Raw genomic sequence first — 48,975 nt, 5'->3', positions numbered from 1 at the left:
CAACTTACACCATGGTCACCTTCCACCTCAGGCACTTGCCCCCTCAGCCTTCTTGCACATATCTCCGCACACTACCGCAATCCGAATAACGTTCGGTTGTTCCTATGTAACTCTCCACAGGATAAGCCTTATTAAAATACCCGTGCACTTGCTTTAAGGTGGGCCTGAACTCCTTGCATGCATCAACAATTCCTCTGTCGTTTTCGTTCTTGCTCAGCCCGACCTTTTCGATGGTCAGTCGGACAATTGCTCTCGAATGACTGTTTTGCGAAAAAGAAGTCAGACTCATGGCAATCAGCGCACTTAGAGCGTGACGGCAAATATGAGTTACCATTTTGCTGTACCCGCCTCGGTTAAATTTTTACGCCCGATTTCCGGGTGTCTATAAACTTCCCGAATCGAAACATTTAGAGTATCGACCAGCTCTCCGATCAGCCATTTTAGCGAAGCGTTCTGCTGATCCGTCACCGCTTCATACACTTCCTGCTTTTCAGGGCCAATCGCCTTCCCCACCAGCTCTATCCCGATGGAATCCTCATTTGACGGAAAGCGATCAGGGAAGCTCTTTTTCATTTCGTGCTTTGTTAGCGCAACAGGGCTTTTACTCGCTCCGATTGCCGCCTTAAGTTCAGCAGGAGTACATTTTTTCGTTACGATGCAGCGAGATTGCATTCTTCCCACGTGATTTGTCCGCCTGAACAAGGAAGCCGTTTGATAAATTTCTCCATTTTTATCAATTAAGAAATGTGCACCGTTAGCACCCTTATCTTTATAACTATTAAACACGCTATCAAGTTTGTAACTATCTGTTTGATGCACCACAATACCGTTCACGACATTCATCGATGCGCGCTCAATCGCCGGAAAAACTTTCACGATGATGCGTTCCGCATCCACATGCCCATTTTTCGAAATAAACAGCATGGCATCCCTCCCGTCGTCAGATTGCCTTATTGGCCTTAATGTCGTAACCCATGCTCACCGTCCCGGCGCTGCCGCCATCGGCGTTCTGAATCACGGATTCCTGCCTCACGCGAGCGAAGGACAAGCGAATTTCTTCGCGCGGAGCGCGCATGTTGACGTTGCCGGCTGGCTTCACTTGGGTAACGAGCACATCCCCCATCGTGAGCTTCAGGTATTCGAGCGGCTTGCCGCCGGCTTTGCGCATCACCAGCACCGCGCTGTCGACATGCTTGCCTGTCAGGCAGTACTGAACCAAGCTCGGCGTGGCGCGATCGATGTAGTGCTCGAACGTCAGGTCGCCAACGGTGCATTTGCCCGCTCCGCTACCCCTGCCCGCATGCATATTGGATTGCTGACTCACCGACCAATCCCACGTCAGCACCTCGATTTCGTTCGGATGACTTGCATCCATCGATTCGCCGTCTATGCCGGTGAGCTTCAAGAAAATATCTCGTGTCATCTCCCTCACTCCTTTCAGGTTGTTCAGTCATGTACCGGTATCGCCAAGCGAACGATCCGGCCAGCCAACCTAATCCAGAGTGATAGCGCTGCTATATAAGACTTATCCGAAATCGCGCCTCTCAGCGCGATTACCGGGGAATGCAGGCCAATCGCGCGCCGACGCGCCCTTCGCTCGACTCACCCGGCAATGGCGCGCCGCACGCTGCCATCGACTGCCGCCAGTTGCGATTCGGCCTCCGTCACGCCGATGCCGCGCTTTAACGCGACGATGGCCACCTTGACCTGAAAGCCGCACGACTCCAGCGTGCGGCGAGCCAGTTCGTCGGATGCGCCGGTGGCATGCCTGGTCAGGTTGACCGAGCGGCGGATGAGCTTGGCATTGGTCGGCCGCAAGTCGACCATGAGGTTGCCGTACACCTTGTTCAGCCCCACCATCAAGGCGCTCGAAAAGCTGTTGAGCGCGATCTTCTGCGCGGTTCCGGCCTTGAGACGCGTGCTGCCTGAAATCACCTCGGGGCCCGTGTCGAGCGCGACGCCGATCTGCGCTTCGGTAATCACCGCCGCATCGGGGTTGTTCGCGAGACCGATTGTGAGCGCGCCGGCCTTGCGCGCAGCGCGCAAGGCGCCAAGCACATAAGGGGTGCCGCCGGATGCGGCGATCGCCAGCACGACGTCGTTGGCAACAGGCTTGATCGACAGGAAGTCTGACGCCCCCTGGCGCTCGTCGTCCTCCGCCCCTTCGATCGACTCCCAGATCGCTCTCGATCCGCCGGCCAGCAGCGCAATCGCCCGATTTTTCGGCCACGAGAACGTCGGGTAAAGCTCCACGGAATCCATCAGTCCAAGGCGGCCTGACGTTCCGGCTCCGACGTAAATCAACCGGCCCCCGGCACGCATCCGGGGGAGCGCCTCGCGGACCGCCTGGGCCAGCTTCTCCCGGCTCCCCCAAACCGCCTTCACGGCGTTGAGCTGGTCGTCGACCAGCACGTCGATCAGGTGATCGGCCGAATAGAGATCGAGCTCCGTGTGCAACGGATTCGGCATTTCAGTCTTCATTAACATGACGAATTTCCTCGTTGTCTCAGCCCTTTACCGCGCCGGCCGTGAGGCCTTCGGCGGACTGCTCCGAAAACAGCGAGTAGACGGCGATAAGAGGCCATGCGGAGATCGCGAGCCCGGTGAGCAGCGCGCCCATGTCGACGGCGTGCGCTCCGAAGAAAACCGACAGGTCGCGGCCGGACAAGCGGCAGCATGATGCGGCGAAAGAGGGTGCGGCCGCTCGCGCCGTCGAGCGCGGCGGCCCTGAAGGTCGCGTCCGGGATCGCATTCATGCTCGCGAGAAACACCAGAGTCGGAATTTGCAGGTTACGCCAAATCGAGATCAGAATGGCGGTCGCGAGCGCCGGCCGGCTGGCGCCGCTTGGAATCCGCGACACGGTCATGGTGAACCCGAGTTGTGAGCCGTCGACTCCGGGTCCTATGCTGTATTGCGGCACGCATTGAAGCGCATGGCGCACAGGCGCGACGCCCCGCTGCTGCCGACCGAGTGCTGCGCCGCCCACATCCCCGAGGACCGCCGACCATGACCCGCTACCGCGATTTCCATCGCCGCTCGATCGACGAACCCGGCGAATTCTGGCGTGCCGAAGCTGCCCGCATCCATTGGGAGACGCCGTTTCACACGGTGCTCGACGCTAGCCATCCGCCCTTCACGCGCTGGTTCGTCGGCGGCCGCACGAACCTGTGCCATAACGCGCTCGACCGCCACCTCGCGACGCGCGCGCAGCAGGATGCGCTCATCAGCGTGTCGACCGAAACCGGCATCGAGCGCCGCTTCACGTATGCCGAGCTGTACGACGAAGTGAACCGGATGGCCGCGGTGATGCGCTCGCTCGGCGTCGCGCGCGGCGAGCGCGTGCTGATCTATCTGCCGATGATCCCCGAGGCGGTGTTCGCCATGCTCGCCTGCGCGCGGCTCGGCGCGATCCATTCGGTCGTGTTCGGCGGCTTCGCCGCGGCGAGCCTCGCCGCGCGCATCGACGACGCGACGCCCGCGCTGATCGTCACCGCCGACGCCGGCGCGCGCGGCGGCAAGGTGATCGACTACACGCCGCTTGTCGACGAAGCGCTCGCGCGCGCCGCGCACCAGACCGCGCGCGTGCTGTTGATCGACCGGCAGCTCGCGCCCGAGCGGCTCAACGCGAGCTATCTGGTCGCCTACGAGCCGCTGCGCGAGCAGTACTTCAACGCCCACGTGCCGTGCGAATGGCTCGAATCGAACGAGCCGTCGTACGTGCTCTACACGTCGGGCACGACCGGGCGGCCCAAGGGCGTGCAGCGCGACGTCGGCGGCTATGCGGTCGCGCTCGCCGCGTCGATGGAGTACATCTTCGAAGGACGCGCGGGCGACACGATGTTCACCGCGTCCGATATCGGCTGGGTGGTCGGCCACAGCTACATCATCTATGCGCCGCTGATCGCCGGGCTCACGACCGTGCTGTACGAAGGCACGCCGCTCCGGCCGGACGGCGGCATCTGGTGGCGGCTCGTCGAGCAATACAAGATCAACTTGATGTTCACGTCGCCGACTGCGTTGCGCGTGCTCAAGAAGCAAGACCCGGCGTTGCTGAAGGCGGCCGATCTGTCGAGCCTGCGCGCGCTGTTCCTCGCCGGCGAGCCGCTCGACGAACCCACCTCGGCTTGGATTCAGGACGCGCTCGGCAAGCCCGTCGTCGACAACTACTGGCAGACCGAAACGGGATGGCCGATCATCGCGATCCAGCGCGGCGTCGAGGCGCTGCCGCCGAAGCTCGGCTCGCCGGGCGTGCCGGTCTACGGCTACCACCTCGTGGTGCGCGACGAGGCGACCGGCGAGCCATGCGCGCCCGGCGAAAAAGGCGTCGTCACGCTCGGCTATCCGCTGCCGCCCGGCTGCATGGCGACGGTATGGGGCGACGACAAGCGTTTCGTCGATACCTACTGGTCGGAGATGGCGGGACAGCCGGTGTATTCGACGTTCGACTGGGGCATTCAGGACGACGACGGCTATGTGTCGATCCTCGGCCGCACCGACGATGTCATCAACGTCGCGAGCCATCGCTTCGGCACGCGCGAGATCGAAGAAGCGCTGTCGAGCCACGCGGCGGTGGCAGAAGTGGCGGTGGTCGGCGTGGCCGATGCGGAGAAAGGCCAGGTGCCGCTCGCGTTCGTCGTGCTGCGCGATGCGCAGGCCGCCGCCGCGCCCGACGATCGCAAGAAGCTCGAAGCCGCGTTGCTCGCGACCGTCGACCGTCACCTGGGCGCGATCGGGCGCCCGGCGCGCGTGCACTTTGTCGCGATGCTGCCGAAGACGCGCTCCGGCAAGCTCTTGCGCCGCGCGATTGCGGCGCTGGCCGAAGGCCGCGATCCGGGGGATTTGCCGACGATCGAAGATCCGGCGGCGTTGCAGATGCTGCGTGCGGCGCTCGCTGGAGGTTGAGCGGGCGTGTGACGCCCGGCCGCTCAAGCCCCCGCCCGCGCCTCCAGAAACCGCCGCAAGATCCCCGACGAATACGCGTGCGCGATATCGGTGAGAAACGACGTGAACGACGCGCTCGCGTGATCGTCGGCGGTATCGGAGATGGTCCGCACGATCGCGCACGGGACGTCGTGCTCGTAGCAGACCTGCGCAATCGCCGCGCCTTCCATTTCGACCGCGAGCGCTTCCGGCAGCGCCGCGCGCAGCGCGCCGACTTCCTCCGAGCTCGACACGAACCGGTCGCCGCTGATCACGAGCCCGCGATGCACGCGCGCGCCGTTCAAACGAAACTGCTCGGCGAGCGCCGCGCCTTCATCGGCGACGAAGCGCTCGCACGCAGCGGCAAGTTCATCGGCGAGCGCAAGATCGGCGGCAAAGTGCGTCACGCCGAGCAACGGCACCTCGTAGCGTGGAAACAGCGGCGACGCGTCGAGATCGTGCTGCAGCAGCGCATTCGCGACGACGACATCGCCGACGCGCACGTGGCTCCCCACGCCGCCCGCGACGCCGGTAAAGACGATCGCCTCGACATCGAACACGTGAATCAGTGCGCTCGCCGTGGCCGCGGCCGCAACCTTGCCGATGCGCGCGAGCGTCACGACGCACGGCACGCGGTGCACGGTGCCGACGTGATAGTCGCGCCGGCCGACAGTCACCGTGCGCAGGCCGCCCTCGGCGCGCATCGCGTCGACGAGGTCGCCCAATTCCTGCGGCAGCGCCGCCAGCACGCCCAGCGGGCGCTGCTGTTTCGATTCCATCGTTTCCGAGCTCATTCGACCGCCTGCAATTTAGCGACGGCCAGCGCGAGCCACTTCTCGCCGTGCCGCTTGAACTTGACCTGCGCGCGCGCATCGGCGCCGCTGCCTTCGAGCGCCGTCACCGTGCCCTCTCCGAATTTCGTGTGAAACACGGGCTGGCCGATCTTGAAGCCCGTTTCGCCCGCGCGCTGCTTATCGGCGAACGCGGGCAGCGGCGCTTGCTCGAGCGCCCCGCCGGAATAACCTTCCCGGCGATCGGGACGCGCGAACCAGTCGCGGCCCCAGCCGGCGCTGTCCGAGCGGCCGCCCCAACGCGCGCCCGGCTCGACTTTGGGCGTGAGCCACTTGAGCGTTTCCTGCGGCAGCTCGTCGAAAAAGCGCGAGCGGATGTTGTAGCGCGTCTGCCCATGCAGCAGCCGGCTCTGCGCAAACGACAGATAGAGCCGCTCCTTCGCCCGCGTAATCGCGACGTACATGAGCCGCCGCTCTTCCTCGAGCCCGTCTTGTTCGAGCGCGCTGTTCTCGTGCGGGAACAGCCCCTCTTCCAGACCCGTGATGAAGACCGCCGTGAACTCGAGCCCCTTCGCCGCGTGCACCGTCATCAACTGCACGGCGTCCTGGCCCGCTTGCGCCTGGTTGTCGCCCGCTTCGAGCGAGGCGTGCGACAGAAAGCCCGCGAGCGGCGTCATGGTGTCGGGGTTCTGCGCGGGGTCGGCGAGGCCGGCCGGATCGAGCACGACGGCTGCCGGATCGCCCGGCACCGCCGCGATCTCGGGCGCCGCGGTGGCGCCCGGCCGCAGCGGAATCGAGCGCGCCGGCGTATCGATCCCATAGCCCTCTTCGCTCACGAACGCCGTCGCCGCGTTCACGAGTTCCTGCAAGTTCTCGAGGCGGTCCTGGCCTTCGCGCTCGTTCTGATAGAAGTCCGCGAGACCGCTCGCGCGCACGACGTACTCGACCGTTTCCGGCAAGCTCATCTGCTGCGTTTGCGCACGCATCTTCGCGATCAGGTTCGCGAACGCGCCCAAGCTCGAACCCGCCTTGCCGGTCACGTACGGAATCGCCGCCGCCATCGAGCAGTTGTACAGACGCGCGGCGTCCGCGAGCTGTTCGATCGAGCGCGCGCCGATGCCGCGCGCCGGGAAGTTGACGACGCGCGCGAACGCGGTGTCGTCGTTGGGGTTGTCGATGAGGCGCAGATACGCGAGCGCGTGCTTGACTTCCTGGCGCTCGAAAAAGCGCAGTCCGCCATACACGCGGTACGCGATGCCCGCGTTGACGAGCGTGTGCTCGATCGTGCGCGACTGCGCGTTGCTGCGATAGAGCACGGCGGTCTCGCCGCGTGCGAGCCCGCTGTTGATCAGCGCCTTGATCTCCTCGACGATCCAGCCGGCTTCCTGCGAATCGGTTGCCGCCTCGTAGACGCGCACCGGTTCGCCGTGGCCCGCGTCGGTGCGCAGGTTCTTGCCGAGCCGCCGCGAATTGTTCGCGATCAGCTGATTGGCGGCATCGAGAATATGCCCGTGCGAGCGGTAGTTCTGCTCGAGCTTGATCAGATGCCGCACTTTGAATTCGTGCTCGAAGTCGCGCATGTTGCCGACGTTCGCGCCGCGAAACGCATAGATCGACTGGTCGTCGTCGCCGACTGCGAAGATCGCGTTCGGGTTTGCGTTCAATTCGCCCGCGAGCAGCTTGAGCCACGCGTATTGGAGCTTGTTGGTGTCCTGGAACTCGTCGACGAGAATGTGCCGGAAACGCGCTTGATAGTGGGCGCGCAGCGGCGGGTTGTGCGCGAGCAGTTCGTAGCAGCGCAACAGCAGCTCCGGAAAGTCGACCACGCCCTCGCGCTGGCACTGCTGCTCGTACGCCTGATACAGCTCGACGAACTTGAGATTGAAGCTGTCGGACGCGTCGACGTGCTCGGGCCGCAGCCCCTGCTCCTTGGCGTTGTTGATGAAGTACTGGAGGTTCTTCGGCGGATATTTCTCGTCGTCGACGTTCAGGCCCTTCAGGAGGCGCTTGATCGCGGACAACTGATCCGCCGTATCGAGGATCTGGAACGTGGCGGGCAGCCCTGCGTCGCGGTGATGCGCGCGCAGCATCCGGTTGCACAGGCCATGGAAGGTGCCGATCCACATGCCGCGCGTATCGATCGGCAACAGCGCCGACAGGCGCGCCATCATCTCCCGCGCGGCCTTGTTCGTGAACGTGACGGCGAGCACCGTCGCGGGCGACGCGAGCCCATGCTGGATCAGCCACGCGATGCGCGTGATCAGCACGCGCGTCTTGCCGCTGCCGGCCCCGGCCAGGATCAGCGCGGGTTCGTTCGGCAGCGTGACGGCGGCGTGTTGTTCGGGATTCAGGTTCGCAAGCAGTTCGGGCATGGGAGAGCGGTCAATGACGAGCAGAGCGGCCAATACAGCGCGCGAGAAACGCGCATGGCGGCGAGTCGCACATTATAAGTCCCGGGCGGCCGGCAGTTCCTGCGGCGCTCGATTGCACGGCGGGCAAACGCGCTCGCGCGAGCCTCGCCGCCGCTCTCGGCCCTCCCGGCCCTGCGCCTCGGACGAGCCTTTATAATCGAACGTTTCGACGCCTCTTTCCACGCATTTTTCGGCAGATTCCCCACCATGAGCGACACCACGCTTGCGAAGAGTTTCGAACCCCAGACCATCGAGGCCCATTGGGGGCCGGAATGGGAAAAACGCGGCCATGCGGCGCCGGCGTTCGAGCCGGCAGCCAAGGACTTCTCGATCCAGCTGCCGCCGCCGAACGTCACCGGCACGCTGCACATGGGCCATGCGTTCAATCAGACGATCATGGACGGCCTCGCGCGCTATCACCGCATGCTCGGCGAGAACACGATGTGGCTGCCCGGCACCGATCACGCGGGCATCGCGACGCAGATCGTCGTCGAGCGCCAGCTCGACGGAGAAGGCGTGTCGCGCCATGACCTCGGCCGCGAGAAATTCGTCGAGCGCGTGTGGGAATGGAAGCAGCAGTCGGGCTCGACGATCACGAGCCAAGTGCGGCGCCTCGGCGCGTCGATCGACTGGCCGCGCGAATACTTCACGATGGACGACAAGATGTCGGCGGTCGTGACCGACGTGTTCGTGCGGCTCTACGAACAGGGGCTCATCTATCGCGGCAAGCGGCTCGTGAACTGGGATCCGGTGCTGATGACCGCCGTGTCCGACCTCGAAGTCGCGAGCGAGGAAGAAAACGGCCACCTGTGGCACATCCACTACCCGCTCGCCGACGGCAGCGGCCAGCTGACGGTGGCTACGACGCGTCCCGAGACGATGCTCGGCGACGCCGCCGTGATGGTCCACCCGGAAGACGCGCGCTACGCTCACCTGATCGGCAAGACGGTCAAGCTACCGCTCACGGACCGCGAGATCCCGATCATCGCCGACGACTACGTCGACCGCGAGTTCGGCACCGGCGTCGTGAAAGTGACGCCTGCGCACGACTTCAACGACTATCAGGTCGGCCAGCGCCACAAGCTTGCGCAGATCGAGATCCTCACGCTCGAAGCGAAGATCAACGACAACGCGCCCGCGAAGTACCGCGGCCTCGATCGCTTCGAAGCGCGCAAGCAGGTTGTCGCCGATCTCGAAGCGCAGGGCCTCCTCGAATCGGTGAAGCCGCACAAGCTGACGGTGCCGCGCGGCGACCGCACGAACGTCGTGCTCGAGCCGATGCTGACCGACCAATGGTTCGTCGCGATGAGCAAACCGGCTCCGGAAGGCACGTTCAATCCGGGCAAGTCGATTGCCGAAACGGCGCTGAACGCGGTGCGCAGCGGCGAGATCAAACTCGTGCCGGAGAACTGGACGGCCACTTACTACCAGTGGCTCGAAAACATCCAGGACTGGTGCATCTCGCGCCAACTGTGGTGGGGCCATCAGATCCCGGCGTGGTACGGCGAAAACGGCGAAGTCTTCGTCGCGAAGACCGAAGCCGACGCGCGCGCGCAAGCCGCCGCGCAGGGCTACACCGGCGCGCTCAAGCGCGACGAAGACGTGCTCGACACCTGGTTCTCGTCGGCGCTCGTGCCGTTCTCGTCGCTCGGCTGGCCGAACGAGACGCAGGAGCTGGAGCACTTCCTGCCGTCGTCCGTGCTCGTCACCGGCTTCGACATCATCTTCTTCTGGGTCGCGCGGATGGTCATGATGACCACCCACTTCACCGGCAAAGTGCCGTTCCATACGGTCTACGTGCACGGCCTCGTGCGCGACGCCGAAGGCCAGAAGATGAGCAAAAGCAAGGGCAACACGCTCGACCCGATCGATATCGTCGACGGCATCGATCTCGATTCGCTCGTCGCCAAGCGCACGACGGGCCTCATGAACCCGAAGCAGGCCGCCACGATCGAGAAGAAGACGCGCAAGGAATTCCCGTCGGGCATTCCCGCGTTCGGCACCGATGCGCTGCGCTTCACGATGGCGTCGATGGCGACGCTCGGCCGCAACGTCAACTTCGACCTCGCGCGCTGCGAAGGCTATCGCAACTTCTGCAACAAGCTCTGGAACGCGACGCGCTTCGTGCTGATGAATTGCGAAGGCCACGAGTGCGGCTTCGACAAGCCCGAGCTGTGCGGTGCGGGCGACTGCGGCCCCGGCGGCTATCTCGACTTCTCGCAGGCGGACCGCTGGATCGTGTCGCTCTTGCAGCGCGTGGAAGCCGAAGTCGAAAAGGGTTTCGCCGACTATCGTTTCGACAATGTCGCGAACGCAATTTACAAGTTCGTGTGGGACGAATACTGCGACTGGTATCTCGAACTCGCCAAAGTGCAGATCCAAAACGGCACGCCCGAGCAGCAGCGCGCGACGCGCCGCACGCTCCTGCGCGTGCTCGAAACGGTGCTGCGCCTCGCGCACCCGATCATCCCGTTCATCACCGAAGCGCTCTGGCAGAAGGTCGCTCCGCTCGCAAAAAGCTACCCCGCAGGGGCGGCGGAAGGCGCGGCGTCGATCATGGTGCAGCGCTATCCCGTCGCCGAGCCGAAAAAGATCGACGAAAGCGCCGAACGCTGGGCGGCCGACCTGAAAGCGGTTGTCGACGCATGCCGCAACCTGCGCGGCGAAATGAACCTGTCCCCGGCGACGAAGGTCCCGCTTCTCGCGACCGGCAACGCCGAACGACTGCACACGTTCGCCCCGTACGCGCAAGCGCTCGCGCGTCTCTCCGAAGTCAAGATCATCGCCGACGAGGCGGCGCTCGACGCCGAAGCGCATGGCGCACCGATCGCGATCGTCGGCGGCGACAAGCTCGTGCTGAAGGTCGAGATCGACGTCGCGGCCGAACGCGAGCGGCTTGGCAAGGAAATTGCTCGTCTGGATGCGGAGATCGTGAAGTGCAACGCGAAGCTCGACAATGAGGCCTTTGCCACAAAAGCCCCCGCGGCGGTTGTGGAACAGGAACAGAAAAGGCTGTCAGAATATCGCGATACGATCGCCAAGCTGAGCGCACAGCTCGCGCGGCTGCCCGCGTGACGTTGGCGGCGCGAATCATCCCGACCAATTTCGAGCACACACGAGGACGCAGATCCCATGCTAAAAGTCACCAAAGCAGTCTTTCCGGTCGCGGGTCTCGGCACCCGCTTCCTCCCTGCGACCAAGGCGAGCCCGAAGGAAATGCTGCCCGTCGTCGACAAGCCGCTGATCCAATACGCGGTCGAAGAGGCGATGGCCGCGGGCATCACCGAAATGATCTTCGTGACGGGCCGCAGCAAGCGCGCCATCGAAGACCACTTCGACAAGTCATACGAAATCGAAGCGGAACTCGAAGCGCGCGGCAAAGACAAGCTCCTCGAGCTCGTGCGCAGCATCAAGCCGAGCCATGTCGACTGCTTCTACGTGCGCCAGCCCGAAGCGCTCGGCCTCGGCCACGCCGTGCTGTGCGCCGAGAAGCTCGTCGCCGACAACCCGTTCGCCGTGATCCTCGCGGACGACTTGCTGTACGGCGAGCCGCCCGTGATGCAGCAGATGATCGAGGTGTTCGATCACTATCACAGCTCGGTGATCGGCGTCGAAGAGATCCCGCCCTCGGATACGAAGTCTTACGGGATCGTCGACGGCAAGGAATGGGAAGACGCGATCATCAAGATGTCGGGCATCGTCGAAAAGCCGGCCCCGGAAGTCGCGCCGTCGAACCTGGGCGTGGTCGGCCGCTATGTGCTCAAGCCGCGCATCTTCGATCACCTGCGCGCGATCAAGCCGGGCGCGGGCGGCGAGCTGCAATTGACCGACGCGATCCAGTCGCTGCTCGCCGACGAGCAAGTGCTCGCGTACAAGTATCACGGCACGCGCTTCGATTGCGGCAGCAAGCTCGGTTACTTGAAGGCGACGGTCGAGTTCGCGCTGCGGCATCCAGAAGTCGCGACCGACTTCGCAAACTATCTGCGCACGCGCCAGCCGGTGATGGACAGCTAACTCGCCCGCTGCGCTACCCCGAAGAAAAAAGCCCGCCTGCGTGGCGGGGCTCTTTTTCAAAGCGGCAGGAAACGCCTGAACGCGGCTAGCGCCGGCGCACCAGGATGACGAACGTCCTGTCTTGAGTGGAGCTTTCGACGATCTCGTTGCCCGTCTGCTTCGCGAACGCGGCGAAATCGCGTTGCGAGCCGGGATCGGTCGCGAGGACCTTGAGAATCTGGCCGCTCTCCATGTCGGCGAGCGCTTTTTTCGCGCGCAAGATGGGCAGCGGACAGTTCAATCCGCGCGCATCGACTTCCTTGTGAATTTGCATCGGCAATCGACCTTCGGGATGGGGCGCCGAGCCGCCGATCGCTCATGGATCAACGGACTCGCGCTATACAGAGGGTCAAATTCTACCGCACACGAACGTCCGCCGCCGGACGCCGGGCGCCTGCCCGGGTGCGGCGGCTCCACCACGCCGTCAAGCCGCGCCGTCAAAGCTCGACCGGCAGCCCGGTCGTCAACGCCTCCCGCAGCGCACAGCCGATCCGCGTCGCTTCGAGCGCATCGGCGAGCGTCGCGCCCGACGCCTTGCCGCCCCTTACCGCATCGACGAAGGCCTGCGCTTCGTGCAGGAATGCGTCTTCGAAGCGCTCGAAGAACGTCGGCGTGCATTCGTTGCGCACGCCGTGCTCGTCGTAGATCTCGACGCGGCTCGCGCGCGGAATATGGCCGATCGCAAGCGCGCCTGCCGTGCCGATGACTTCCGTGTGCGTGTCGTTGCCGTGCGCCATCGTCCGCGACGCGAAGAACACGGCGAGCCGCCCGTCCTCGAACTCGCAGACGGCCACACCGTTATCGACGTCGCCGCACGCGCGCAAGCCCTCGTGCAGCGCGATCGTGCCGGCCGCAAACACGCGCTTGGCCCGCGGGTTGCCGAACAGCCAGCGCGTGACGTCGATGTCATGAACCGTGCAGTCGAGAAAGATGCCGCCCGAAGTCGGCGCGAAACGCACGAAGAAGCCGTCGGGGTCGTTCTTGTCGGTGGTCTGCGAGCGGATCATGAACGGCCGGCCGATCGCGCCGCGCTGGATCTTGTCGTACGCGTCGCGATAGCTCGGATCGAAGCGGCGCATGAAGCCGATCGTCGCTTGCAGATGCGGCTGGCGCTTCGCTTCTTCGAGCACGCGCTCGCATTCGGCGAGCTCGAGCGACAGCGGCTTTTCGCAGAACACGTGCTTGCCGGCGCGCAAGGCGGCGACGATCTGGTCGGCGTGCAGCGCCGACGGCGTCACGAGCCACACCGCGTCCACGTCTTGGTCGGCGAGCAACGCTTCGTAGCCGGCGTAGAGGCGCGGCGCGGGCAGCGCCGCTTGCGCCCACGCGCGCTCTTCGTCGACGGGACTGCACGCGGCGACGAGCGCCGCGCCCGGCACGCGAAACGCGAGATTCTGCGCGTGGCGCTTGCCGAGGCGCCCCAGGCCGGCCACGCCGATCTTCACCGGCGCGCGGTTGACAATTTGGGTCATCGATCGCTCTCCCCTCGTCCGTCACGCTTCATTGCCCACGCGCACCGCACGGCCCTCGCGCCACGAGCGCGTCGCGGCCTCGGCAAGCTCGAGCGCTTTCAAGCCGTCGGCGACTGTCGTGCGGACGGGCAAGCCCCGCGTCACCGCTGCGAAAAAATGCGCGATTTCGAGCGCATACGCGGCACGGTAGCGTTCGAGGAAGAAGGCCTCCGGCACGTCGCTCGACACAGCCTTCTTCGAGTACGCGACGACTTCCGTCGGCCGCACGTTGCCCGCCTGCAGCATGCCGTCGCTGCCGAGCACTTCGAAGCGCTGGTCGTAGCCATAGGCGGCGCGCCGCGCGGTGTTGATCTGGCACAGGCGTCCGCGCTTCGTGCGGATCGTCACCGCCGTCGAATCGAGGTCGCCCGCACCGGCGATCGCCGGGTCCGACAGCACGCTGCCCGTCGCGTGCAGCGTCTCGGCTTCGTCGTCGAGAATCCAGCGGAAGATGTCGAAGTCGTGGATCAGCATGTCCTTGAAAATGCCGCCCGAGCGCAAGATGTACTCGACGGGCGGCGCGCCCGGATCGCGGCTCGTGACGATCAGCATCTCCGGCGCGCCGATCTCGCCCGCGTCGATGCGCGCCTTCACGGCGGCGAAAGTCGGGTCGAAGCGGCGCTGAAAACCGATCATGCAGACGACACCCGCGCGCTCCACCGCAGCCGCGCAGCCACGCGCGCGCTCCACCGTCAGATCGACGGGCTTCTCGCAGAACACGTGCTTTTTCTGCGCGGCCGATTGCTCGATCAGATCGGCGTGCGTATCGGTGCTCGAGCAGATGACAGTCGCGCCGACCGACGCGTCGCCCATCGCGCCGTCCACGTCCGCGACCTGCGCGCCGTGCTCGGCCGCGAGCGCGGCGGCCGCCTCGCGGTTCACGTCCACCACGTACTTGAGCTTCACGCCCGGCTGGCGTGCAAGGTTGGCCGCGTGAATGCGGCCGATCCGCCCGGCGCCGAAAACGGCAACGTTGATCGGCATGCCGGATGCTGCATTAGTCATCGTATCCTCCAATGTCTTTCGATTCTTCAACGGTCAATTCCAGCTTGTACGCAAGCGCGACGAAGAGCGCCTGGCACAGGCAGATGGTGCTGGTCAGCGAACGGAACGCGAACGCGCTCCCTTCCTTCACGAATAGTTGCGTAGTGGCGTAACGCGCAAGCGGCGAGAGGCGGCTGTCCGTGATGACGAGCGTCTTCGCCTGATGGTGGTGCGCGACGCGCAGGCAATACTGGGTCTCCTTGCCATAGGGCTCGAAGCTGATCGCGATCACCACGTCGCCCTTTTTCACGCTGCGGATCTGCTCGCGGAACATGCCGCCGAAACCGGAGACGAGGTGCACGCGCTTGGGCGTGTGCTGCAGCGCGTACACGATGTAGCTCGCGACCGGGAACGAGCGCCGCACGCCGACCACGTAGATGTTCTCGGCCTGCTGCAGCATCTTCACGGCGGCGTCGAACGCTTCGTCGTCGAGGTTCTCGTCGAGCTCGTCGAGGCCGCTCTTGCACGCCGCGACGAATTCGCGCGCGACCGAGCCGCCCGAGAGCTGCCCGGGCTTGTCGTCGATCAGCTTGCGGATACGCTGCTTGTAGGTCTGGCCGGACGGGCTCTGCCCCGTGTAAGCCTGCTTGAAGATTTCCTGCAGATCGGAAAAGCCGGAAAAGCCGAAGCGCTGCGCAAAGCGCACCACGGCCGACGGATGCACGCCGCAACTCGCCGCAATGTCGCTCGTGCGGTCGACCATCACGCTCGACCGGTGCTGTTCCAGGTAGGACGCCACGCTTTTCAATTGGCGCGGCAACGTGTCGTAGGAATCGGCGATGCGCTGCATCAATTCGTCGACGCTAGGCAATTCGGCGGTGTTGTCGTCCTGCATGACCAGTTCCTTTCTAAATTGCTGCGGCGCGGCGCGAAGCCAGACGGGACAAGGCTTTGCGCCTCTCGCAACAGCGCGCCCGACGGTGCTGATTATAGGCACGCGCCACGCTGAATTGGAACGCATTTTCCATTTTTATTTGCAATGAAATTTTCTTTGCAATCTCGCGAAAGTTGGCCTAATCTTGCTCGTGAGCGGCAGCAACAAACCGGCACCTGGCGCTCCCCCTCCTTGAGGACATCACCGCCCGCCCCGTGCGGGCGCCGCCTCGACGGCCTCGGGAGATCAATAACGACATAACCTGGATAGGTGGAGACAATGAGACTTTGCACTGGCAAGGCTGCACTTAGGACGTTCGTCGCGGCATGCGCGCTCGCGCTGGGCAGCGGCTTTGCAGCATCGGCCGCTCAGGCCGACCCCGAGGCTCACTTCGTACTGATCAGCCACGCGCCGGATTCGGACTCGTGGTGGAACACGATCAAGAACGCAATCAAGCAGGCGGACGAAGACTTCAACGTCCAGACCGATTACCGCAATCCGCCGAACGGCGACATCGCCGACATGGCGCGCCTCATCGAACAAGCCGCCGCGCGCAATTACGACGGCGTCGCCACGACGATCGCCGATTTCGACGTGCTGAAAGGCTCGATCGCCAAAGTCACCGAAAAGCACATCCCCCTCGTCACGATCAACTCCGGCACCGCGGAGCAAAGCGCGCAACTGGGCGCGATCATGCACATCGGGCAGCCGGAATATGAAGCGGGCAAGGCGGCGGGCGAAAAGGCGAAGGCGGCCGGCATCAAGTCGTTCCTGTGCGTGAACCACTACGCGACGAACCCGGCGTCGTTCGAGCGCTGCCGCGGCTTCGGCGACGCGCTCGGCGTCGACTACAAGGCGTCGACGCTCGACGCCGGCCAGGACCCGACGGGCATCCAGTCCAAGGTCAGTGCCTACCTGCGCAATCACGCGGACACGGGCGCGGTGCTCGCGCTCGGCCCGACGTCGGCGGCACCGACGATCAAGGCGCTGCAGCAGATGGGCCTCGCCGGCAAGATCTGGTTCGCGACGTTCGACTTCGATAACGACATCGCAAAGGCCATCCAGGACGGCACGATCAAGTTCGCGATCGACCAGCAGCCGTATCTGCAAGGGTATCTCGCGGTCGCCGTGCTCGCGATCGCGAAGCACGACCACACGACCGACCCGGCCAAGATCCAAGCCGCGCTCAAGTCGAACCCGAAGTTCAAGGCGCGGCTTGAAACCTACGGTCTCCAGCCGGTGTACGGCGCACGCAATATCAGCTCCGGCCCGGGTTTCATCACGAAGGCCAATATCGACAGGGTGGTCAAGTACGCAGGCCAGTATCGCTAATGTAGTGGAGGAGAAAGCCGGAACGCCCAGGCGGGAGCCAAGCTGCGTTCCGGCAGCATCAGGATCTGCTCTTATCTTTATAGTATTGATTTGCATTCCTACGCTTCACAGCGCCGTGCGGTTAGCCTGACCTGGCCATCCGTCCCGCGTGTCAAGGAGACTTAGATGGGTGTCGTCGATCATTTCCACCTCGGTTCGCGCAAGCACCACGATGCGGCTCAAGAGAGCGCGGCTGCATCTTCAACGGCCGACGAGCGCGTGCGCCGCGAGTCCTGGTTCAAGCATCTGCTGAGCCGCCCCGAGTTTGCCGCGCTTGCGGGCACCGTGATGGTGTTTATCGTCTTTGCCTTGGGCGCGGGCAACTCCGGCATGTTCAACCTCGACGGCATCATGAACTGGTCGCAGGTCGCCGCCTACCTCGGGTTGCTCTCGGTCGGCGCGTGCCTCTTGATGATCGCCGGGGAATTCGACCTGTCGATCGGCTCGATGATCGGCTTTGCCGGCATGATGGTCGCGCTGCCGACCATGTACTTCCACTGGCCGATCGAATTGTCGATCGTCTTCGCGTTCGTCGGCTCGATGGCGCTCGGCGCGCTGAACGGCTATCTCGTGATGCGCACGCGGCTGCCGTCGTTCATCGTCACGCTCGCGTTCCTGTTCATCCTGCGCGGCCTCACGCTCGCGCTGTCGGTCATGTTCGCGGACCGCACGATCATCTCGGGCGTCGGCGACGTTGCCGCGCAGAGCTGGTTTGCGCACGCATTCTTCCAGGGCGTCGCATTCCACGGCGTCTTCAAGTGGCTCGCCCACGTCGGCCTCGTCAAGCTGCTCGACAACGGCGAACCGCTCGTGCCGGGCGTGCCGAAAGTCATCGTCTGGTGGTTCCTGCTCGCCGCGGTCGGCGCGTTCACGCTCGCCAAGACCCGCTTCGGCAACTGGATCTTCGCCGTCGGCGGCGATGCGAACGCCGCGAAGAACGTCGGTGTGCCGGTCAAGCGCGTGAAGATTTCGCTCTTCGTGCTGACCGCGTTCTGCTCCTGCCTCTTCGCAGTGCTGCAAGTGTGCGACATCGGCTCGGCTGCCGCCGACCGCGGTCTGCAGAAGGAATTCGAAGCGATCATCGCGGCGGTGATCGGCGGCTCGCTGCTGACGGGCGGCTACGGGTCGGTGATCGGCGCCTCGTTCGGCGCGCTCATTTTCGGCGTCGTGCAGATCGGCATCACCTACACGAACATCGATTCGGACTGGTTCCGCGTGTTCCTCGGCGTGATGCTGCTGTTCGCCGTGCTCTTCAATCACTATGTGCGCAGCCGCGTGGCCGCGTCCCGCTGAGCGTTTCCGATCGCCTCGATCTGAGAATGAATCGCTGAATTCACTTCACTTTGCATGGGATCAGAGTCAGCGCTAAAGCGCCAACGCTGATCGACACTGGAGTCCATGATGTCCGACACTCAACCATCCCGTGACGACAGCATCCTCGCGCTCGAAAACGTCAGCCGCTACTTCGGCAACGTGATTGCGCTGAAAGACGTCACGCTGCGTCTGAAGCGCGGCGAAGTGCACTGCCTGCTCGGCGACAACGGCGCCGGCAAGTCGACGCTGATCAAGACGCTCGCCGGCGTGCATGCGCCGAGCGAAGGCACCTACCTCGTCGACGGCAAGCCGGTGCATTTCGGCTCGCCGAAAGACGCGCTCGACCTGGGCATCGCCACCGTCTACCAGGACCTCGCGCTCGTGCCGCTGCTCTCGGTGGCGCGCAACTTCTTCATGGGACGCGAGCCGCAGAGAAAGCTCTTCGGCTTCGTCAACGTGATGGATATCGAAACGGCCGCCAGAATCGCACGCGACAAGCTCGCCGAAATGGGCATCAACGTGCGCGATCCGAATCAGCCGATCGGCACGATGTCGGGCGGCGAGCGGCAGTGCCTTGCGATTGCGCGCGCCATTCACTTCGGCGCACGCGTGCTGATTCTCGACGAGCCGACCGCCGCGCTCGGCGTGAAGCAGAGCTTCAACGTGCTCAAGCTGATTCATAAGGCGCGCGCGAAAGGCATTTCGGTGATCTTCATCACGCACAACGTGCACCACGCGTACCCGATCGGCGACTCGTTCACGCTGCTCAACCGCGGCCGCTCGATGGGCACGTACACGAAGGAAACCATCACCAAGGAACAGGTGCTCGACATGATGGCGGGCGGCGCCGAAATGCAAAAGATGATCAGCGAGCTCGAAGGCGCAACGATCTAAAAACCGACTTCCGGGAAATACCATGGCACTCACCACCGACCCCGCCACCGGGCGCTCTGCCGAGCACGCGCCGCAGCCGAGCCGCTTCGCGGCCGGCCGCGAGCGCGACATCATCTGCCTGGGGCGGCTCGCGGTCGACCTCTACGCGCAGCAGGTCGGCTCGCGTCTCGAAGACGTGACGAGCTTCGCGAAGTACCTAGGCGGCTCGTCCGCGAACATCGCGTTCGGCTGTGCGCGGCTCGGCTTGAAATCGGCGATGCTCACGCGCGTCGGCAACGATCACATGGGGCGCTTTCTCACCGAGACGCTCGAACAAGAAGGCTGCGACATCAGCCACACGCGCGTCGACCGCGATCGTCTGACGGCCCTCGTGCTGCTCGGCCTCGAAGACCGCGACACGTTCCCGCTCGTCTTCTATCGCGAGAACTGCGCGGACATGGCCGTCGACGAAGCGGATTTCGACGAAGCGTTCATTGCGTCCTCGAAGGCGCTCTTGATTACGGGCACGCACTTCTCAACGGAACAGGTCAACCGCACGAGCCGCCGCGCGCTCGAGTACGCGCGCCGCAACAACGTGCGCACCGTGCTCGACATCGACTACCGTCCGGTGCTCTGGGGCTTGACGGGCAAAGCCGACGGCGAGACGCGCTTCGTCGCGAACGAGAGCGTGACAGCGCACTTGCAGCGCATCCTGCCGCTTTTCGATCTCGTGATCGGCACCGAAGAGGAGTTCCGCATCGCAGGCGGCAAGCACGAACTGATCCAAGCGCTCGCGATGGTGCGCGCCGTGACGAGCGCGACGCTCGTCGTCAAGCGCGGGCCGCTCGGCTGTTCGATCATCGAAGGCGCGGTGCCCGCCTCGCTCGGCGATGCGCCGATCCACGGCGGCGTAGAGGTCGAAGTGCTGAACGTGCTCGGCGCGGGCGATGCGTTCGCGTCCGGGTTCTTGTCGGGCTGGCTGCGCGACAAGCCGCTCGAAGACTGTGCGCGCGCCGCGAATGCGAGCGGCGCGCTCGTCGTGTCGCGCCACGGCTGCGCGCCCGCGATGCCGGCGCCCGCCGAACTCGACTACTTCCTAAAGGCCGCTGCCGCCGATCCGCAACGCATGCGCCGTCCCGACAAGGACGCGACGCTCGCGCGCCTGCATCGCGTGACGCCCGCCCGCAAGCAGTGGGACGAAGTGCTCGGCTTCGCGTTCGACCATCGCAACCAGTTCTTCGAGCTTGCGCAGCAGACCGGCGCAAGCGAAGCGCGCATCGAGACGCTGAAGGGCCTGTTCGTCGAAGCCGTCGCGCAGACGGAGGCCGGGCTCGGCTTGCAAGGCCGCGTCGGCGTGCTGATCGACGACCGCTACGGCCAGGACGCGCTGAACGCGGCAACCGGACGGGGCTGGTGGATCGGCCGTCCCGTGGAGCTGCCCGGCTCGGTGCCGCTCGAGTTCGACCATGGCCGCTCGATCGGCACGTCGCTCATCAGCTGGCCGCACGAGCACGTGGTCAAGTGCCTCGTCTACTACCATCCGGACGATCCGGTCGAACAGCGGATCGAACAGGAGGCGCAACTGCGCGCGCTCTACGATGCGACGCAGGCGAGCGGCCACGAGCTGCTGCTCGAAGTGATCCCGCCGAAGCGCGCGGATCTGCCCAGCGAACCGGACACCGTGTTCCGCGCGCTCAAGCGGCTCTACAACATCGGCATCTACCCCGAGTGGTGGAAGCTCGCGCCGCTCGACGCGGCGCAATGGCGGGCGATCGATGCGCTGATCGCCGAGCGCGATCCGTATTGCCGCGGCGTGGTGCTGCTCGGCTTGTCGGCGCCCGTCGAGCAATTGATCGAAGGCTTCGCGGCCGCGGCCGCGTCGGCGAGCTGCAAGGGCTTTACCATCGGCCGCACGATCCACCACGAGCCGAGCCGCGCGTGGCTGGCCGGCGAGATCGGCGATGCCGAACTCATCGCGGGCGTGCGCAAGACGTTTGAGACGCTGATTCAGGCTTGGCGGGCGGCCAAACGCGGCTCGACCGCCGCGAAGCCAGCCCATCACAGCGTCCGCCAGGAGGCAGCATGAACGAACCCGCGTTGCACGAAGACGCGGCATCGGGCCAAGCCGCGGGCAGCACCGTTCGCCTGACCGCCGCGCAAGCGCTCGTGCGCTATCTCGCGGCACAGCGCGTCGCCGCCGCGGACGGCGGCGCGCGCTCCGAGCCGCTCTTCGGCGGCGTGTTCGCGATCTTCGGCCACGGCAACGTAGCCGGGATCGGCGAGGCGCTCTACCAGTACCGGCACGAACTGCCGACCTACCGCGCGCACAACGAGCAGGCAATGGCGCACAGCGCGATCGCCTACGCCAAGGCGCATTTCCGCCGTCGGATGATGGCGGTCACGACTTCGATCGGCCCGGGCGCGACGAATCTCGTCACGGCTGCCGCGCTCGCGCATGTCAATCGCCTGCCGGTCCTGCTGCTGCCGGGCGACGTGTTCGTCTCGCGCGCGCCCGATCCGGTGCTGCAGCAAATCGAAGACTTCCACGACGGCGGCGTCTCCGCGAATGACACATTCAAGCCGGTGTCGCGCTACTTCGACCGCATCGTCCATCCCGCGCAACTGTTGAGCGCCCTGCCCCGCGCGCTGCGCGTCCTGACCGACGCCGCGCTGTGCGGCCCCGTCACGCTCGCGATGCCGCAGGACGTGCAGGCGATGGCCTACGACTATCCGAGCGAGTTCTTCGAACCGCGCGTCGTCACGTTCCATGCGAGCGCGCCCGTCGACGAAGAACTCGAAGCGGCGCTCGCGCGCTTGACGCGCGCCAAGCAGCCGATGATCGTCGCGGGCGGCGGCGCGCTCTACAGTCGCGGCGCGACCGATGCGCTGCGCGCATTCGCCGAGAAGCACGGCATCCCGGTCGGCGAGACCCAAGCGGGCAAAGGCGCGCTGCCGTGGGATCATCCGCTCAACGCGGGTGCGATCGGCGTGACGGGCTCGTCGGCGGCGAACGCGCTCGCGCACGAAGCCGACTGCGTGCTCGCCGTCGGCACCCGGCTGCAGGATTTCACGACCGGCTCGAACACGCTCTTCACGCAGGCGGACCTGATCGGCATCAACGCGAACGCGTTCGACGGCCTCAAGGCCCGCGCTCAAACCGTTCAAGCGGATGCACGCCGCGCGCTCGACGCGCTCGGCATGCGCCTTGCTGACTGGAAGGCGAACGCCGAGTGGACCTCGCGCGCGAAATCGCTCGCAAACGAATGGCGCGACACCGTCACGACCCGCACGAACGCGCCGCAGCAAGCGAACGGGCTGCCTTACGACGCCGACGTGATCGGCGCCGTCCAGCGCTCGGCCGAGGGTGCGCTCGCCCAATCGGCCGTCGACGACATCGTCGTGTGCGCTGCCGGCACCCTGCCCGCCGAGCTGCACAAGCTCTGGCGCGCGGGCCGGCCCGGCGCGTATCACGTCGAATACGGGTATTCGTGCATGGGCTACGAGATCGCGGGCGGCCTCGGCGCCAAGCTCGCGCGGCCCGAGCGCGAGGTGATCGTGATGGTCGGCGACGGCAGCTATCTGATGATGAACAGCGAAATCGCGACGTCGGTGATGCTCGGCGCGAAGCTCATCATCGTCGTGCTCGACAACCGCGGCTACGGCTGCATCAACCGTCTGCAGCAGGCCTGCGGCGGCGCGCCGTTCAACAACATGTTCGACGACTGCACGCAGGGCCCGCTCGGCGCGCCGGCGATCGACTTCGCCGCGCATGCGCGCTCGCTCGGCGCGCTCGGCGAACACGTCGCGAACGTCGCCGAGCTGGAAGCGGCGATGAAGCGCGCCCGCGCGGCGGACCGCACCTGCGTCGTCGTGATCGATACGGACGGCGCCCGCACCACCGACGACGGCGGCTGGTGGTGGGAAGTCGCGGTGCCGGAGGTCTCGGCGCGCGAAGCCGTGCGCACGGCGCGCGAAGCCTACGACAAGCAAGTGGCTCAGCGCAGCACGGGCGGCGGTGACCAAAAGGACAACGGTTGACGAAGGATTGAAGCAAAAATTCAAGGATCGCTCGTATGAACCACCCCCACGCTCACATTCGTTCGCTGCCCCCCAAGGGGGCCGATGCCTCCCTTGGGGCGGCCCGGCGGGAGGCATCATGAACGCATTCGAAGTACGCATCGGCATCAATCCGCTGTCGTGGATGAACGACGACCTGCCCTCGCTCGGCGGCGAGACGCCGCTCGAAGTCGCGCTGACCGAAGGCCGCCAGATCGGCTATCAGGGCTTCGAGCTCGGCAACAAATTCCCGCGCGAGCCGGAGGCGCTGAAGGCGCTGTTCAAGCAATACGACTTGTCGCTCGTCTCCGGCTGGTACTCGGGGCGCCTCGCGCGCCGCAGCGCCGAGGAGGAAATCGAAGCGGTCGGCCCGCATCTCGAGCTGCTCGCGAAGAACGGCGCGACGGTGATGGTCTACGGCGAAGTCGAAAATTCGATCCAGGGTTCCCCGCTGCCGCTCTATCAGCGCCCGCGTTTTATCACGGACGCGCAATGGGACGCCTACGCCGAGCGCCTCGAAAAATTCGCGCGCTATACGCTTAGCCAGGGCGTGCGCGTCGCCTATCATCATCATATGGGCGCCTATGTCGAGACGGCCGACGACGTCGACCGCCTGATGGCGCGCACGAGCGATGCGGTCGGCCTCTTGTTCGACGCCGGGCACATCACGTTTGCGGGCGGCGCGCCGCTCGACATGCTCGACAAGCACATCGCGCGCGTGTGCCACGTGCATTGCAAGGACGTGCGGCCCGCGGTCATCAAGCTCGCGCGCAACCGCAACTGGAGCTTTCTCGACGCGGTCGTCGCCGGCGCATTCACGGTGCCGGGCGACGGCGCGGTGAATTTTCCGGCGATCATCGACAAGCTGAAACGGCACGGCTATCGCGGCTGGCTCGTCGTCGAGGCCGAGCAGGACCCGGTGATCGCGCGCAGTTACGAATACGCGCAAAAGGGCTATCGGACGCTGCGCGCGCTGGTCGATGCGCCGTTCGATGCCGGCAAGGAGGCAGCATGATGAACCACCCCCACGCTCACTTTCGTGCGCTGCCCCCCGAGGGGGCGGTTGCCTCCCTCGGGGCGGCCCAGCGGGAGGCAACATGAGCCTATTAGTCAAAGCCCAGCGCGAAGGTCAGACGATCGCGCGCGTGACGCCGGAATCGGCGATGTGGAGGTACGTCGGGTTCGCCGCGTACCGGCTCGAAAAGGACGAGGTGCTGTACGTCTACGAGGGCAAGCGCGAAGCGTGCATCGTCGTGCTCACGGGCGCGGTCTCGGTCGACGCCGGCGACCAAAAATGGACGAGCCTCGGCTCGCGCGACAGCGTCTTCGAAGACTCGGCGCCTTACGCCCTCTATCTGCCGCCGAACGTGCGCACCACGGTTCGCGCAGAGCGCGCCGCCGAAATCGGCGTGGCGACCGCGCCGGCCGAAGGTCGCTATCCGGTGCGCCTGATCGAGCCCGCGCAGATGCAGCGGTCGGTGCGCGGCAAGAGCCTGAACACGCGCTACGTCTGCGACATCCTTCCGCAGACCGAGCCGGCCGAATCGCTGCTCGTCGTCGAAGTGCGGACGCCGGGCGGGCACGCTTCGAGCTATCCGCCGCACAAGCACGACACCGACAACGTGCCGCTCGAAAGCTCGCTCGAGGAGACTTACTACCACCGCCTCAATCCGCCGCAAGGGTTCGCGTTCCAGCGCGTCTATACGGACCTGCGCGACATCGACGAATCGATGGCCGTCGAGGACCACGACGTCGTGATGGTGCCGCGCGGCTACCACCCGGTGGTCGTGCCCTATGGATACGACTCGTACTACCTCAACGTGATGGCCGGGCGCGAGCGCGTCTGGCACTTCAAGAACGATCCGGCGCACGAGTGGATCATCGAGAAGCCGCCCACCTGATTCCAACCATCAGCACAATCCGAGACTTCTGGCCCGATGCATTGCATCGGGCTTTTTTGTCGCACGTCCTTAAGTTCTTTCGAGATAAAGCCGCCTATGGCTTTTCGTAGCCCGCCGCAATTCGCGGCCTCTCGCACCGCGGCGCCCGCAAGCCCCGCGCGCCCGCTCACGTCATTTTGGAAAACGCTGCCGGTCGATATGAAACAGACACTCGTCACGCACACGATGATCGTGCCCCGATACGTGACGCGCTTCGCCTGCGTTGGGCCGCAATGCCCCGCCAGCTGCTGCGCCGGTTGGCGCGTCACGGTCGATAAGCCCGCGTTCTTGCGCTACAAAGCGACGCCGGATCCGGATCTCGCGCCGCGCTTCAAGATTTTTCTCCAGCGCAACCGCCACGCGCGCGGCGCGCACGACTACGGCACCCTCAAGCAGCATGACGACGACGGCCGTTGCGGCATGCAGGATGCGAGCGGCTTGTGCCAGGTCCAGATGAAGCTCGGAGAAGAGGCGCTCAGCAATACCTGCCACGCCTATCCGCGCACCACGCAGCGCTTTGCGGGCCAGTACGAGCAGGTTCTCACGCTGTCGTGCCCGGAGGCCGCACGGCTTGCGCTGCTCCGCGACGACGCGTTCGACTTCGAGGCCCATGCCCTTCCGGCACGCGCCGCAACCCTGGCCGACAAATCGTTCGGCGCCCTTTCCGACAATGCGCTATTTGCGGCGCGCGCCTGGACGATGCAACTGCTGCGCGTGAAGGAACTCGATCTCGCCGACCGCCTTGCGGTGCTCGGCCTGCTGTGCGATCAGCTCGAAACGCTCATGCGCGAGCAACGGCTCGGTCAAGTGCCCGTCCTGCTCGATCAGCTGACCGCGCTCGTGCAAAGTGGAGACATCCTCTCGGGCCTTTCCGGTCTGCCGCGCAACGATCGACGGCAAGCCGAACTCTTTGCCGTCATGCTTTGCAAATGGCGGCCGCAGCAGAAGCGCGGGCGTCTCGCCGCCGTGTTCGAGCGCGTCGCAGCCGGGCTCGGCGCAAACGAGCAAGGCCAGGCGGCGCTCGATACGATCGTCGAGCGCTATCGCGCAGGCCGTGCGCTTCTCGATCGGACCGAGCACTACGACGCGATCCTCACGCGTTTCCTGCTCAACGAGACGATACGGGACACGTTCCCGTGGGGCTCCGGCTCGCCGCTCCTGCAGCATCGGCGCTGGGTGGTCGTGTTCGGCATCGTGCGCGGCATGCTCGCCGCCTGTGCGAACGCCGTGGACCGGCCGCTGCACGACGACGAAATCGTCGACGGCGTGTGGGCTTTTTGCCGGGCGTTCCAGCATCAGTCGCAGTTTGCTCAGAACGTCGAGCAGACGCTGCAGCAATGCCATTGGGATTCCTTGCCGCGCCTCTTGGCGGTGCTGAAGTAAGCTCAGGCGATTCAGCCCGGCGCGAGCCAGGCGTCGACCGTCGCGCGATCGAGCTCGTCGAAGCGACCTTCGCAGACGATTCGCCCGCCCCCGATCACCGCCGCCCGTGTCGCCAGATCTCGCGCGAACTGCATCCGTTGCTCGATGAGCAGGATCGCGACGCCTTGCTCGCTCAGTTGCCGCAAGCACGCGCCGACTCGTTCGACCGCCTGGGGCGCAAGCCCCTCGGCCGGCTCGTCGACGATCAGAAACCGCGGCTCGCCCATCAGCGCACGCGCGAGCGCGAGCATCTGCTGCTCGCCGCCCGACAGCGCCCCGGCCTCGGCGGATCGGCGCGCCGCGAGGATCGGAAACAGCGCGAACGCGTCGGCGGCCTCGAAACGGGGCGCCCGCCGCCGCGTGCCCGGCATCACGCCGAGCTGCAGATTCTCTTCGACGGTCAGCGCCGGAAATACGTCGCGCTGTTCGGCCACGTAGGCGATGCCCCGGCGCGCGATTTCGAACGTGCGCAGCCCGCCGAGCTCGTGGCCCGCAAACCGGATCGTGCCGCTCGCGCGCACCAGCCCGACGATCGCCTTCGCCAGCGTCGAGCGGCCCGACGCATTGCGTCCGACAAGCGCGACGATTTCGCCCGCGTCCACTTGCAGATCGACGCCGAACAGCACCTGGCTCGCGCCGTACCACGCGTCGAGATGGCGGATTTCGACGAGCGCGCTCATCGTGCCTCTTGAGGCCCGAGATACGCCTCGCGCACCGCGGCATCGGCGCGAATGGCATCGGGCGTGCCCGTCGCGATGATCCGGCCGCGCACGAGCACCGAAATGCGGTCGGCCAGACCGAAGACGGCCTCCATGTCGTGCTCCACCATCAGCAGCGTCTTGCCGGCCGTCGTCGCGCGAATCAGCGCCAGCGCTTCGCGCGCTTCGTCGCGGCTCATGCCCGCGGTCGGCTCGTCGAGCAGCAGCGTGTGCGCGCCGCTCGCGAGCGCCATCCCGAGATCGAGCGCGCGCTGCTGCGCGTAGCTCAGCGCGCCCGCCGGCGTGTGTCCGCAGGCGCTCAGGCCGATCGCGTCGAGTACGGCGCGTGCGCGCTCGTCGAGCGCGCGCGAGCCGGCAAGGAGATTGCGCCAGCGCTTGCCGCGCGGCTCCCCGCTCAGCGCCGCGCAACGCAGATTGTCGAAGGCCGTGAGACGCGGGAATACGCTCGTCGTCTGAAAACTGCGCGCGAGCCCGCGGCGGCTGATCGCGTACGGCGCGCGGCCCGTGATGTCCGCGCCGTTCAGCACGATGCGCCCGGCGGAAGGCGAAAGCACCCCGGCGACCAGATTGAAAAGCGTCGACTTGCCCGCGCCGTTGGGACCGATCAACGCATGGCGCTCGCCGGTTTCGATCGAGAGATCGACGCCGCAAACCACTTGCGTCGCGCCGAAGTGCTTCTCGACGCCGAAAAGGACCAGGGCGTGCGTCATCGCTCGGCCTTAGCGCCGCCTCCGCTTGGATCGTCCGCCGCGCTCGTGTGAGCGGCATGGCTTGCGGCGCTTGTGCCGTTCGCCTGCGCCGCATGTCGAGCGTCCCGCGCCCCGCTGCGTCGCGCGGCATGCAGCGCGATCCAGCCGATGCCGGCCATTGCGAGCACCGCGCACCACAATCGCGGCGACGCCGCCTGCAACGCCAGCGCGCCGACGCGAAACACTCCGCCCGTATCCGGCGCGAACTGCCACGCGTAAAGCGCTTCCACTGCCAACACCAGCGCCGCCATCCAGGCCGCGCCCGCCACGGCGCTTAGCCACCACGCCCGCAAGCAAGCACGCCATCCGAAGCGTTCAACCCGCGCGGCGCCGCGCACCGCCAAACCCGCGAGCCCGTCCGGCGCCGCGATCACCACGACGACGAACAGCAGACCGAGATAGAACTGCCACGCGCGCGTCATGCTGGCGAGCGCGACGCTGAAAAACGTGAGCGTCACGGCGCCGAGCACCGGCCCGAAGAACACGCCGCTGCCGCCGATCACGGTGGCGATCAGCACCGCTCCCGAGCGCGCCATCCCGACGCCTTCGGCCGAAGCCAGCTCGATATTGACGAGCGCGAGCGACCCTGCCACGCCCGCAAAAAAAGCCGACAGCACAACCATGGCGTATCGAATGCGCCGCGGATCGGTGCCGAGCGCCGCGACGCGCGCGGGGTTGTCGCGCACCGCATTGGCGAGCCGCACGAGCGGCGTGCGCGACAGCGCGAACATCGCGACGCACGCGAGCACGCACCACGCCGCGATCACCCCATATGCCTCACGCGCCGGTCCGAAGCTCCACGCGCCCCAGTGCGGGCCGGCGGCGCGGTCGATCGGCACCCCTGCTGCGCCGCCGAACCAGTCGGGCAGCGTCCAGGCGGCCGCCGCGGCGAGTTCGCCGATGCCGAGCGTGATCATCGCAAACGCCGTGCCCGCGCGCCGCGTCGCGACATAACCGAATACGACGCCAAGGAGCGCACCCGCGATTGCGCCGGCAAGCGGCAGATACGGCAACGCAAAATCGAAGCGATTGAAGAGTTGCGCGGCGACGAAAGCAGCCAGCCCCGCGTAGGCCGCATGACCGAACGAAAGCAGTCCCGTCTCGCCGAGCAGCAGATTGTACGAGAGCGCGAAGACGATCATCGTCGCGGTCTGAGCGAGAAACGCGAGCAGCCAGCTTTCGCGGGACACCAGCGCCGGCACGGCGAGAAACGCGAGCAAAGCGATCCATGGCAACGCGTTTTGCCAGCTTACGGTTCGCGCGGGCGTGACGGGCGCGCTCGTCCGCCGTTGCCGCGGCTCCTGGTTCGGCGCGTCACGCATCGCCGCTGCGCTGCCCAGAGAGCCCGCGCGGCCGCACGGCGAGCATCGCGACGAGCAGGCCATACGGCACGAGCGGCGCAAGCTGCGCCACCGTGAGCCCGGCCCACTCCGGCGGCAGCGACGCCCCCGCGACCGCGGCAAGCGACCCAAGTGACGCGCTGCTGCCGACCGCAAACGTCTGCAGACAGCCGACGATGAGCGATGCCGCCAGCGCCCCGCCGAGCGACCCCAGTCCGCCGATCACCACCACGACGAACACCACCGACCCGATCGATTCCGCCATCGCCGGCTCGATGACGAAGAGCGGCGCGCCGATCACGCCGGCCGCGGCGGCGAGCGCCGTGCCGATCGCGAAGACCAGCGTGAACACGCGCGGCACGTTGTGGCCGAGCGCTTCGACGGCATGCGGATGCGCAAGCGCCGCGCGCACGACGAGCCCGGTCTTCGAGACGCGCAGCACCGCATACAACACGGCCAGCATCGCGACGGACACGCCCATCATGAACGCTCGATACCGCGAAATCGCAGCGCCGTACACGGTGAAAAAGGTGCCGTCGAGCGCGGCAGGCACGTTCGCCGACAACGCGCTCAAGCCCCAAACGAGCTTGACGGCCTCGGCAAGCAGATAAGCGGCGCCGAACGTCAGCAGCAGTTCATTGAGCGGCCCATGCGGACGCACGCGCCTCAAGAGCCACCGCTCGAGCGCCGCGCCCGCGAGCCCGACGACGAGCGGCGCCACCACGAGCGCCGCCCAGAAGCCCGCATACGCCGCGACCGAATAGCCGACGTACGCGCCGAGCATGTAGAAACTCGCGTGGGCGAAGTTGAGCACGCCGAGCATGCTGAAGATCAGCGTGAGCCCGGCCGACAGCATGAACAGCAGCATGCCGTAGCTGATGCCGTTCAGCGCCCCGATAACGAACGACTGCACGTGCTGCAGCTCCTAGGCGGGCTTTGCGCCGCATGAATCGCCCGTGTCGCCCATGCTGCCCGTGTGGCCGGTCGAAGCCGGCGGCAAGGCGGGCACGGCGAGCGGTTCGAGCGCGGCGCGCAACGCGTCGGGCAGCGCGACGGGCCGCCGCGTCAGCCGGTCGACGTAGACGTGCACGAAATGCCCTTGCGAACACGCGTCATCGCCGCCCTCCTTGAAGAGCCCCACCTCGTAGCGCACGCTCGACGAACCCAGCCGGGCGACGCGCAACCCCGCTTCGACGCGGTCCGGAAACACGAGCGGCGCGAAGTAGTTGCACTGCGTCTCGACGACGAGCCCGATCGTCGCGCCCCCTTCGAAATCGAGCACGCCCGCGCGAATCAGATACTCGTTCACGACGGTATCGAAGTAGCTGTAATAGACGACGTTGTTCACGTGCCCGTACACGTCGTTGTCCATCCAGCGCGTCGGGATCGTCAGGAAATGGGGATAGGCGGCGCGCGGCGCCGCGCTGCGTTTGGTCATGACTTCCTATGCGTCAGGGGTTCAAGCTCGCGCACCGTGCGCCGTTGTCGGCCGGAGTTAGTGCTTTAGCACTTACTCAGGCCCCATGCAAAGCTATCAAAGCGACTCTGTCAGCATGCGCCGGTAGTCGTCGGCGCTTGCCTCCCGCGGATTCGTCTTATGGCAGTGGTCCACGAGCGCGCCTTGAATGACCTTGTCGAACACGCTCGCGTCGACGCCCATCTGCGCGAGCCCGGTAGGCAGCTTGAGGCGCGCGGTCATATCGAAGAGCGCCTGCGGCAAGTCGGCGTTGGCGGCGAGCCCCATCGCGCGGCGCATGCGCGCATAGCGGCGCTCGGCCACTACCGACTCCGCCGTCGCGTTGAAGCGCAGCACGGCGGGCAACACGACCGCATTGAGCGTGCCGTGATGCAGCGACGTGCGCCCGTTCACCTCGACCCCGCCGAGCGGATGCGACAGCGAATGCACGCAGCCGAGCCCCTTCTGGAACGCCATCGCCCCCTGCATCGACGCGCTCATCATGTTCAGGCGCGCGGCGCGGTCGCTGCCGTCGTGCGTCGCGCGCTCGATGTGCGCCCACGCGCGTTCGAGCCCGTCGAGCGCAATGCCGTCGGCAGGCGGATTGAACGCGGGCGAGAGGAACGTTTCGATGCAATGCGCGATCGCGTCCATGCCGGTCGCCGCCGTCAGCATGGGCGGCAGGCCGAGCGTGAGACCCGGATCGCAGATCGCGGATTTCGGCAGCAAGTGCCACGAATGGAAACCGAGCTTGCGCCCGTCGTCGAGGATGATGATCGCGCCGCGCGCGACTTCGCTGCCGGTGCCCGAGGTCGTCGGTATCGCGATCAACGGCGCCGCCGCTTCGGTGATCTTGCCGCTGCCGCCTTCGATCGTCGCGTATTGCGTCAGGTTGCCGCCGTGCGTCGCCGCAATCGCGGCGCCCTTTGCAAGATCGATCGGCGAGCCGCCGCCCACCGCGATCAGCCCGTCGCAACGTTCGTTGCGATAGCGCGCGGCGGCGGCCAGCACCATGGCCTCGGTGGGGTTGGACGGCGTGTCGTCGAAGACCGGCACGTCGCCGAGCTTGAGCGCATCGAGCGCGCGTTGCACGAGACCCGCAGCGACGACGCCCTTGTCCGTGACGACGAGCGGCCGCTTGATGCCGACGCGCGCGCATTCCGCTTCGAGCATCGCGAGCGCGTCGAAGCCGAGATGGATGTGGGTCAGGTAGTAGATGTAGGACATAGCGAGTCTCTCGCTCCGCGTGAAATCGAACCGCTTACGCCCGCGCCGCCGCTGCGGCGTTCGGCCTTACTGCCCGGGCTTGTCGACGAACTCGAACGGCAAGCCGCGGCGGCGCATCCATTCGCCGAGCGCCTGCCCAGTGCCCGCACGCCACGGACGCAGCTTCGCCGGCTCGACAAGCCGATATTCGAGCAACTCCGGCGACAGCGCAATCTCCCCATGCGCGCGCACGTGATACGCGATGATCAGCTCGTTCTTGCGAATGAATTCGTAGACGCCGATCAGCTCGGTCGTCTCGACGTGCAGCGACGTCTCTTCGAGCACCTCGCGAGCGACGCCCGCTTCGGGCGTCTCGCCGTGCTCGAGGAAGCCCGTGATCAAGGCGAACATCCCTTCGGTCCAGGCCGCATTGCGAGCGAGCAGGATCTTGCCTTCGTACTCGACGATCGCGGCGACGACCGGCAGCGGGTTGTTCCAGTGCACAAAGCCGCATGTGTCGTCGGGACACGCCCGGCGCGGCCGGGCGCCATCCGTGCCGACATGGGCTCGTTCAATCAAAGGCTTCGCGCAGCGCGGGCAGAATTGGTAGTCGGACATAGTCGGATCGTGGGTGGCGCGGACGAATCGCGCGGGCGGGTCTGGCAGCCCGCATTACCGTCGCCGTTACAGTTGAGCGGCGACCCAGCCCTGCACACCAGCCAGGGCCTTCGGCAGATTCGCCGGCTCCGTGCCGCCTGCCTGCGCCATATCCGGCCGGCCACCGCCCTTGCCGCCCACTTGCTGAGCGACGAAGTTGACGAGTTCGCCTGCCTTCACTTTCTTGCTCGCGTCCGGCGTCACGCCCGCGATCAGGCTGACCTTGCCGCCTTCGACCGACGCCAGCACGATCGCCGCGTGCTTGAGCTTGTCTTTCAGCTTGTCGACCGTTTCGCGCAGCGTCTTCACATCCGCGCCTTCGAGCGTCGCTGCGAGCACCTGCACGCCGGACACGTCGATCGCCTGCCCGGCGAGTTCGTCGCCCTGGCTCGACGCCAGCTTCGACTTCAACGCGCCCAGTTCCTTTTCGAGCGCCTTCACCTGATCCTGCACTTGCGCGATGCGCTGGGTGAGTTCGGCCGGTTGCGCCTTGAGCGCCGCAGCTGCCGCGTTGATGCGCGCGTCGAGTTCCTGGACGTAGCGCACGGCGTTGTCGCCGGTGATCGCTTCGACGCGGCGGATGCCGGCCGCTACGCCGCCTTCCATCACGATCTTGAAGAGACCGATATCGCCGCTGCGATGCACGTGCGTGCCGCCGCACAGCTCGCGCGAGAAGCCGAGATCGAGCACGCGCACTTCGTCGCCGTACTTCTCGCCGAACAGCGCCATCGCGCCGCCCTTCACCGCTTCGTCGAACGGCATCACGCGCACGATGCCGGGTGCGTTCGCGAGCACTTCCTGATTGACGATCTCTTCGACGCGGCGGATTTCCTCATCCGTCATCGGCGCGTTGTGCGCGAAGTCGAAGCGGGTCTTGTCGGCATCGACGAGCGAACCCTTCTGCTGGACGTGCGAGCCGAGCACTTCGCGCAGCGCCTTGTGCATCAGGTGAGTGGCCGAGTGGTTGCGCGCCGTGCGGGCGCGGCGGATTGCGTCGATCTCCGCTTTCACGACGTCGCCCACCTTGAGCGTGCCTTGTTCGAGCGTGCCGTGATGGCCGATCACGTCGGCCTGCACCTTTTGCGTATCGACGACGGCAAAGCGCACGCTCGCGTTTGCCAAGATGCCCTGGTCGCCGACCTGGCCGCCCGACTCCGCGTAGAACGGCGTGTGGTCGAGCACGACGACCGCCTGCTGGCCCTTCGCGACTTCGTTGACCGATGCGCCGTCGACAAACAGCGCGACCACCTTCGCATCGTCGAAGACCGGCTCTTCGTAGCCGTGGAATGTGGTTTTCGCGCCCGAGTACTCGAGCCCCTGCGCCATCTTGAACTTGCCGGCGGCGCGCGCCTGCTCGCGCTGGCGCGACATCGCTTCGTCGAAGGCCGGTTCGTCGACGCTCATGCCGCGCTCGCGGCAGACGTCCGCTGTCAGGTCGAGCGGGAAGCCGTACGTGTCGTGCAGCTTGAACGCGATTTCGCCGTCGAGCACCTTGCCGCCCTTGGCTTCGAGATCGGCCAGCGCTGCGTCGAGAATCGACATGCCGTGCTCGATCGTCTCGAAGAAGCGCTCTTCTTCCTGGCGCAGCACGCCGGTCACGCGCTGCTCGGCGTCCTCGAGTTCGGAATACGCGCCGCCCATCTGGGCGACGAGATCCGCGACGAGCTTGTGGAAGAACGCGCCCTTGCGGCCGAGCTTGTAGCCGTGGCGGATCGCGCGGCGCACGATGCGGCGCAGCACGTAGCCGCGCCCTTCGTTGCCGGGAATCACGCCGTCGACGATCAGGAACGAGCAGGCGCGAATGTGGTCCGCGATCACCTTCAGCGAATTGTTCGTCAAATCGGCGACGCCCGTTTCACGCCCAGCCGCCTTGATGAGCGCCTGGAACAGGTCGATTTCGTAGTTGCTGTGCACGTGCTGGAGCACCGCCGCGATCCGCTCGAGCCCCATGCCGGTATCCACGCACTGCTTCGGCAGCGGCGTCATGTTGCCCTGCGCGTCGCGGTTGAACTGCATGAACACGAGGTTCCAGATCTCGATGTAGCGGTCACCGTCTTCTTCCGGCGATCCCGGCGGGCCGCCCCACACTTCCGGGCCGTGGTCGTAGAAGATTTCCGAGCACGGGCCGCAGGGGCCGGTGTCGGCCATCTGCCAGAAGTTGTCCGACGCGTAGCGCGCGCCTTTGTTGTCGCCGATGCGAATGATGCGCTCGGCCGGCACGCCGACTTCCTTTGCCCAGATGTCGTAGGCCTCGTCGTCTTCTTTGTAGACGGTGACCCAGAGCTTGTCCTTCGGCAGCTTGTAGACGCTCGTCAGCAGCTCCCAGGCGTAGTGGATCGCGTCGCGCTTGAAGTAGTCGCCGAACGAAAAATTGCCGAGCATCTCGAAAAACGTATGGTGCCGCGCGGTGTAGCCGACGTTTTCGAGGTCGTTGTGCTTGCCGCCTGCGCGCACGCTGCGCTGCGCGGTCGTGGCGCGCGAATACGGACGCGACTCGGCGCCGAGGAAGACGTCCTTGAACTGCACCATCCCAGAATTGGTGAAGAGCAGCGTCGGGTCGTTGCCGGGCACAAGACTCGACGAACGGACGATCGTGTGGCCCTTCGATTCGAAGAACTTGAGGAATTTCTCGCGGATTTCGGAGGCTTTCATAGCGTGCTGGGGACAGTCTGGCTGGGTCTGGCGGCGCGGCGCCGCGCCGGCGACACGCCGGCGAGCCCGTGAATTATTGCTTAAACGACTGATTATACGGGATTGCCGCATGCGCGCAGCCCCTCGGGCCAAGCTGCATCGAGCGTTGGCCGTTTGGCCCGGGCCGCCTGGCCGAGGCCGCGCACGATGCGGACCGCCACCCCGCCCCTCATGCTGCCCCTCATGCTGCCCATTCCTCCCGGCAATTTTTCGTCCTATGCCGTCCGGCCGAATGGGCCGACCGGCGCGAATCGCTTAACATCCTGCTGAACTGCCGCTAATGCCAACCAGGAGACTGAACCCAAAAATGGGAGCCCTAAGCCATATCCGCGTGCTCGACCTCACACGCGTGCTCGCCGGCCCGTGGTGCGCACAAACGCTCGCCGATTTCGGCGCCGACGTCATCAAGATCGAACGCCCAGGCACCGGCGACGATACGCGCCATTGGGGCCCCCCGTACCTCAAGACGCCCGACGGCGCCGATCCCCCCGAAGCCGCGTACTACCTCGCCGCAAATCGCAACAAACGCTCGGTGACGGTCGATATCGCGACGCCCGAAGGACAAAAGATCGTCCGCGAGCTGGCCGCGCAAAGCGACGTCGTGCTCGAGAACTACAAGGCCGGCCAATTGAAGAAGTACGGCCTCGACTATGCGTCGCTCAAGGAAGTGAAGCCTGACCTGATCTATTGCTCGATCACGGGTTTCGGGCAAACCGGCCCCCACGCTCAGCGCGCGGGGTACGACTTCATCATCCAGGGTATCGGCGGCTTCATGAGCATTACGGGCGAGCGCGACGAATTGCCCGGCGGCGGTCCGCAGAAGGCCGGCGTGGCGATCGCCGACCTGATGACCGGCATGTACTCGACCGTCGCCGTGCTCGCCGCGCTCGCGCATCGCGACCGCACGGGCACGGGGCAGTACATCGACATGGCGCTGCTCGACGTGCAGGTTGCGATGCTCGCGAACATGAACTCGAACTTTCTGGCGAGCGGCGAACCGCCGGTGCGCTGGGGCAACGCGCATCCGAACATCGTCCCGTATCAGGCGTTCCAGACGAGCGATAGCTGGATCATCGTAGCGGTCGGCAACGACGGGCAGTTCCGCAAGTTCGTCGAAGCGGGCGATCGCGCGGAGCTGGCCGGCGACGCGCGCTTTGCGACCAACCCCGAGCGCGTGCGTAACCGCGATACGCTCGCGCCGATCATCGCCGAGATGGTCAAGACGCGCAGCAAGCACGAATGGATCGACTTGCTCGAAGCGGCCGGCGTGCCGTGCGGCCCGATCAACAATCTCGCCGAAGTGTTTGCGCACGAGCAGGTGGTCGCGCGCGGCATGCAAGTCGACTTGCCGCATCCGAGCGGCGCAATGGTGAAGCTCGTGCGCAATCCGATCCGGATGAGCGAGACGCCGCCGCAGGCGCTAAGCCACCCGCCGACGCTCGGCGAGCATACGGACGACGTATTGCGCCGCGTGCTCGGCTACGACGACGCGACGATCGCGGCGCTGCGGGGACGATCGGTGATTTGAGCGATGGGGATAGCTTGCGATGAACGGGCCGCGAATTCGACCGCTCAGTCGGCCAGCGAAGCCAGCAAGCGCCGCCCTTCTTCCCAATCGCCGAGACCGCTTTCAGCATTGATGTGGCCGCGCGGCCCGATATTCACGAAGCGGCTGCCCCAGGCGTCGGCGCAGCGCGCGGTGAAGTCGAGGCTGCCGTATGGATCATCGCTGCTGGCGACGACGATCGTCGGAAACGGCAGCGGCACGAACGGCACATTCGCGTAACCGTGCGCTTCGCTCGGAAACGAGATGCTCGCCGGATCGGGCACGGCGACAAACAGCGCCCCCGCCACTTTGGCGAGCTGATCGGGGGCCGCATAGTGCGTTGCCCAGAAAACCGTCGTCAGACAGCCGAGGCTATGCGCGGCGATCAACAACGGCTCCTCCTCTGCCGCGGCGACCACGGCGTCGAGCGTGTCGCACCACGCTTCGCATACCGCGTTTTCCCAGTCGGGCATCGACACCCGTACGAACATCGGATCGGCGGCTTCCCAGCGGCTTTGCCAATGGTCCGGTCCCGAATTGGCGTAACCCGGCAGCACGCACACTCGTCTTGCATCCATTGTGTTACCCCTGTTTCCTTGCCGGTAGAGGCCGCCATCTTGCCGAACGCGCGCTGTTCATGCAAGGCGCCGCGCGACCACAACGCCGCGCATCCGTGCCCCAGCGCAACACTGCCCGCGCGCCTCGAGCGCCCGGCTGAAGCCCGCGCGCGGCCGCTCAGGTAGAATTGACGGATCAAGCGGGCGCATGCCGCGTCCATTTAGCAGACTCTCTCCTTCTCGCATGAACACCGAACGCAACGACGCTCCGGCGGTATCCAATTTCATCCGCAACATCATCGACGACGACAACCGCACCGGCAAATGGGCCGGCCGCGTGGAAACGCGCTTCCCGCCCGAGCCGAACGGCTATCTGCACATCGGTCACGCGAAGAGCATCTGCTTGAATTTCGGCGTCGCGCGCGACTACGGCGGCGTCTGCCATCTCCGCTTTGACGATACGAACCCCGAGAAGGAAAGCGTCGAATACGTCGATTCGATCGTCGACGCGGTGCGCTGGCTCGGCTTCGAATGGAACAAGGACAGCACCGAGCATCGCTACTACGCAAGCGACTACTACGACAAGCTCTATCAGTTCGCCGAATTGCTGATCGAGCGCGGCAAGGCCTACGTCGATAGCCAGTCGGCCGAGGAAATGCGCGCAAGCCGCGGCTCGCTGACCGAGCCCGGCAAGCCGTCGCCGTACCGCGACCGCACGCCCGAGGAGAACCTCGATGTGTTCCGCCGCATGAAGGCGGGCGAGTTCAAGGAAGGCGAGCACGTGCTGCGCGCGAAAATCGACATGGCTTCGCCGAACATCAACATGCGCGACCCCGTCATCTACCGGATCCGCTTCGCGCACCACTACCGCACCGGCGACCAATGGTGCGTGTACCCGATGTACGACTACACGCACTGCATCTCGGATGCGCTCGAGAACATCACGCATTCGCTGTGCACGCTCGAATTCGAAGACCACCGGCCGCTCTACGACTGGATCCTCGAAGCGCTCGCCGACGCCGGCGTCTTCACGCGGCCGCTGCCGCAGCAAATCGAATTCTCGCGGCTGAATCTCACCTACGCGATCACGAGCAAGCGCAAGCTGCTGCAGCTCGTCACCGAGGGCCACGTCGACGGCTGGGACGATCCGCGCATGCCGACCATCGTCGGTGTGCGCCGGCGCGGCTTCACGCCGGACGGCATCAAGCTCTTTTGCGAGCGCATCGGCGTGACGAAAGTCGATTCGTGGATCGACATGAGCGTGTTCGAAGGCGCGTTGCGCGACGACCTCGATGACAAAGCGCCGCGCACGGCCGCCGTGCTCGACCCGCTCAAGCTCATCATCGACAACTACCCCGCCGATCTCACGGAGGCATGCAGCGCGCCGGTGCACCCGCACCATCCGGAGCGCGGCTTGCGCACGTTCCCGATTTCGCGCGAGCTGTGGATCGAGCGCGAAGACTACGCCGAAGCGCCGCCAAAGGGCTATTTCCGCCTGTTCCCGGGCAACAAGGTGCGTCTGCGCTATGGCTACGTGATCGAATGCACGGGCGCGGACAAGGACGAGCACGGCAACGTGACCGCCGTGCACTGCAACTACTATCCGGACAGCAAGTCGGGCACCGAAGGCGCGAACCACTACAAGGTGAAGGGCAACATCCACTGGGTCAGCGCGGCGCACGCGGTGCCGGCCGAAGTCCGCATTTACGACCGGCTCTTCAAGGAACCGCAGCCCGACGCAGGCGGCCGCGACTTCCTCGAAGCGCTGAACCCGGATTCGAAGCGCGTCGTCGACGCCTACCTTGAACCGGGCGCCGGCAACGCGCAGCCCGAAGCGCGCTATCAGTTCGAGCGGCACGGCTACTTCGTCGCCGACCGCTGCGATTCGAAGCCAGGCAAGCCGGTGTTCAACCGCATCGTCGGTTTGCGCGACACCTGGGGCAAGCCCGCCTGAGTTGATGTGAGCTAGCGGAATGGAATCACGGGCGCCCGTCGCCGGGATCGCATCGGATCGTCACAGCGACCGATGCAGCTCGACGAGCGAAAGCGTCGTCTGAAAGAGCCGAAACAGGCTGCGGCTCGCGTAACGCCCCACTTCCGCGGGCTCGACCCAGCGAAACGCATCCATCTCTGGAATCATCACGCCGTCCGAGCGGCGCGGAAACATCGACGTGCACACGCAACGGCTCAGATCGAGCTCGTCGTCCGTTGCGCGCGCCGCGAACAGATGCAGGTCCTTGTCGCGGCGGTAGACAAAACGCCCCAAGTCCTTGAGGCGCTCCGGCGCGAGCACGATGCTGGTCTCCTCGACCAGCTCGCGCAACGCCGCGGCGATCGGCGCTTCGCCCTCCTCGCCGTGGCCTTTGGGGATGTCCCAATGTGTCGTGTCGGTTGCGTGCGCCAGCAGCACGCGCCCATCGCAATCGAGCAACACGACACCGCACGAAGTCACGCGCTCGATCATCGGCATCCACACAGCTTGGCTTGCGACAACAGCGTCCGTGTGCCGCGCGCCGCGGCGCGAGCGCGCAAAATCACCGGCGCCGTCACTTTTGTTTCTGGAATTGCCATGCGCCGTCGCGCTTCGTGTCGAGCGCAGTGTTGGCCGCCTTCAGCAGCGAATCGATATCGCGCTGGTGCAGGTAGCTCGTCGGCGTGTCGGACAGGAAGCCGCAGTTCGAAGCGTGCGCCGCAACCGCGCTCGCAAGCAGCAAGCCGCCCGTGAACGCGCGCAACAGGGCTGAAGGTCGCATCGACATTGATTGTTTCTCCTTGGATCGATCGTCGGAACGTCATGGCTCGCGGCCGTGAAAGACGGTCGAAAGGATAGCACGCTGGCTACGGCGCGCCGCTCGGCGTGAGGCGCGCCGAGCGCTCGCCCGAGCGAGCTTGGGCACCATGCTGCGCGCTTGCCGTGCCGGGTTCGTAGCCGTCGGTCAGCGTGTCGAGGAAGGCGATGATGTCCCTGATCTCGGCCTCGTTCAGGGCGGGCGTGTCGCCCGGCTTGCGATCGAACGGCGGATCGGTGTTCAGGTTGGCCCAGTAGCGCTTGGGCAAGTCGTCGAACTTGCGGACCTTGCCTTTGACCACCGGATAGAACTTTTCCGGGTTCGTATCGCGCTCGGCGTAAAAGCGCAGCACCTCTTCGAGCGAGTGGTAGATGCCGTTGTGGAAGAACGTCTTCTTCAGCGCGACGTTGCGCAGCGTCGGCGTTCTGAAGAGGCCGCAGTATTCGTCCTGGCCCTTCAGGTCGGTGCGCTCGGGGCCGCAAGCGCCGAGGTCGAAAAAGCGCGGGTCCTGGTTCGCTTTGAGCGCGCGATTGCGCGGCACGCCGATCGCGATCAGGCCGAAATCGCTGAATTGCGGCGGCGAGCCGTCTCTTGCGGGCTCGCTCAGGTGACAGCTCGCGCAGTTGCCTTTGCGCTCGTCGTTGAAGAGCTCGAGGCCGCGCAGCTCGGCGGGTGTGAGCGTCGCGCGGCCCGCGAGATAGGCGTCGTATTGGCTCGTGTACGGGTAGAACGTGGCCGGCGTTAGCTCGTAGATGCCGAGCGCTTCGAGCACGGCGTCGAAAGTCGCATTGTCGTCGTCGAAGACGCGTGCGCCGAACACCGCGCGAAACGCGCCGGCATAGGGCGCTGCGCGCACGGCGGCCGCCACGCGCGCCGGCGAGCTGTTCATCTCGAACGGCGACGTCAGCGGGATGCGCGCCTGCTGCGCGCCGGTGTCGACGCGGCCGTCCCAGGTGAGGCCGCCCGTCGGGCCGTTGTCGATGCTTTCGTCACCCTCGTCGTCCGAATCGTGGAAGTGCTCGGTGAAGGCCGGCACCGACTGCAGATACTTGAGCGTCGGCACCGCCCGGAAACCGGGCTGGCGCATATCGCTGCCGCCGAGTTGCACGTCGAGCGCATTCGGCGGCCCGAACGCGTGCGCCGGGCTGTGGCAGGTTGCGCACGCGAGCTTGCCCGAGCCGGACAGCGACGGGTCGAAGAACAGTTGCTTGCCGAGCGCCGTCTTCTGGCGCACCGCTTCGTACACCTGCGCGCGCGTCTGCCCGCCTCCGGTGCTAGTGCTGACGAGCCGGATCGCTGCCGCGCCAGCCGCCCCGCTTGTTTCGCTCTGGGTGACGCTCTGCGCCGCCACCCCAGGCACGGAAACCCCGTCTTCCGCGCTGCTGCCAGGGCCGCGCGCATCGCATGCTGCGAGCCCGAGCGACAGCACCGCCGCCGTCAACGGTCCCGCCATCCACGCCGCCACAATCGAAGGAGGCGTACGCTTTCGCCGCGGCGACCGCCGCTGCCGGACCTCTAGCACTTCGACACTCCTCAGGAAACGCCGCGACATATCGGGACGACCCGGATTGCGAAACCGGGGAAGCATAGGCCAAGTGCGCGGCTCGCGCGCCGCTTTGACGGGCCGCCGCAACACGGGCGCCAGTATTGCATTCGCTTGCATGATTCTGTCAAATCACGTTGCGACACTTTCGCCAATTGCCGGCAGGGGCTTCGCGCCGCCCGGCTCCCACGTGAAGAGAGAGGTCACGCATGAACAACAAACGGATCGGCGCGGCGCTGCTGGCGCTTGCGGCAGCAGCCGCCTTCGCCGGCTGCACGAGCACGAGCACGAGCGTCACGAAGCCAAGCTTGACGGACGTAAAGACGGTGGTCGTCATCTACGCCGAAAACCGCAGCTTCGACAACCTCTACGGGCACTTTCCCGGCGCCGACGGCTTGCAGAACGTGACGCCCGCAAGCGGGCGGCAGCTCGACCGCAACGGCACCGTGCTGCCGACGCTGCCGCCGATCTGGAACGGTCTCACGCAAACGGGCGTGACGCCGGTGGTGACGCAGGCGATGACCGTCAACCTGCCGAACGCCCCGTTCGCGATCAACGACCCGAACGGCTTCAACACGCCGCTTTCCACGACGACGCGCGACCTGTGGCACCGCTTCTATGAGAACCAGATGCAAATCGACGGCGGCAAGAACGACAAGTTCGCCGCGTGGGCCGATTCCGGCGGCCTCGTGATGGGCCACTACACGATGAACGAATCGAGCCTGCCGCTGTGGAAGGTCGCGCAGCAGTACACGCTCGCGGACAACTTCTTCATGGGCGCGTTCGGCGGTTCGTTCCTGAACCATCAGTGGCTCGTGTGCGCGTGCACGCCGGTCTATCCGAATGCGGACAAGAGTCCGGCGGCCGGCTCGATCTCGGCCGTCGAAGCGGACGGCGTCACGCTGAAAGTCGCGCACAACGCGCCGGTCTCGGCGCTCGGCGGCCCGCCGAAGTTCGTGAACTCGGGCAACCTCACGCCCGACTACTACGCGGTCAACACGATGCAGCCGCCGTATCAGCCGAGCGGCAACAAGCCGGCGGAAGGCGGCGATACGGCGTTCGCGGACCCCAAGAATCCGACGACGCTGCCGCCGCAGACGCAAGCGCACATCGGCGACCTGCTCAACGTTGCGCAAGTGTCGTGGGCCTGGTACGGCGGCGCGTGGGGCCAGGCGTTGTCGGCGGGAAAAGGCGGCCAAGCGGGCGTGATCTACGGCAAAAGCCTGTCGACGCCGAACTTCCAGCCGCATCACCAGCCGTTCAACTATTTCGCCGATCTGGCGCCGGGCACGCCGAATCGCGCGCAGCACTTGCGCGACGGCGGCGTCGACGGCACGGAGTTCGTCAAGGCGATCGACGCGGGCACGCTGCCGCAAGTCACGTTCTACAAGCCGCAGGGCAACCTGAACGAGCACGCGGGCTACACCGACGTCGCGTCGGGCGACCAGCACATCGCCGATCTGATCGCGCACCTCGAGAAGAGCCCGCAGTGGAGCCACATGGTCGTGATCGTGACCTATGACGAGAACGGCGGCTTCTGGGATCACGTCGCGCCGCCGAAGGCCGACCGCTGGGGCCCGGGCTCGCGCGTTCCGGCGCTCGTGATCTCGCCGTTCGCGAAGAAGGGCTTTGTCGATCACACGCAGTACGACACGACGTCGATCCTGCGCTTCATCACGCGGCGCTTCGCGCTGCCGGAGCTGCCGGGGCTGGTGACACGGGATAAGGCGCTGGCCGCGAACGGCGAGAAGCCGATGGGCGATCTGACGAACGCGCTCGATCTCGACATCGCTCAGGCACAGTAAGCGCGTCGTTGCGGCAGGGATGGCCCCCCAGGGCCCACTGTCAAATGGGGTGGCGGGCACAAGGCAGGGTCGACAGACCGGCAACCGAAGGAACCGGCGCACCCGAAGGTGCCCCTGCCAAGGCCCGCCCATTGAAAAGGCGCGCGAAGGCGACACGCACAAAAAAGCCGCCAAGGTCCAGTGCATTAACGGCAAACTTTTCGCGAAAATTTGACCTGATCGGTCGGTCAACGATCAAGCCATGCATCCAGCCCAATGCGGAATGCCACAGCGACGATGACGGGAAGCGTCATCATCATGACGATGCCATAGTTCTCGACCAAATCGCCGTACATAATCGGGCCATAGAGCACCACCGCGCCGACGGCGACCAGCGTCACGATGCCCGCGACGATGGTCAGGAGGTTGCGTGTCACGATGGAGACGCGCTTCGGATTTCGTTTGCTCATTGCGATCTTTGCGTCTTGCACGGGGCTTTGTCGAGCGTACGGCGACGTCGGTAAGGGGCATCGAGCGGAGGGGGCATTACGATGCCCCGATCGGTGTGGATATGCGACCGATGACGCCCCCGAATTTTGTTACCGAAAATACAACCAAGGTTGCCCAGAACACCGGTCAAGTGCCTGACTTGCCGTGCGTTTTGGACAATTCTGGGAAACGTTGGGAATATCGATGGCCCCCCCACGAGGAATCGAACCTCGATTTCAGGTTTAGAAGACCCGTGTTCTATCCGTTGAACTATGGGGAGGCGAAGCTGAAATTTTAAAGCGAGCCGGATATTTGCGCCGGGGGCCGCGATTATAACCGATCGCCTCCCCGGCCTTTTGGGGCCCTGCGCGGCTCGCGGGGCGCGAGCCGCCGGGCGCGCCGCTTAGACGGGCTGTGCGTGCAACATGAACCAGCCGAAGCAGAGCGCGCCCGCGATGATGCAATAGACGCCGAACGTCGCGAGGCGGCCGCGGCCTTCGAAATAACGCATCAGGAAGCGCACGCTCAAATAGGCGGCGATGGCGGTCAGCACGCCGCCGAGGAACGCGTCGGCGAGTTGCTGCGGCGCGTGAAAGAGCTTCGGCACTTCGAGCAGGCCCGCCGCGAAAATGATCGGTGTGCCGAGCAGAAACGCAAACTCGGCGGCCTTCTCGGCGGTGAGGCCGGCCGCATTGCCGGCGATCATCGTCAAGCCGCTGCGCGAGAAGCCGGGAATCAGGGCGCCCACTTGCGCGAGACCGACCAGGAACGCCTGCTTGAACGTGAGCTTTTCCGGCGCGCGATGCACGCGCGCGCGTTGCAGACGGTCGCCGAGCCACAACAGCACGCCGTTGACGATCAGCGCGAGCGCGACGATGCGCAAGTCGTGAAAGATCCGCTCGAGGCGCTTTTCGAGGATGAGGCCCACGAGGCCCGCCGGAATCGTGCCGATGATGAGCGCCCACATCATGTGGCCGTCGTCGCTGCGGCGTCCGGCAAAGGTGCCGAACCAGCCGCCGATCAGCGCGATCCAGCGCTTGCGGAAATACCACAGCAGCGCGAGCGCGGTACCGAGGTGGAGCGCAACGAGAAAGGGCAGCAATTGCGGCGCATGCGCGTCGATGTGCATGCCGAAGAGCGCGGGGGCGAGCAGCGTATGTCCAAGGCTGCTGACGGGGAAGAGTTCGGTGACGCCCTGCAGCACGCTCAAGAAAATCAAAAACGAGAGACTCACGCGTCGGTCCTTTTCGATGGGGAGGAATGGAAAATCGAGACACGGCGCGGGTGCGCCGAAGCCCGGTGGCGCAACGATTATGCCTATGGGCAGCGGGCACGCCAAGCTTTCAGGTTTTTTTCACGATTTTTTTGCGGCACTGCGTCAGCCGCGCGGCGCACCTTCAACGCGCGCCAACGTGCAATTTCGACCGATCGCGCGACTGCGAAGCAGCGTCGGATACGAAGGAGGTAAAAACGCGCGGGAAAGGAAAGCGCCGGTGCCGACGCTCGAGGTCCGGCGCCCCGCTGCGGCGTAAAAAAGGCCGCAAGGAGCGCCTTGATCCGTCACGCGCCCTTAGCGCGCGATCTTGTAGAAGAAAACGAACGTGCTGCCGGTGAACATGCCGAACAGAGCGAGGCCCATTGCCATGGCGATATCCATGCGTCCTCCATCGAAAGTGGGTGGAGCGGCAGCGTTGCATGGCAACCGAGTCAACGCCGAAGCGCTAACTCGGGTCGACCGCTCTGCATGGCACCCGATTAACCGCTGAAGCGCTAACTCGGGTCGACACGAAAAGCCGGCCCAGCTTCGGCATTATCCGGAACCCCGACCGTCGCAACACCCGCAGTTTCCCGATCAAGGGTTTCTCCGTAACATAGGGCGGCGCAAAATTACCGTTTCGCCGTCGTTGCCGTCATCTCGCTCTTTGCCGCGCAGCCGCGGCCTTTTCCGATTGTTCCCGGCTCATCTGACCATGCCCCAATTCCAGCAGCAGGACATCCTCGAAATCACGCAAGGCGACGCGCTCCTGCGCATCGCGCCCCAAGCCGGCGGCCGGCTGTTGTCGTGGCAGATCGGCGGCGTGCCGGTCGTCTACTGGCCGGACTCGGCCGACTGGAGCCAGCCGGCTAAGATCCGCGGCGGCAATCCGCTGCTGTTCCCGTTTCTCGGCCGCCATCGCGTGGACGGGCGGCTCGGCGAATGGCGCGACCAGACCGGCGTCGTTCGCGAACTGCCGACGCACGGCTTCGCGCGCGACCTGCCGTTTGCGTACACGCTCGATGCAGACGGCCACGGCGTGCGCATGACGCTTTTCGACAGCGACGCGACCCGCGCGGCGTACCCGTTCGCGTTCCGCTTCGAGGCGGCATACCGGTTCGTGGACGCACGGACGCTGGATGTCGAATTGACCGTCGCGAACCTCGGCGACGCGCCGCTGCCCCACTACGCCGGCCACCATTTCTATTTCACGCTGCCGCACGCGCTGCGCGGCGAGACCGTCGTGGAGCTGCCGCCCACCTCGCGGCGGCACCAGGAAGCGGATGGTTCGATCAGCGCTGCGGCCCCCGGCGAGCCGGCCTACCCACTCGACGATCCGCGCATCCACGATCGCTTCCATTGTCTGAACGGCGTGCCCGCGCAGCCGGTGCGCCTCGTGTCGCCGAGTCTTCGCCGCGTCGTCGAGATCGATCTGCAGCGTCCCGGCTCCGTGCCGTGGTACGCCGTGACGACGTGGACCGAAGCGGACACGTCCGATTTCTATTGCGTCGAGCCGTGGCTCGGTCTGCCCGATGCGATCCACAACGGTCTCGGGCTGCGCTGGCTGGAGCCAGGCAAGACGGAGACCGCCGCCTTGCGCATTGCGGTCGCCTTCGAGCCGGAAGGCCAGTAAGCCCGGCTTTGGCATGAGGCGCGCACTGCCGTCGCACCCGGGGCTCAACGTGCGACGCAGATCGCGAATGGACTGCTGACCGTGCTTCGTCGACTGCGCCAAACGGGGTGCGCAATCCGAAGCCGTTAAAATCAGACGTTTTGTATCTGCCGCGCGGCAAGTCCCGCGCGGCAGCGCTTTGCGAGGTTCAATGTTGAGAAGAAAAATAACGCGGCTCGTCTGCGCGTCGGTTGTCGCAGCACTGGCCGCTTGCGGTTCGGCACCTGTCGGACCGGGGTTCTATCGGGTCGAACGCGGCGATACGGTTTCGAAGATCGCCCGCAGCAACCGTCAGTCCGTCCAGAACATCGTCCGTTGGAACAATCTGACCAACCCGGATGCGATCGAGGTCGGCCGAGTGCTGCGCGTCGCGCCGCCGGCCAACGCCGCGACGGCGAGCGGCTCGGGCCGCGCGTCAAGCAGCGCGTCGAACGGCGGCCCCGGCAGCAAGCGCTCAAGCAGCGCGGGTTCGTCGTCCAGCGCGGCTGCAGCCGCGCCTTCGGTGAACCCCTCGGCGAACATCGCGCTCGTCTGGCCGGCGCCCGGCAAGGTCGCGCGCGGGTTCGACGGCGTCAATTCGAAGGGCATCGATATCGTCAATGCGCCCGGCACGCCGGTCGTCGCGGCTGCAGCCGGGACCGTCGTCTACGCGGGTAATGGATTGCGCGGCTACGGCAACTTGCTGATCGTCAAGCACAACGCCGACTTCCTCACCGCCTACGCGCACAACCGCACCCTTCTCGTCAAAGAAGGCCAGCAGGTTTCGCAAGGGGAGAAGATCGCGGAGATGGGGGATACCGACAACGATCGTGTCGCGCTGCACTTCGAGCTGCGTTACGGCGGGCGCTCGATCGACCCGACGCGCTACCTGCCCGCGCGCTGAGAGAAACCGGCGCGGTCTCGTCCAAACCGTCCGGCTCCTCTGACACGTCGAGCGACCCGCCCGGCGCCGCGGCCGGACGGGGCGCCTGTGCGTGGTGGCCAGCATCGAGCCTTTAACGGGTGCGCAAAAAAAGCCCGGCGTGGCCGGGCTAACGGGGGTTCGGCGCATATAGGCAAAGGACCGGTTCGCCATGCGCCGAGAACCAATCTAACAATGCTCTAAAGCGCCGGCAATGGATTAACGCTCGATATTCGTGAATCGGCGCATGAAGCAGGGGGAATGTCCGAGAAATGCGATTCGATTATCGACATGGAAGATCGATAGACCGCGGAAAGAACGTTCGTCATATCAAATGTCAATCCGGGGTTGAGCCGGCGGACCATACTGCGGACGATTTGGCGGCGCGGCGCGGCACGCGTAAAATCTGATGGATTGCACTCGGTGTGCTGCCGCGCGATATTTTGGACTTTCGCATGAATATTAATTTTCAATTCATCGAGACAGATTTCATCGGATTATTTGCGAAGTAATACTGAAATTCAATCTATATTGGCCGGCGGATTTTCTTCATTCATTTCAAAATAACCGGTCAAAGACGAGACGAGGTGACACCCATGCTTTGCCGAACCGACAGCTACGAACGGCTCATCGAAGGCTTCTCGTGGCAGGTCCCCGAGCGCTACAACATCGGCGTGGACGCCTGCGACAAGTGGGCCGACGGCAGCGCGCGCCTCGCGCTGATCTACGAGAAGCACGACGGCTCGCAAACCCGCTACACGTTCGACGAACTCAAGTCGCTGTCGAACCGGCTCGCGAACAGCTTCGCGAAGCACGGCGTCGCGCGCGGCGAACGCGTCGGCATTTTCCTGCCGCAAACGCCCGAAACCGCCCTCGCCCACCTGGCCGCCTACAAGCTCGGCGCAATCGCCGTGCCGCTCTTCGCGCTGTTCGGCGTGGAGGCGCTGCAGTACCGGCTGTCGAACAGCGGCGCGGCCGCGCTCGTGACCGACAAGCAAGGGCTCGAGAAAATCGCGTCGATACGCGCGGCGCTGCCGGAT

Annotated in this window: 41 protein-coding genes and 1 tRNA gene (1 of these 42 only partly in view); 17 read left to right on the top strand and 25 right to left on the bottom strand. The window is 65.5% G+C overall.

All coding sequences use genetic code 11. From position 1 onward, the window contains the following. Positions 1 to 327 precede the first annotated feature (327 nt). The 4 genes from J3489_RS16710 to J3489_RS16695 all read right to left on the bottom strand — a co-directional run bounded on the left by J3489_RS16710 (position 328) and on the right by J3489_RS16695 (position 2,668). Positions 328 to 924: a peptidoglycan recognition protein family protein gene (locus J3489_RS16710; protein WP_206999791.1), complete on the bottom strand. Its 597-nt coding sequence runs from the start codon at positions 922 to 924 to the stop codon at positions 328 to 330. Positions 925 to 940: 16 nt separating this feature from the next. Then, a complete protein-coding gene (locus J3489_RS16705; protein WP_206999790.1) occupies positions 941 to 1,423 on the bottom strand; it encodes an Hcp family type VI secretion system effector in 483 nt (160 codons plus the stop codon). A 179-nt stretch (positions 1,424 to 1,602) separates the two neighbouring features. Further along, positions 1,603 to 2,487 (bottom strand): N-acetylmuramic acid 6-phosphate etherase, encoded by an 885-nt coding sequence (locus J3489_RS16700; RefSeq protein WP_206999789.1) that lies wholly within the window; start codon positions 2,485 to 2,487, stop codon positions 1,603 to 1,605. Between the two features lie 19 nt (positions 2,488 to 2,506). Continuing rightward, positions 2,507 to 2,668 carry a hypothetical protein gene (locus tag J3489_RS16695; RefSeq protein WP_206999788.1) on the bottom strand — a complete coding sequence of 54 codons (162 nt, stop codon included), beginning with the start codon at positions 2,666 to 2,668 and terminating at the stop codon, positions 2,507 to 2,509. 339 nt (positions 2,669 to 3,007) lie between these two features. Between J3489_RS16695 and J3489_RS16690 the strand changes: the two genes are divergently transcribed. After that, positions 3,008 to 4,903: a propionate--CoA ligase gene (locus J3489_RS16690; protein ID WP_206999787.1), complete on the top strand. Its 1,896-nt coding sequence runs from the start codon at positions 3,008 to 3,010 to the stop codon at positions 4,901 to 4,903. Between the two features lie 23 nt (positions 4,904 to 4,926). On the opposite strand, the gene J3489_RS16685 is transcribed toward J3489_RS16690, so the two are convergent. Continuing rightward, a complete protein-coding gene (locus J3489_RS16685) occupies positions 4,927 to 5,715 on the bottom strand; it encodes a 5'-methylthioadenosine/adenosylhomocysteine nucleosidase (RefSeq protein ID WP_206999786.1) in 789 nt (262 codons plus the stop codon). Continuing rightward, complete coding sequence (locus J3489_RS16680; protein WP_206999784.1) at positions 5,712 to 8,084, bottom strand: UvrD-helicase domain-containing protein; 2,373 nt, start codon at positions 8,082 to 8,084, stop codon at positions 5,712 to 5,714. The genes J3489_RS16685 and J3489_RS16680 overlap by 4 nt, the downstream gene beginning before the upstream one ends. Positions 8,085 to 8,330: 246 nt before the next feature. Between J3489_RS16680 and J3489_RS16675 the strand changes: the two genes are divergently transcribed. Continuing rightward, complete coding sequence (locus J3489_RS16675; protein ID WP_206999782.1) at positions 8,331 to 11,198, top strand: valine--tRNA ligase; 2,868 nt, start codon at positions 8,331 to 8,333, stop codon at positions 11,196 to 11,198. A 57-nt stretch (positions 11,199 to 11,255) separates the two neighbouring features. Continuing rightward, positions 11,256 to 12,137: a UTP--glucose-1-phosphate uridylyltransferase GalU gene (gene galU, locus J3489_RS16670; protein ID WP_206999780.1), complete on the top strand. Its 882-nt coding sequence runs from the start codon at positions 11,256 to 11,258 to the stop codon at positions 12,135 to 12,137. 85 nt (positions 12,138 to 12,222) lie between these two features. Here galU and J3489_RS16665 read toward each other — a convergent pair whose 3' ends face one another. The 4 genes from J3489_RS16665 to J3489_RS16650 form a co-directional block, all read right to left on the bottom strand. Then, positions 12,223 to 12,450, bottom strand: coding sequence for a sulfurtransferase TusA family protein (locus tag J3489_RS16665; RefSeq protein ID WP_206999778.1), 228 nt, complete (start codon positions 12,448 to 12,450; stop codon positions 12,223 to 12,225). Between the two features lie 163 nt (positions 12,451 to 12,613). After that, positions 12,614 to 13,648: a Gfo/Idh/MocA family oxidoreductase gene (locus J3489_RS16660; RefSeq protein ID WP_206999777.1), complete on the bottom strand. Its 1,035-nt coding sequence runs from the start codon at positions 13,646 to 13,648 to the stop codon at positions 12,614 to 12,616. Positions 13,649 to 13,669: 21 nt separating this feature from the next. Then, positions 13,670 to 14,692, bottom strand: a complete 1,023-nt coding sequence (iolG, locus tag J3489_RS16655; protein ID WP_206999775.1) for an inositol 2-dehydrogenase — start codon at positions 14,690 to 14,692, stop codon at positions 13,670 to 13,672. Continuing rightward, positions 14,685 to 15,566: a MurR/RpiR family transcriptional regulator gene (locus J3489_RS16650; protein WP_206999774.1), complete on the bottom strand. Its 882-nt coding sequence runs from the start codon at positions 15,564 to 15,566 to the stop codon at positions 14,685 to 14,687. Before J3489_RS16650 ends, iolG begins: the two co-directional genes overlap by 8 nt. Positions 15,567 to 15,884: 318 nt before the next feature. On the opposite strand from J3489_RS16650, the gene J3489_RS16645 reads away from it, so the two are divergent. From J3489_RS16645 to fliB, 8 genes are all read left to right on the top strand, one after another. Further along, positions 15,885 to 16,937: a sugar ABC transporter substrate-binding protein gene (locus tag J3489_RS16645; protein WP_206999772.1), complete on the top strand. Its 1,053-nt coding sequence runs from the start codon at positions 15,885 to 15,887 to the stop codon at positions 16,935 to 16,937. Between the two features lie 165 nt (positions 16,938 to 17,102). Beyond that, positions 17,103 to 18,269: an ABC transporter permease gene (locus J3489_RS16640; RefSeq protein ID WP_206999770.1), complete on the top strand. Its 1,167-nt coding sequence runs from the start codon at positions 17,103 to 17,105 to the stop codon at positions 18,267 to 18,269. 108 nt (positions 18,270 to 18,377) lie between these two features. After that, positions 18,378 to 19,184, top strand: a complete 807-nt coding sequence (locus J3489_RS16635) for an ATP-binding cassette domain-containing protein (RefSeq protein WP_206999769.1) — start codon at positions 18,378 to 18,380, stop codon at positions 19,182 to 19,184. A 22-nt stretch (positions 19,185 to 19,206) separates the two neighbouring features. After that, complete coding sequence (locus tag J3489_RS16630) at positions 19,207 to 21,249, top strand: bifunctional 5-dehydro-2-deoxygluconokinase/5-dehydro-2-deoxyphosphogluconate aldolase (RefSeq protein WP_206999767.1); 2,043 nt, start codon at positions 19,207 to 19,209, stop codon at positions 21,247 to 21,249. Continuing rightward, positions 21,246 to 23,201, top strand: coding sequence for a 3D-(3,5/4)-trihydroxycyclohexane-1,2-dione acylhydrolase (decyclizing) (iolD, locus tag J3489_RS16625; protein ID WP_206999765.1), 1,956 nt, complete (start codon positions 21,246 to 21,248; stop codon positions 23,199 to 23,201). The genes J3489_RS16630 and iolD overlap by 4 nt, the downstream gene beginning before the upstream one ends. A 118-nt stretch (positions 23,202 to 23,319) precedes the next feature. Beyond that, a complete protein-coding gene (gene iolE, locus J3489_RS16620) occupies positions 23,320 to 24,234 on the top strand; it encodes a myo-inosose-2 dehydratase (protein ID WP_206999764.1) in 915 nt (304 codons plus the stop codon). 82 nt (positions 24,235 to 24,316) lie between these two features. Beyond that, positions 24,317 to 25,120, top strand: a complete 804-nt coding sequence (iolB, locus tag J3489_RS16615; RefSeq protein ID WP_206999763.1) for a 5-deoxy-glucuronate isomerase — start codon at positions 24,317 to 24,319, stop codon at positions 25,118 to 25,120. Positions 25,121 to 25,318: 198 nt separating this feature from the next. After that, positions 25,319 to 26,542: a flagellin lysine-N-methylase gene (gene fliB, locus J3489_RS16610; RefSeq protein WP_206999762.1), complete on the top strand. Its 1,224-nt coding sequence runs from the start codon at positions 25,319 to 25,321 to the stop codon at positions 26,540 to 26,542. Positions 26,543 to 26,553: 11 nt separating this feature from the next. Here fliB and J3489_RS16605 read toward each other — a convergent pair whose 3' ends face one another. From J3489_RS16605 to alaS, 8 genes are all read right to left on the bottom strand, one after another. After that, positions 26,554 to 27,261: an ABC transporter ATP-binding protein gene (locus J3489_RS16605; protein WP_206999761.1), complete on the bottom strand. Its 708-nt coding sequence runs from the start codon at positions 27,259 to 27,261 to the stop codon at positions 26,554 to 26,556. Beyond that, the gene (locus J3489_RS16600; RefSeq protein ID WP_206999760.1) at positions 27,258 to 28,010 is read right to left on the bottom strand and encodes an ABC transporter ATP-binding protein; all 753 of its coding nucleotides are present in this window, start codon (positions 28,008 to 28,010) and stop codon (positions 27,258 to 27,260) included. Before J3489_RS16600 ends, J3489_RS16605 begins: the two co-directional genes overlap by 4 nt. Beyond that, positions 28,007 to 29,371, bottom strand: a complete 1,365-nt coding sequence (locus J3489_RS16595; protein ID WP_242540064.1) for a branched-chain amino acid ABC transporter permease — start codon at positions 29,369 to 29,371, stop codon at positions 28,007 to 28,009. Before J3489_RS16595 ends, J3489_RS16600 begins: the two co-directional genes overlap by 4 nt. Beyond that, positions 29,364 to 30,302 (bottom strand): branched-chain amino acid ABC transporter permease, encoded by a 939-nt coding sequence (locus J3489_RS16590; RefSeq protein ID WP_206999756.1) that lies wholly within the window; start codon positions 30,300 to 30,302, stop codon positions 29,364 to 29,366. The genes J3489_RS16595 and J3489_RS16590 overlap by 8 nt, the downstream gene beginning before the upstream one ends. Positions 30,303 to 30,314: 12 nt before the next feature. Beyond that, positions 30,315 to 30,827, bottom strand: a complete 513-nt coding sequence (locus J3489_RS16585; protein WP_206999754.1) for an acyl-CoA thioesterase — start codon at positions 30,825 to 30,827, stop codon at positions 30,315 to 30,317. 96 nt (positions 30,828 to 30,923) lie between these two features. Beyond that, positions 30,924 to 32,072, bottom strand: coding sequence for a 4-hydroxybutyrate dehydrogenase (gbd, locus tag J3489_RS16580; RefSeq protein ID WP_206999752.1), 1,149 nt, complete (start codon positions 32,070 to 32,072; stop codon positions 30,924 to 30,926). 66 nt (positions 32,073 to 32,138) lie between these two features. Next, positions 32,139 to 32,669: an NUDIX domain-containing protein gene (locus J3489_RS16575; protein ID WP_206999751.1), complete on the bottom strand. Its 531-nt coding sequence runs from the start codon at positions 32,667 to 32,669 to the stop codon at positions 32,139 to 32,141. Between the two features lie 66 nt (positions 32,670 to 32,735). Next, positions 32,736 to 35,360 (bottom strand): alanine--tRNA ligase, encoded by a 2,625-nt coding sequence (alaS, locus tag J3489_RS16570; RefSeq protein ID WP_206999750.1) that lies wholly within the window; start codon positions 35,358 to 35,360, stop codon positions 32,736 to 32,738. A gap of 346 nt (positions 35,361 to 35,706) precedes the next feature. Here alaS and J3489_RS16565 point away from each other — a divergent pair, with 346 nt between their 5' ends. Beyond that, complete coding sequence (locus tag J3489_RS16565) at positions 35,707 to 36,927, top strand: CaiB/BaiF CoA transferase family protein (protein ID WP_206999749.1); 1,221 nt, start codon at positions 35,707 to 35,709, stop codon at positions 36,925 to 36,927. 44 nt (positions 36,928 to 36,971) lie between these two features. Here the strand turns inward: J3489_RS16565 and J3489_RS16560 are convergent, their stop codons facing one another. Then, entirely contained in the window at positions 36,972 to 37,523 is a 552-nt protein-coding gene (locus J3489_RS16560) for an RBBP9/YdeN family alpha/beta hydrolase (protein ID WP_206999748.1), read from the bottom strand. A gap of 223 nt (positions 37,524 to 37,746) precedes the next feature. On the opposite strand from J3489_RS16560, the gene J3489_RS16555 reads away from it, so the two are divergent. Continuing rightward, positions 37,747 to 39,456, top strand: a complete 1,710-nt coding sequence (locus J3489_RS16555) for a glutamine--tRNA ligase/YqeY domain fusion protein (protein ID WP_206999747.1) — start codon at positions 37,747 to 37,749, stop codon at positions 39,454 to 39,456. Positions 39,457 to 39,516: 60 nt separating this feature from the next. Here J3489_RS16555 and J3489_RS16550 read toward each other — a convergent pair whose 3' ends face one another. The 3 genes from J3489_RS16550 to J3489_RS16540 form a co-directional block, all read right to left on the bottom strand. Further along, complete coding sequence (locus J3489_RS16550; protein WP_206999804.1) at positions 39,517 to 39,966, bottom strand: NUDIX hydrolase; 450 nt, start codon at positions 39,964 to 39,966, stop codon at positions 39,517 to 39,519. An 82-nt stretch (positions 39,967 to 40,048) separates the two neighbouring features. Further along, positions 40,049 to 40,261 (bottom strand): hypothetical protein, encoded by a 213-nt coding sequence (locus J3489_RS16545; RefSeq protein ID WP_206999746.1) that lies wholly within the window; start codon positions 40,259 to 40,261, stop codon positions 40,049 to 40,051. Between the two features lie 79 nt (positions 40,262 to 40,340). Continuing rightward, positions 40,341 to 41,744 (bottom strand): cytochrome-c peroxidase, encoded by a 1,404-nt coding sequence (locus tag J3489_RS16540; protein WP_206999745.1) that lies wholly within the window; start codon positions 41,742 to 41,744, stop codon positions 40,341 to 40,343. 299 nt (positions 41,745 to 42,043) lie between these two features. Here J3489_RS16540 and J3489_RS16535 point away from each other — a divergent pair, with 299 nt between their 5' ends. Continuing rightward, complete coding sequence (locus J3489_RS16535) at positions 42,044 to 43,639, top strand: acid phosphatase (protein ID WP_206999743.1); 1,596 nt, start codon at positions 42,044 to 42,046, stop codon at positions 43,637 to 43,639. Between the two features lie 227 nt (positions 43,640 to 43,866). Here J3489_RS16535 and J3489_RS16530 read toward each other — a convergent pair whose 3' ends face one another. The 3 genes from J3489_RS16530 to J3489_RS16520 all read right to left on the bottom strand — a co-directional run bounded on the left by J3489_RS16530 (position 43,867) and on the right by J3489_RS16520 (position 45,341). Further along, positions 43,867 to 44,088 (bottom strand): hypothetical protein, encoded by a 222-nt coding sequence (locus J3489_RS16530; protein WP_206999741.1) that lies wholly within the window; start codon positions 44,086 to 44,088, stop codon positions 43,867 to 43,869. 224 nt (positions 44,089 to 44,312) lie between these two features. Further along, positions 44,313 to 44,387, bottom strand: a tRNA-Arg gene (locus J3489_RS16525). A 123-nt stretch (positions 44,388 to 44,510) separates the two neighbouring features. Next, on the bottom strand, positions 44,511 to 45,341 hold the full coding sequence (locus tag J3489_RS16520; RefSeq protein WP_206999739.1) for an undecaprenyl-diphosphate phosphatase: 831 nt from the start codon (positions 45,339 to 45,341) through the stop codon (positions 44,511 to 44,513). Positions 45,342 to 46,077: 736 nt separating this feature from the next. Between J3489_RS16520 and J3489_RS16515 the strand changes: the two genes are divergently transcribed. The 3 genes from J3489_RS16515 to J3489_RS16505 form a co-directional block, all read left to right on the top strand. Continuing rightward, on the top strand, positions 46,078 to 46,995 hold the full coding sequence (locus tag J3489_RS16515; protein WP_206999738.1) for an aldose epimerase family protein: 918 nt from the start codon (positions 46,078 to 46,080) through the stop codon (positions 46,993 to 46,995). 190 nt (positions 46,996 to 47,185) lie between these two features. Then, entirely contained in the window at positions 47,186 to 47,917 is a 732-nt protein-coding gene (locus J3489_RS16510) for a peptidoglycan DD-metalloendopeptidase family protein (RefSeq protein WP_206999736.1), read from the top strand. Positions 47,918 to 48,531: 614 nt separating this feature from the next. Continuing rightward, positions 48,532 to 48,975, top strand: partial view of an acyl-CoA synthetase gene (locus tag J3489_RS16505; protein WP_206999733.1) — the 5' end (the start) only. It continues 1,191 nt past the right edge of the window; the window shows 444 of its 1,635 coding nt (coding positions 1-444); the start codon lies at positions 48,532 to 48,534; the stop codon falls past the right edge of the window.

This window comes from Trinickia mobilis, assembly GCF_017315705.1.
Taxonomy (GTDB): Bacteria; Pseudomonadota; Gammaproteobacteria; order Burkholderiales; family Burkholderiaceae; genus Trinickia_A; species Trinickia_A mobilis.
This window is presented reverse-complemented; position numbering and strand designations above follow the sequence as displayed.

Excerpts from the sequence above, each read along its gene's own strand:
- J3489_RS16680 (WP_206999784.1), bottom strand. The coding sequence starts at position 8,084 with ATGCCCGAACTGCTTGCGAACCTGAATCCCGAACAACACGCCGCCGTC.
- J3489_RS16575 (WP_206999751.1), bottom strand. The coding sequence starts at position 32,669 with ATGTCCGACTACCAATTCTGCCCGCGCTGCGCGAAGCCTTTGATTGAA.
- J3489_RS16545 (WP_206999746.1), bottom strand. The coding sequence starts at position 40,261 with ATGTCGATGCGACCTTCAGCCCTGTTGCGCGCGTTCACGGGCGGCTTG.
- J3489_RS16560 (WP_206999748.1), bottom strand. The coding sequence starts at position 37,523 with ATGGATGCAAGACGAGTGTGCGTGCTGCCGGGTTACGCCAATTCGGGA.
- J3489_RS16645 (WP_206999772.1), top strand. The coding sequence starts at position 15,885 with ATGAGACTTTGCACTGGCAAGGCTGCACTTAGGACGTTCGTCGCGGCA.
- iolD (WP_206999765.1), top strand. The coding sequence starts at position 21,246 with ATGAACGAACCCGCGTTGCACGAAGACGCGGCATCGGGCCAAGCCGCG.
- iolE (WP_206999764.1), top strand. The coding sequence starts at position 23,320 with ATGAACGCATTCGAAGTACGCATCGGCATCAATCCGCTGTCGTGGATG.
- J3489_RS16630 (WP_206999767.1), top strand. The coding sequence starts at position 19,207 with ATGGCACTCACCACCGACCCCGCCACCGGGCGCTCTGCCGAGCACGCG.
- J3489_RS16660 (WP_206999777.1), bottom strand. The coding sequence starts at position 13,648 with ATGACCCAAATTGTCAACCGCGCGCCGGTGAAGATCGGCGTGGCCGGC.
- J3489_RS16710 (WP_206999791.1), bottom strand. The coding sequence starts at position 924 with ATGCTGTTTATTTCGAAAAATGGGCATGTGGATGCGGAACGCATCATC.
- J3489_RS16585 (WP_206999754.1), bottom strand. The coding sequence starts at position 30,827 with ATGACCAAACGCAGCGCGGCGCCGCGCGCCGCCTATCCCCATTTCCTG.
- gbd (WP_206999752.1), bottom strand. The coding sequence starts at position 32,072 with ATGTCCTACATCTACTACCTGACCCACATCCATCTCGGCTTCGACGCG.
- J3489_RS16530 (WP_206999741.1), bottom strand. The coding sequence starts at position 44,088 with ATGAGCAAACGAAATCCGAAGCGCGTCTCCATCGTGACACGCAACCTC.
- J3489_RS16690 (WP_206999787.1), top strand. The coding sequence starts at position 3,008 with ATGACCCGCTACCGCGATTTCCATCGCCGCTCGATCGACGAACCCGGC.
- J3489_RS16675 (WP_206999782.1), top strand. The coding sequence starts at position 8,331 with ATGAGCGACACCACGCTTGCGAAGAGTTTCGAACCCCAGACCATCGAG.
- J3489_RS16605 (WP_206999761.1), bottom strand. The coding sequence starts at position 27,261 with ATGAGCGCGCTCGTCGAAATCCGCCATCTCGACGCGTGGTACGGCGCG.
- iolG (WP_206999775.1), bottom strand. The coding sequence starts at position 14,692 with ATGACTAATGCAGCATCCGGCATGCCGATCAACGTTGCCGTTTTCGGC.
- J3489_RS16640 (WP_206999770.1), top strand. The coding sequence starts at position 17,103 with ATGGGTGTCGTCGATCATTTCCACCTCGGTTCGCGCAAGCACCACGAT.
- J3489_RS16595 (WP_242540064.1), bottom strand. The coding sequence starts at position 29,371 with ATGCGTGACGCGCCGAACCAGGAGCCGCGGCAACGGCGGACGAGCGCG.
- J3489_RS16700 (WP_206999789.1), bottom strand. The coding sequence starts at position 2,487 with ATGTTAATGAAGACTGAAATGCCGAATCCGTTGCACACGGAGCTCGAT.
- J3489_RS16705 (WP_206999790.1), bottom strand. The coding sequence starts at position 1,423 with ATGACACGAGATATTTTCTTGAAGCTCACCGGCATAGACGGCGAATCG.
- fliB (WP_206999762.1), top strand. The coding sequence starts at position 25,319 with ATGAAACAGACACTCGTCACGCACACGATGATCGTGCCCCGATACGTG.
- J3489_RS16685 (WP_206999786.1), bottom strand. The coding sequence starts at position 5,715 with ATGAGCTCGGAAACGATGGAATCGAAACAGCAGCGCCCGCTGGGCGTG.
- J3489_RS16510 (WP_206999736.1), top strand. The coding sequence starts at position 47,186 with ATGTTGAGAAGAAAAATAACGCGGCTCGTCTGCGCGTCGGTTGTCGCA.
- J3489_RS16515 (WP_206999738.1), top strand. The coding sequence starts at position 46,078 with ATGCCCCAATTCCAGCAGCAGGACATCCTCGAAATCACGCAAGGCGAC.
- galU (WP_206999780.1), top strand. The coding sequence starts at position 11,256 with ATGCTAAAAGTCACCAAAGCAGTCTTTCCGGTCGCGGGTCTCGGCACC.
- J3489_RS16555 (WP_206999747.1), top strand. The coding sequence starts at position 37,747 with ATGAACACCGAACGCAACGACGCTCCGGCGGTATCCAATTTCATCCGC.
- iolB (WP_206999763.1), top strand. The coding sequence starts at position 24,317 with ATGAGCCTATTAGTCAAAGCCCAGCGCGAAGGTCAGACGATCGCGCGC.
- J3489_RS16565 (WP_206999749.1), top strand. The coding sequence starts at position 35,707 with ATGGGAGCCCTAAGCCATATCCGCGTGCTCGACCTCACACGCGTGCTC.
- J3489_RS16650 (WP_206999774.1), bottom strand. The coding sequence starts at position 15,566 with ATGCAGGACGACAACACCGCCGAATTGCCTAGCGTCGACGAATTGATG.
- J3489_RS16635 (WP_206999769.1), top strand. The coding sequence starts at position 18,378 with ATGTCCGACACTCAACCATCCCGTGACGACAGCATCCTCGCGCTCGAA.
- J3489_RS16600 (WP_206999760.1), bottom strand. The coding sequence starts at position 28,010 with ATGACGCACGCCCTGGTCCTTTTCGGCGTCGAGAAGCACTTCGGCGCG.
- J3489_RS16550 (WP_206999804.1), bottom strand. The coding sequence starts at position 39,966 with ATGATCGAGCGCGTGACTTCGTGCGGTGTCGTGTTGCTCGATTGCGAT.
- J3489_RS16665 (WP_206999778.1), bottom strand. The coding sequence starts at position 12,450 with ATGCAAATTCACAAGGAAGTCGATGCGCGCGGATTGAACTGTCCGCTG.
- J3489_RS16540 (WP_206999745.1), bottom strand. The coding sequence starts at position 41,744 with ATGGCGGGACCGTTGACGGCGGCGGTGCTGTCGCTCGGGCTCGCAGCA.
- J3489_RS16535 (WP_206999743.1), top strand. The coding sequence starts at position 42,044 with ATGAACAACAAACGGATCGGCGCGGCGCTGCTGGCGCTTGCGGCAGCA.
- alaS (WP_206999750.1), bottom strand. The coding sequence starts at position 35,360 with ATGAAAGCCTCCGAAATCCGCGAGAAATTCCTCAAGTTCTTCGAATCG.